The 55,557-nt window shown below is 70.2% G+C and carries 54 protein-coding genes and 1 tRNA gene (2 of these 55 running past the window's edge); 31 read left to right on the top strand and 24 right to left on the bottom strand.

Features of this window, described 5'->3' with window-relative positions:
• The 3 genes from ACWEFL_RS25895 to ACWEFL_RS25905 form a co-directional block, all read left to right on the top strand.
• A protein-coding gene (locus ACWEFL_RS25895; protein WP_451716845.1) for a carboxymuconolactone decarboxylase family protein crosses the window boundary here: on the top strand, nucleotides 1-372 show its 3' portion. 213 nt of this gene lie to the left of the window's left edge; only the last 372 of its 585 coding nucleotides appear in the window; the start codon falls outside the window, past its left edge; it ends in the stop codon at nucleotides 370-372.
• A complete protein-coding gene (locus tag ACWEFL_RS25900) occupies nucleotides 362-1,687 on the top strand; it encodes a phenylacetate--CoA ligase family protein (protein WP_451716847.1) in 1,326 nt (441 codons plus the stop codon). Before ACWEFL_RS25895 ends, ACWEFL_RS25900 begins: the two co-directional genes overlap by 11 nt.
• 64 nt (nucleotides 1,688-1,751) lie before the next feature.
• Nucleotides 1,752-3,278, top strand: a complete 1,527-nt coding sequence (locus ACWEFL_RS25905; protein ID WP_451716849.1) for a class I adenylate-forming enzyme family protein — start codon at nucleotides 1,752-1,754, stop codon at nucleotides 3,276-3,278.
• 139 nt (nucleotides 3,279-3,417) lie between these two features.
• Here ACWEFL_RS25905 and ACWEFL_RS25910 read toward each other — a convergent pair whose 3' ends face one another.
• Entirely contained in the window at nucleotides 3,418-4,734 is a 1,317-nt protein-coding gene (locus ACWEFL_RS25910; RefSeq protein WP_451716851.1) for a M6 family metalloprotease domain-containing protein, read from the bottom strand.
• 444 nt (nucleotides 4,735-5,178) lie between these two features.
• Between ACWEFL_RS25910 and ACWEFL_RS25915 the strand changes: the two genes are divergently transcribed.
• Complete coding sequence (locus tag ACWEFL_RS25915) at nucleotides 5,179-5,871, top strand: TetR/AcrR family transcriptional regulator (RefSeq protein ID WP_451716964.1); 693 nt, start codon at nucleotides 5,179-5,181, stop codon at nucleotides 5,869-5,871.
• Nucleotides 5,872-6,102: 231 nt separating this feature from the next.
• On the top strand, nucleotides 6,103-7,632 hold the full coding sequence (locus ACWEFL_RS25920; RefSeq protein ID WP_451716852.1) for an MFS transporter: 1,530 nt from the start codon (nucleotides 6,103-6,105) through the stop codon (nucleotides 7,630-7,632).
• Between the two features lie 545 nt (nucleotides 7,633-8,177).
• On the opposite strand, the gene ACWEFL_RS25925 is transcribed toward ACWEFL_RS25920, so the two are convergent.
• Entirely contained in the window at nucleotides 8,178-8,693 is a 516-nt protein-coding gene (locus ACWEFL_RS25925) for a MarR family winged helix-turn-helix transcriptional regulator (RefSeq protein ID WP_451716854.1), read from the bottom strand.
• A gap of 92 nt (nucleotides 8,694-8,785) precedes the next feature.
• Here ACWEFL_RS25925 and ACWEFL_RS25930 point away from each other — a divergent pair, with 92 nt between their 5' ends.
• Both ACWEFL_RS25930 and ACWEFL_RS25935 read left to right on the top strand, forming a co-directional pair.
• Nucleotides 8,786-9,565: a dioxygenase family protein gene (locus ACWEFL_RS25930; RefSeq protein WP_451716856.1), complete on the top strand. Its 780-nt coding sequence runs from the start codon at nucleotides 8,786-8,788 to the stop codon at nucleotides 9,563-9,565.
• A 525-nt stretch (nucleotides 9,566-10,090) separates the two neighbouring features.
• The gene (locus ACWEFL_RS25935; RefSeq protein WP_451716858.1) at nucleotides 10,091-11,092 is read left to right on the top strand and encodes a sigma-70 family RNA polymerase sigma factor; all 1,002 of its coding nucleotides are present in this window, start codon (nucleotides 10,091-10,093) and stop codon (nucleotides 11,090-11,092) included.
• A gap of 982 nt (nucleotides 11,093-12,074) precedes the next feature.
• On the opposite strand, the gene ACWEFL_RS25940 is transcribed toward ACWEFL_RS25935, so the two are convergent.
• On the bottom strand, nucleotides 12,075-13,049 hold the full coding sequence (locus ACWEFL_RS25940) for a helix-turn-helix transcriptional regulator (RefSeq protein WP_451716860.1): 975 nt from the start codon (nucleotides 13,047-13,049) through the stop codon (nucleotides 12,075-12,077).
• A 275-nt stretch (nucleotides 13,050-13,324) separates the two neighbouring features.
• On the opposite strand from ACWEFL_RS25940, the gene ACWEFL_RS25945 reads away from it, so the two are divergent.
• Nucleotides 13,325-14,797: an MFS transporter gene (locus tag ACWEFL_RS25945; protein ID WP_451716966.1), complete on the top strand. Its 1,473-nt coding sequence runs from the start codon at nucleotides 13,325-13,327 to the stop codon at nucleotides 14,795-14,797.
• A gap of 171 nt (nucleotides 14,798-14,968) precedes the next feature.
• Here the strand turns inward: ACWEFL_RS25945 and ACWEFL_RS25950 are convergent, their stop codons facing one another.
• A complete protein-coding gene (locus ACWEFL_RS25950) occupies nucleotides 14,969-15,850 on the bottom strand; it encodes a DUF6227 family protein (protein ID WP_451716861.1) in 882 nt (293 codons plus the stop codon).
• Between the two features lie 142 nt (nucleotides 15,851-15,992).
• A complete protein-coding gene (locus ACWEFL_RS25955; RefSeq protein ID WP_451716863.1) occupies nucleotides 15,993-17,063 on the bottom strand; it encodes a P1 family peptidase in 1,071 nt (356 codons plus the stop codon).
• A gap of 181 nt (nucleotides 17,064-17,244) precedes the next feature.
• Here ACWEFL_RS25955 and ACWEFL_RS25960 point away from each other — a divergent pair, with 181 nt between their 5' ends.
• The gene (locus ACWEFL_RS25960; RefSeq protein ID WP_451716865.1) at nucleotides 17,245-17,454 is read left to right on the top strand and encodes a hypothetical protein; all 210 of its coding nucleotides are present in this window, start codon (nucleotides 17,245-17,247) and stop codon (nucleotides 17,452-17,454) included.
• Nucleotides 17,455-17,647: 193 nt separating this feature from the next.
• Here ACWEFL_RS25960 and ACWEFL_RS25965 read toward each other — a convergent pair whose 3' ends face one another.
• The 7 genes from ACWEFL_RS25965 to ACWEFL_RS25995 all read right to left on the bottom strand — a co-directional run bounded on the left by ACWEFL_RS25965 (nucleotide 17,648) and on the right by ACWEFL_RS25995 (nucleotide 24,751).
• Nucleotides 17,648-18,154, bottom strand: a complete 507-nt coding sequence (locus tag ACWEFL_RS25965) for a DUF6624 domain-containing protein (protein ID WP_451716866.1) — start codon at nucleotides 18,152-18,154, stop codon at nucleotides 17,648-17,650.
• Between the two features lie 257 nt (nucleotides 18,155-18,411).
• On the bottom strand, nucleotides 18,412-18,927 hold the full coding sequence (gene mscL / locus ACWEFL_RS25970) for a large conductance mechanosensitive channel protein MscL (protein WP_451716867.1): 516 nt from the start codon (nucleotides 18,925-18,927) through the stop codon (nucleotides 18,412-18,414).
• A gap of 138 nt (nucleotides 18,928-19,065) precedes the next feature.
• Nucleotides 19,066-19,563 (bottom strand): hypothetical protein, encoded by a 498-nt coding sequence (locus ACWEFL_RS25975; protein ID WP_451716868.1) that lies wholly within the window; start codon nucleotides 19,561-19,563, stop codon nucleotides 19,066-19,068.
• Between the two features lie 456 nt (nucleotides 19,564-20,019).
• Entirely contained in the window at nucleotides 20,020-20,859 is an 840-nt protein-coding gene (locus ACWEFL_RS25980) for an S-methyl-5'-thioadenosine phosphorylase (RefSeq protein WP_451716869.1), read from the bottom strand.
• A 175-nt stretch (nucleotides 20,860-21,034) separates the two neighbouring features.
• Nucleotides 21,035-21,397: an FmdB family zinc ribbon protein gene (locus ACWEFL_RS25985; RefSeq protein WP_451716871.1), complete on the bottom strand. Its 363-nt coding sequence runs from the start codon at nucleotides 21,395-21,397 to the stop codon at nucleotides 21,035-21,037.
• A gap of 68 nt (nucleotides 21,398-21,465) precedes the next feature.
• Complete coding sequence (locus ACWEFL_RS25990) at nucleotides 21,466-22,782, bottom strand: MFS transporter (protein WP_451716872.1); 1,317 nt, start codon at nucleotides 22,780-22,782, stop codon at nucleotides 21,466-21,468.
• Nucleotides 22,783-23,308: 526 nt separating this feature from the next.
• Nucleotides 23,309-24,751, bottom strand: coding sequence for a potassium/proton antiporter (locus ACWEFL_RS25995; protein WP_451716874.1), 1,443 nt, complete (start codon nucleotides 24,749-24,751; stop codon nucleotides 23,309-23,311).
• 300 nt (nucleotides 24,752-25,051) lie between these two features.
• Between ACWEFL_RS25995 and ACWEFL_RS26000 the strand changes: the two genes are divergently transcribed.
• Complete coding sequence (locus ACWEFL_RS26000; RefSeq protein ID WP_451716875.1) at nucleotides 25,052-27,853, top strand: penicillin acylase family protein; 2,802 nt, start codon at nucleotides 25,052-25,054, stop codon at nucleotides 27,851-27,853.
• A gap of 111 nt (nucleotides 27,854-27,964) precedes the next feature.
• On the opposite strand, the gene ACWEFL_RS26005 is transcribed toward ACWEFL_RS26000, so the two are convergent.
• Nucleotides 27,965-28,642, bottom strand: a complete 678-nt coding sequence (locus tag ACWEFL_RS26005) for a 5-formyltetrahydrofolate cyclo-ligase (protein WP_451716877.1) — start codon at nucleotides 28,640-28,642, stop codon at nucleotides 27,965-27,967.
• 336 nt (nucleotides 28,643-28,978) lie between these two features.
• Here ACWEFL_RS26005 and ACWEFL_RS26010 point away from each other — a divergent pair, with 336 nt between their 5' ends.
• From ACWEFL_RS26010 to ACWEFL_RS26035, 6 genes are all read left to right on the top strand, one after another.
• Nucleotides 28,979-30,406: a molybdopterin molybdotransferase MoeA gene (locus ACWEFL_RS26010; RefSeq protein WP_451716878.1), complete on the top strand. Its 1,428-nt coding sequence runs from the start codon at nucleotides 28,979-28,981 to the stop codon at nucleotides 30,404-30,406.
• 94 nt (nucleotides 30,407-30,500) lie between these two features.
• Nucleotides 30,501-30,980, top strand: a complete 480-nt coding sequence (gene moaC / locus ACWEFL_RS26015; protein ID WP_451716880.1) for a cyclic pyranopterin monophosphate synthase MoaC — start codon at nucleotides 30,501-30,503, stop codon at nucleotides 30,978-30,980.
• On the top strand, nucleotides 30,977-31,642 hold the full coding sequence (locus ACWEFL_RS26020) for a MogA/MoaB family molybdenum cofactor biosynthesis protein (RefSeq protein WP_451716881.1): 666 nt from the start codon (nucleotides 30,977-30,979) through the stop codon (nucleotides 31,640-31,642). The genes moaC and ACWEFL_RS26020 overlap by 4 nt, the downstream gene beginning before the upstream one ends.
• Nucleotides 31,639-32,268: a GNAT family N-acetyltransferase gene (locus ACWEFL_RS26025; protein WP_451716968.1), complete on the top strand. Its 630-nt coding sequence runs from the start codon at nucleotides 31,639-31,641 to the stop codon at nucleotides 32,266-32,268. Before ACWEFL_RS26020 ends, ACWEFL_RS26025 begins: the two co-directional genes overlap by 4 nt.
• A 135-nt stretch (nucleotides 32,269-32,403) precedes the next feature.
• Nucleotides 32,404-33,492 (top strand): divisome protein SepX/GlpR, encoded by a 1,089-nt coding sequence (sepX, locus tag ACWEFL_RS26030; protein ID WP_451716883.1) that lies wholly within the window; start codon nucleotides 32,404-32,406, stop codon nucleotides 33,490-33,492.
• Nucleotides 33,493-33,561: 69 nt separating this feature from the next.
• Nucleotides 33,562-33,635 (top strand) — tRNA-Ala (locus tag ACWEFL_RS26035).
• A 177-nt stretch (nucleotides 33,636-33,812) separates the two neighbouring features.
• Here ACWEFL_RS26035 and ACWEFL_RS26040 read toward each other — a convergent pair.
• A complete protein-coding gene (locus tag ACWEFL_RS26040) occupies nucleotides 33,813-34,370 on the bottom strand; it encodes a DUF1062 domain-containing protein (RefSeq protein ID WP_451716884.1) in 558 nt (185 codons plus the stop codon).
• A gap of 90 nt (nucleotides 34,371-34,460) precedes the next feature.
• Nucleotides 34,461-35,042, bottom strand: coding sequence for a hypothetical protein (locus ACWEFL_RS26045; protein WP_451716885.1), 582 nt, complete (start codon nucleotides 35,040-35,042; stop codon nucleotides 34,461-34,463).
• Nucleotides 35,043-35,199: 157 nt separating this feature from the next.
• On the opposite strand from ACWEFL_RS26045, the gene ACWEFL_RS26050 reads away from it, so the two are divergent.
• Nucleotides 35,200-35,604 (top strand): hypothetical protein, encoded by a 405-nt coding sequence (locus ACWEFL_RS26050; protein ID WP_451716887.1) that lies wholly within the window; start codon nucleotides 35,200-35,202, stop codon nucleotides 35,602-35,604.
• Between the two features lie 350 nt (nucleotides 35,605-35,954).
• Nucleotides 35,955-36,635 carry an endonuclease gene (locus ACWEFL_RS26055; RefSeq protein ID WP_451716889.1) on the top strand — a complete coding sequence of 227 codons (681 nt, stop codon included), beginning with the start codon at nucleotides 35,955-35,957 and terminating at the stop codon, nucleotides 36,633-36,635.
• A 155-nt stretch (nucleotides 36,636-36,790) separates the two neighbouring features.
• On the opposite strand, the gene ACWEFL_RS26060 is transcribed toward ACWEFL_RS26055, so the two are convergent.
• Entirely contained in the window at nucleotides 36,791-37,717 is a 927-nt protein-coding gene (locus ACWEFL_RS26060; protein ID WP_451716891.1) for an SRPBCC family protein, read from the bottom strand.
• A gap of 2 nt (nucleotides 37,718-37,719) precedes the next feature.
• A complete protein-coding gene (locus ACWEFL_RS26065) occupies nucleotides 37,720-38,337 on the bottom strand; it encodes a histone protein (RefSeq protein WP_451716893.1) in 618 nt (205 codons plus the stop codon).
• A 108-nt stretch (nucleotides 38,338-38,445) separates the two neighbouring features.
• On the opposite strand from ACWEFL_RS26065, the gene ACWEFL_RS26070 reads away from it, so the two are divergent.
• The 10 genes from ACWEFL_RS26070 to ACWEFL_RS26115 all read left to right on the top strand — a co-directional run bounded on the left by ACWEFL_RS26070 (nucleotide 38,446) and on the right by ACWEFL_RS26115 (nucleotide 44,424).
• Nucleotides 38,446-38,817 (top strand): gas vesicle protein GvpO, encoded by a 372-nt coding sequence (locus tag ACWEFL_RS26070; RefSeq protein ID WP_451716895.1) that lies wholly within the window; start codon nucleotides 38,446-38,448, stop codon nucleotides 38,815-38,817.
• A gap of 60 nt (nucleotides 38,818-38,877) precedes the next feature.
• Nucleotides 38,878-39,336: a gas vesicle structural protein GvpA gene (locus ACWEFL_RS26075; RefSeq protein ID WP_451716896.1), complete on the top strand. Its 459-nt coding sequence runs from the start codon at nucleotides 38,878-38,880 to the stop codon at nucleotides 39,334-39,336.
• Nucleotides 39,333-40,052, top strand: a complete 720-nt coding sequence (locus ACWEFL_RS26080) for a GvpL/GvpF family gas vesicle protein (protein ID WP_451716898.1) — start codon at nucleotides 39,333-39,335, stop codon at nucleotides 40,050-40,052. The genes ACWEFL_RS26075 and ACWEFL_RS26080 overlap by 4 nt, the downstream gene beginning before the upstream one ends.
• 6 nt (nucleotides 40,053-40,058) lie before the next feature.
• Nucleotides 40,059-40,385 (top strand): gas vesicle protein GvpG, encoded by a 327-nt coding sequence (locus ACWEFL_RS26085; RefSeq protein ID WP_451716900.1) that lies wholly within the window; start codon nucleotides 40,059-40,061, stop codon nucleotides 40,383-40,385.
• Nucleotides 40,382-40,807: a gas vesicle protein gene (locus ACWEFL_RS26090; RefSeq protein ID WP_451716901.1), complete on the top strand. Its 426-nt coding sequence runs from the start codon at nucleotides 40,382-40,384 to the stop codon at nucleotides 40,805-40,807. The genes ACWEFL_RS26085 and ACWEFL_RS26090 overlap by 4 nt, the downstream gene beginning before the upstream one ends.
• A complete protein-coding gene (locus tag ACWEFL_RS26095; RefSeq protein ID WP_451716903.1) occupies nucleotides 40,797-41,642 on the top strand; it encodes a GvpL/GvpF family gas vesicle protein in 846 nt (281 codons plus the stop codon). The genes ACWEFL_RS26090 and ACWEFL_RS26095 overlap by 11 nt, the downstream gene beginning before the upstream one ends.
• A 14-nt stretch (nucleotides 41,643-41,656) precedes the next feature.
• Nucleotides 41,657-41,935, top strand: a complete 279-nt coding sequence (locus ACWEFL_RS26100) for a gas vesicle protein (RefSeq protein WP_451716904.1) — start codon at nucleotides 41,657-41,659, stop codon at nucleotides 41,933-41,935.
• Nucleotides 41,925-42,365, top strand: a complete 441-nt coding sequence (locus tag ACWEFL_RS26105; protein ID WP_451716906.1) for a gas vesicle protein K — start codon at nucleotides 41,925-41,927, stop codon at nucleotides 42,363-42,365. The genes ACWEFL_RS26100 and ACWEFL_RS26105 overlap by 11 nt, the downstream gene beginning before the upstream one ends.
• Before the next feature lie 439 nt (nucleotides 42,366-42,804).
• Complete coding sequence (locus ACWEFL_RS26110; protein ID WP_451716907.1) at nucleotides 42,805-43,578, top strand: SigB/SigF/SigG family RNA polymerase sigma factor; 774 nt, start codon at nucleotides 42,805-42,807, stop codon at nucleotides 43,576-43,578.
• A gap of 114 nt (nucleotides 43,579-43,692) precedes the next feature.
• On the top strand, nucleotides 43,693-44,424 hold the full coding sequence (locus ACWEFL_RS26115) for a hypothetical protein (protein ID WP_451716909.1): 732 nt from the start codon (nucleotides 43,693-43,695) through the stop codon (nucleotides 44,422-44,424).
• 195 nt (nucleotides 44,425-44,619) lie between these two features.
• Here the strand turns inward: ACWEFL_RS26115 and ACWEFL_RS26120 are convergent, their stop codons facing one another.
• From ACWEFL_RS26120 to ACWEFL_RS26150, 7 genes are all read right to left on the bottom strand, one after another.
• Nucleotides 44,620-46,152, bottom strand: coding sequence for an MFS transporter (locus tag ACWEFL_RS26120; RefSeq protein WP_451716911.1), 1,533 nt, complete (start codon nucleotides 46,150-46,152; stop codon nucleotides 44,620-44,622).
• A 164-nt stretch (nucleotides 46,153-46,316) separates the two neighbouring features.
• Nucleotides 46,317-47,264, bottom strand: a complete 948-nt coding sequence (locus ACWEFL_RS26125; RefSeq protein WP_451716913.1) for a ribokinase — start codon at nucleotides 47,262-47,264, stop codon at nucleotides 46,317-46,319.
• Between the two features lie 458 nt (nucleotides 47,265-47,722).
• Nucleotides 47,723-48,472 (bottom strand): glutamine amidotransferase, encoded by a 750-nt coding sequence (locus ACWEFL_RS26130; RefSeq protein WP_451716915.1) that lies wholly within the window; start codon nucleotides 48,470-48,472, stop codon nucleotides 47,723-47,725.
• Complete coding sequence (locus tag ACWEFL_RS26135) at nucleotides 48,469-49,518, bottom strand: phosphotriesterase family protein (RefSeq protein ID WP_451716917.1); 1,050 nt, start codon at nucleotides 49,516-49,518, stop codon at nucleotides 48,469-48,471. The genes ACWEFL_RS26130 and ACWEFL_RS26135 overlap by 4 nt, the downstream gene beginning before the upstream one ends.
• On the bottom strand, nucleotides 49,515-50,528 hold the full coding sequence (locus ACWEFL_RS26140; RefSeq protein WP_451716919.1) for an ABC transporter permease: 1,014 nt from the start codon (nucleotides 50,526-50,528) through the stop codon (nucleotides 49,515-49,517). The genes ACWEFL_RS26135 and ACWEFL_RS26140 overlap by 4 nt, the downstream gene beginning before the upstream one ends.
• Nucleotides 50,525-51,298 (bottom strand): ATP-binding cassette domain-containing protein, encoded by a 774-nt coding sequence (locus tag ACWEFL_RS26145; RefSeq protein ID WP_451716920.1) that lies wholly within the window; start codon nucleotides 51,296-51,298, stop codon nucleotides 50,525-50,527. The genes ACWEFL_RS26140 and ACWEFL_RS26145 overlap by 4 nt, the downstream gene beginning before the upstream one ends.
• Nucleotides 51,299-51,329: 31 nt before the next feature.
• On the bottom strand, nucleotides 51,330-52,316 hold the full coding sequence (locus ACWEFL_RS26150) for a substrate-binding domain-containing protein (protein ID WP_451716922.1): 987 nt from the start codon (nucleotides 52,314-52,316) through the stop codon (nucleotides 51,330-51,332).
• Nucleotides 52,317-52,615: 299 nt separating this feature from the next.
• On the opposite strand from ACWEFL_RS26150, the gene ACWEFL_RS26155 reads away from it, so the two are divergent.
• The 3 genes from ACWEFL_RS26155 to ACWEFL_RS26165 all read left to right on the top strand — a co-directional run.
• Nucleotides 52,616-53,725: a LacI family DNA-binding transcriptional regulator gene (locus ACWEFL_RS26155; RefSeq protein ID WP_451716924.1), complete on the top strand. Its 1,110-nt coding sequence runs from the start codon at nucleotides 52,616-52,618 to the stop codon at nucleotides 53,723-53,725.
• Nucleotides 53,726-54,844 carry a M20 family metallopeptidase gene (locus ACWEFL_RS26160; protein WP_451716926.1) on the top strand — a complete coding sequence of 373 codons (1,119 nt, stop codon included), beginning with the start codon at nucleotides 53,726-53,728 and terminating at the stop codon, nucleotides 54,842-54,844. It abuts the gene before it with no gap.
• 392 nt (nucleotides 54,845-55,236) lie between these two features.
• Nucleotides 55,237-55,557, top strand: the 5' end (the start) of a protein-coding gene (locus tag ACWEFL_RS26165) for a TetR family transcriptional regulator (protein WP_451716928.1). Its footprint extends 438 nt past the window's final position; only the first 321 of its 759 coding nucleotides appear in the window; it begins with the start codon at nucleotides 55,237-55,239; its stop codon lies off the right edge, out of view.

Raw genomic sequence — 55,557 nt, forward strand, 5'->3', positions numbered from 1 at the left:
CAGTCGCTGTCCGGACTGCCGCCCGCGCAAGTCGAGATGGTCACCCTCGCCGCGCTCCTGGCGGTCGGCGCGCCGGGGGAGGCGTTCCACGTCCATGTCGTACGCGCCCGTGAGCTGGGCCTCTCCGAAGGGGACGTGTGGGGGGTGTTCGAGGCGCTCGCCGTGATCGTCGGGATCCCCCGCCTGGTCGCGGCGGTGCCCGCCGTCGCCGCCGCCCTGGAAGCCGTACGCGAGGAGGGAACCGCACACGGCCACGGAGCCGCACACGGCGAAGGAACCGCACGCGAAGACCGAGCCGTACACGGCCAGGAAGCCGCACACGTCCAGGGAGCCGCCCGCGGCGAAGGAGCAGGAGCCGATCATGAGCAGTGACACCACCGACCGGGACGCCCTGCTGCGCGACCAGATCGCGTACAACCTGCGCAGCCCCTTCTACCGCCGCCGGTTCCGGGAACTCGGCGTCGACCCGGCCCGCGTACGCACCATCGCGGACCTCGACGAGCTGCCGATCTTCCTCAAGCCCGCTGAGCACCGCACCTTGCAGGAACGTTCCCTCGAAGTCGACGGCCACCCCTTCGGCGACTTCCTGTGCGCCGACGTCGAGGACGTCGTCTCCGTCAGCTCCACCTCGGGCACCACCGGCACCCCGATCCTGTACGCCTCCACCAAGGCCGACGCGGCGCTCACCGACTCGACCTGGGAGCGGGCCTTCCGTTTCATCGGCATGCGGCCGGGCGACTGCGCCGTCGTCGGCTTCGGGCTGTCGATGTATCTGGCGGGAGTGCCCCTCGTACGCGCCCTGGAGGCGGCCGGGATGCGGACCGTCCCCGTCGGCGCGGAGTCCGGCACGGTCAAGCTGCTCCGGCTGATCGGCATCATGCGCCCCCGCGTGCTGGCCTGCACCCCGAGCTACGCCGAGCATCTGATCGAGCGTGCGCCCGAGGTGCTCGGCCGCCCCGCCGCCGACCTCGGCATCGAGGTGCTGCTCTGCGCGGGCGAACCGGGAGCCGGCCTGCCCGCCGTACGGCGCAAACTCTCCGAGGGCTGGGGCGGCGCGGCGGTGCACGACGTCCTCGGCGGAGTCCACGGCGTCATCAACGTCTCCTGCGACGCCGACGACTACCAGGGCATGCACGTCCTCGGGGCCGATCACGCCGTGACGACCCAGCTCGTCGACCCGACCACCAAGGAGCGCGTCCCGCTCACCGACGGCGCGGTCGGCGAACGGGTGAAGACCGCGCTGCGCTGGCAGGCCGCGCCGCCGTTCCGCTACTCCGTCGGGGACATGTACCAGGTCTTCACCGAGCCCTGTGCCTGCGGGCGCGAGGGCGAGCGCATCAAGGTGATCGGCCGCGTGGACGACCTGCTCATCGTCAAGGGCGTCAAGGTCTACCCCAGCGCGGTCAAGGACGTGGCGGCCTCCTTCGTGCCCGATCTCTCCGGCGAACTGCGCATCGTCCTCGACCAGCCGCCGCCCAGGGTCGTACCGCCGCTGCGCGTGACGATCGAGGCCGGACCCGGCACCGCGCCGGACCGTTACGACGGCCTCGCGGACTCCTTCGCCGCCGCCATGCACCAGCGGCTGAGCATCCGCCCGCAGGTCACGGTGGTGGACGCGGGCAGCCTGCCCCGCGCCTCTCACAAGACCCAGCTGCTGGAGGTGAAGGCTCCGGCCACCGGAGCTTGACGCCCACGGGGGTGCGGCATACCTTCGCCGGGTCGTACTGAGCGAACGCTTGGAGAGGGCGACCGTGCCGCACCCCGAAACGCCCCGACGCCCCGAGACGGACCGACCGGCCCGACACTCCGAGACGGACCGACCGTCCCGACACCCGGAAACGGACCGACACTCCGAAACGCCCCGACGCCTCGAAACGGCCCTCACCGCGCCCGGCGCGCCCTTCGCCGTCGTACGCGGGGAGGACGGCGGGCCGCTGTACGCCGACGCGCCGCGCACGCTCAAGGAGTTCGCCGAGGCGACCTGGGCCTTCGGCGACCGGCCGTTTCTGATCGCCGAGAGCGGCACGCTCACCTACCGCGAGTTCTTCGCCTCCGCCTGCGCCCTCGCCCGCCGCCTCGTGGAGGAGTACGGGCTGCGGTCGGGCGAACGCGCGGGCATCGCGATGGGCAACCACCCCGAGTGGCAGATCGCCTTCTGGGCCGCCCAGCTGGCCGGGCTCGTCGCCGTACCGCTCGACGCCTCCTGGACCGGGGAGGAGATGGAGTACGCGCTGGACGACAGCACCCCGCGGGTGCTGTTGGCCGACGGCGAGCGGCTGCCGAGGGTCGACGGCTGGCGCAAGCGGGTCGGCGCGCGGGTCGTCGTCTTCCACCACGACGGGGAGATCACTTCCGGAGTCGAGCGGTACGAGGACTTCGAGGCCGCCGACCCGTACACCGCCCCGCCCGCCGTCGAGGTGGCGGCCGAGGACGACTCCACGATCATCTACACCTCCGGCACCACCGGCCGCCCCAAGGGCGCGGTGGCCACCCAGCTCGCCCAGGCGGGCGCGGCCGTCCACCCCCGCTTCCACTCCGCCGCGGCGGCCCTCGCGCGCGGCGAACTGCCCGGTCAGGGGCCCGCGCCGGTCGTGCTGACGGCGTTCCCGTTCTTCCGGGTGGCCGCGTTCACGACCCTGTACGCGACGATGGCCGCGGGCGGCACACTGGTCCTGATGCGGACATGGGACGCGGCGACGGCGCTCTCGCTGATCGAGAAGTACCAGGTCACCCAGTACTCCGGCAGCCCGGCCACCGCGCTCGATCTGCTGGACGCCGCCGAGCGCGGCGGCGCGCGGCTCGACTCGCTCACCCACCTCGGCACGGGTGGGGCCGCGGCCCCACCCGGTCTCCTCGCGCGTCTCACCGCCCGCTACGGCGGCCGGATCGAACCCCGTACCGGCTACGGACTCACCGAGACCAGCGGCGAAGTCCTCGCGCACTCGGGCGACGCGTACCGGGCGCACCCCGACAGCGCGGGCCGGCCCGCGCCCGCCGTCGAGGTCCGGGTCACCGGCCCGCACGGCGAGGAACTGCCCGAGGGCGAGCCCGGCGAGCTGTGGCTGCGTGGTCAGTCACTCGCGCGCGGCTACTGGCGCGACGACAAGGCGACGGCCGGGGTCTTCACCCCGGACGGCTGGTTCAGGACGGGCGATCGCGCGACACTCCGGGACGGCCTGGTGAGCGTGGTCGACCGGACCGAGGGCGGGCGGGCCGAGGACGGGCGGACCGAGGACGGGCGGACCGAGGGCGAGCGGGCCGAGGGCCCGAGCGACTGACGGCCCGGCGCAGGCTCGGGAGCACGGGCCGGGCGACGCGCGACCAGCGGCCGGGCGACGGGCTCGGGAACACGGCCCGGCGCCCGCGCGGGAACATGGACAGCCGCGCGGCCACGCAGCCGGCAGGGGCGGCGCGGGCTCAGGGGCGGGTGACGCGGACCTTGTAGACGCCCTGGTGCTCCGACACCACCGCTATGTGCACGCCGCTCTCGCTGTCCCTGAACGACTCTCCCGGCTTGTACGGCGCGTCCGACAACTCGGCGTGCACATTGGGCCGACGGGTGCAGCCCCCGCTGTCGAGGTGGCTGTCCTCGACCTTCACCGGCCCGTGCCCGGTGTCCACGTTGGACTGCACGCGGTAGACCAGCACACCGGGCCGGCACACGGCGTCGTCGTTGCCCGCCTGGGTGCGCACCTCGACCGCGTACCCGGTATCGGCGGTCACCGGCACGATCACCATCTTCGAGCCGCCCGCGTCCGCCAGCGGAGTCAGGACGTACTCGGCGGTGCCGGAGGCGGAGACGCAGTTGATCTGTTCGGAGTCCAGCCAGCCCAGCTTCCACTTGTGCCAGCCGAGGAGGTCGTTGTTGGCCCCCCAGTCCTCGGACATGACGTCCCAGTGGCCCACCGCGCCGCCGCCCTCGGCGGTGTACAGGTCGGGCAGCCCGAAGACATGGCCGTTCTCGTGGGGCAGCACCCGGTAACCGGTCTCGGCGTACGACCCCGAGCCGTCGTCCTGGCGGCTGTAGACGAAGGACGTGTTGGCCAGCGGAACACCGTCGGCGACCGGTGCTTCGACATTGCCGGAGAACGTCACGGAGAGCACGGTGTCCAGCGCGGACGGCCCCGCGTTGGGGGTGACGAGTACATTGACCAGGTCGTACTCGCTGAAGTCCACCTTCGGGTCGGCCACCGTCACGAGGTCCTCGACGAGCTTGCGATAGCTGGGCTCATACGGAGAGCCGCGCTCGATCCCGTACTCGGCGAAGGGCAGCGGCATCCGCAGCCACTCGGTGACGGGTGCGAAGGGCTGGTAACTGAGGCGTCCGTACGAACTGGTCCTGAACCAGTCCGAGGTCTGCGGGAAGAACTCGGCGAGCCGGTCCTCCGCCGTTCCCTCGCCGACCGCGTCGTGGAAGTCGATCATCAGATTGAGGGCGCGGACCTCACCGACGGAGGGGGAGTAACCGGGCGGGGTGGGCAGGCCCTCGGACATCTGGATGCCCAGTGTCGTGGGGAGGCGGCATGGGCCGACGCCGACCTTTCCGGGAGAGGACACGGGTCCGGCCGCGGCGCGCGTGGGAGGGGGGAGCGTGTCGCTGGCCGTGGTCAGGGCGGCGAGAGCCAGGGCGGCGAGAGCCGCGAGTCCGGCCATACGGCGTGATCCCCGGCTCCTCGCTATTCGGCCGGGGCTGGGTATCCGGTGGCGCGGTATCCGGTGGCGCGCGTGTTCCATGCGACCGCCTCGGGGCTCCGTGGCAGCAGGCCGGCCCCTGGCTGCGCTCCGTCCGATCAGCCTGTGGTGGGTGTCGTCGGGACGCGCGCGGAACAGGGCCGTTCGGGGGACATGGCCCGTGAATCCCCGGCTGGCGAAATGTGGCGCAGATCACATCTTCTGCGGGAAATAACCGGGGAGCACCTCCCCGTTTGAACTCGTGTCGCCGTTGAAACGGGGAAGTAGTCCCCGGTTCAACCAATGGACCGGGACAGGTACGGACCAGGACGGGTACGCACGAGGACGGACGAGGACAGGAAGGGAAGTGGAGCCGTGATCCCCACCGCCAAGGCAGTCGGCGCGGGAGCCGCCGCATCCGCCGGCGTCACAGCCACCACAGCCGTCGGCGTCACGACCACCGCGGCGACTGGCACCATGCCGACCGGCACCACGGCGACTGGCACCATGCCGACCGGCACCACGGCGACCACCGCATCCGCGGCGGAGTTCGCGCGGGAGTGCCCGGCCGGCGTCGGGCGCCGCGCCCCGCGCCCGAGGGCGGACGCCCTGCGGAACCGGGAGCGGATCGTGTCGGCGGCGAGGGAGATGTTCGTGGAGTTCGGTCCCGATGTCCCGTTCGACGAGATCGCCCGCCGCGCGGGCGTCGGCAACGCGACGCTGTACCGCCACTTCCCCGACCGTCCCGCCCTCGTCCACGAGGTGGTCGTCTCCGTCCTCTCCCGCACCTGCGACCAGGCAAGACGGGCGGCGGCCGAGAACGCGGACCCCTTCGACGCGGTACGGCGCTTCGTGCACGCGGCGGCCGACGAACGGGCCGGCGCGCTCTGCGCGATGATCTCCGGCACCTTCGACAGGGATCACCCGGACCTGATCGCCGAGCGCACGCGTCTGGAGGAGCGGGTGGTGGCTCTGATCGAGAGGGCGCAGGCGGCGGGCCGGATGCGCGCAGACGTCGCCGTCGGCGATCTGATGGTCGCCCTCTCGCAGCTCACCCGGCCCCTCCCCGGCAGCAGACGTTTGAGCACCGACCGATTCGCGCACCGCCATCTCCAACTGTTCCTGGACGGCCTCGAAGCGCCCGCGCGCTCCGAACTGCCGGGCAGGGCGATGACTCTGGAGGATCTTCGAACCCATTGAACCGATCCCACTGACCGAACAACCCCACTGACCGAACCCCACTGACCCGACCCCATGGCCGTTCACGCCGAAGCCGGGGCCAGATCCCCGGCTGTTCAGGCAGCGGCGATGACACGGTGGTGACGTATCCCCAGAGCTGCACCGGACAGACCGCGGCGGGGCAGCGGAGCGCCGACTCCTCAGACCGACAGACGCTTGATGATCTCTTCGTACCGTTAGGTGGCTATCTCCATGCCAAAAACAGCAGGCGCGGCTCCCGATACAGCCGCACCTGATCCCCAGCGTTGGAAGGCACTGACCTTCGTCGCCATCGCCCAGCTGATGGTGGTCCTCGACGCGACGATCGTGAACATCGCGCTCCCCACGGCCCAGCAGGACCTGGGAATCTCCGACGGAAACCGCCAGTGGGTCATCACGGCCTACGCGCTGGCGTTCGGCGGGCTCCTCCTCTTCGGCGGCCGGATCTCCGACCTCTGGGGCCGCAAGCGCGCCTTCGTGGTCGGCCTCATCGGCTTCGCCGCGGCCTCCGCGCTCGGCGGCGCGGCCAACGGCGAGGCCATGATGCTCGGCGCCCGCGCCCTCCAGGGCGTCTTCGGCGCGCTGCTCGCGCCCGCCGCGCTCTCCCTGCTCGCGGTGATGTTCACCGATGCCAAGGAGCGCGCCAAGGCGTTCGGCATCTACGGCGCGATCGCGGGCGGTGGCGGCGCGGTTGGCCTGATACTCGGTGGATTCCTCACCGAGTACCTGAACTGGCGCTGGACCTTCTACGTCAACATCCCCTTCGCCGCCGTCGCCGCCATCGGCGCGTACTTGGTGATCCATGAGCCCAAGGGCTCGCGCAACCGCTCCCCGCTGGACATCCCCGGTGTCATCCTGTCGACGCTCGGTCTGGTGGCGCTGGTGTACGGCTTCACCCGTGCCGAGTCCGAGGGCTGGACGGACGGTCTGACGATCGGCATGTTCGTCGCTTCCGCCGTCCTGCTGGCCGCGTTCGTGATCACCGAGACCGTGGTCGAGGCCCCGCTCCTGCCCCTGCGTGTGGTGACCGACCGCAACCGCGGAGGTGTCTATCTCTCGCTGGGTCTCGCCGTCATCGGGATGTTCGGACTGTTCCTGTTCCTGACGTTCTACCTCCAGGTCGTGAAGGGGTATTCCCCGGTCAAGACGGGCTTCGCCTTCATGCCGATGGTCGTCGGCATGATCGCCGGCTCGACGCAGATCGGCACCCGGCTGATGACCCGTGTGCCTCCGCGGATGCTGATGGCGCCCGGCTTCCTGGTCGCGGCGGTCGGCATGCTGATGCTGACGCAGCTGGAGATCGGCAGCTCGTACGCCGGTCTGGTCATGCCCGCGCAGCTGCTGCTCGGCCTCGGTATGGGTACGGCGTTCATGCCGGCCATGGCTCTCGCCACGCACGGGGTGAAGCCGACCGACGCGGGGGTCGCCTCCGCGATGGTCAACACCTCGCAGCAGGTGGGCGGCGCGATCGGCACGGCGCTGCTGAACACGATCGCGGCCTCGGCGACCACCTCGTACATCACCGCCCGCGCGGCGACGGCGACCGACCCGAAGCTCTTGGAACTCGAGGGCATGGTGCACGGCTTCTCATCCGCGATCTGGTGGGCGGTCGGCATCCTGGCCCTCGCCACGCTGATCGCCGCCACGCTCGTCAACGCGGGACGGCCGGGCGCCGGCTCACCGGGTTCGGCGTCCGGTGACGGCACGGACACGGATATGAAGGTCCCCGTCGTGGCGCACTGACAGCGCCGGCGCCTGTCACGCGAAGGGATCGCGGGGAAGGGGCCCCGCCCGGATCGCATCGGATCCGGGCGGGGCCCCTTCGCGTCGGGGTCCGGGCGTCCGGGCGGCGCACGAGGGCATCACGGGCGCAGGGCGACGACGGAGCCGGAACGGGACATACAGAGCCGGACGCACCGACCGGACATAGGCACCCGGTCACCCGACCACCCGGTCACCCGGCCACGGCGAGCCGGACACGGACGCGGAGCCGGGATGTACTGCCCGGACAAGCGGAGCCGGCCACACCGCCCCGGACACGAACACGGAGATACTGAGCCAGACACAGGAACAGAAACGGGAACAGGCACGGGAACAGGCACGGGAACAGGGCGGAGCCAGAGCCTGCCGAGCCGGAGCCACCGACCCGGACACGGGAACAGAAACAGGAACAGAAACAGCGCGGAGCGGGAACAGACGAGCCGGAGTCCATGCGCGGGACCAGACGTGCCGGAGTCCAAGGGCCGGAGTCCAAGGGTCGGAGTCCATGGGGTGGAGCCCGAGGGGCGTCATCTGAGCCAGGGAAGATCCGCTCCCGAGTCCTGCGGCTGAAGCCCCTCCGCCATGATCCGCATGATCTCGCCGAGCTGCTCCACCTGCTCGGGAGTGAGCCGGTCGAACATGGCCTGCCGTACCGCCTCGACATGCTCGGGCGCGGCTTCCCTCAGCACTTCGTATCCCTCGTCCGTCAGCACGGCGTTCTGCCCGCGCTTGTCGGAGGAGCAATCCTCACGCCGTACCCAGCCGTTCTTCTCCAGCCGGGCGACGGCGTGCGAGAGCCGGGACCGGGTGATCTTGGCGTCGATGGCCAGCTCGGTCATCCGCATACGGCGGTGCGGGGCCTGGGAGAGCTGGACGAGCAGACCGTAATAGATGTGCGGCATGCCGGCATCGCGTTGCAACTGGCGGTCGAGATGGTCGTCCAAGAGCCTGGTGGCATGGAGATAGGCGCGCCAGACCCGCTGCTCGTCATCGGTGAGCCAGCGCGGCACGCGCCCGCCTCCGCCCGAAGATGCCCTGTTCATACCCCTACCCTACGACTCTTTCTTGAAAGTTGAACTAAATGGACGTACTCTTTCCAAGAGCTTGAATATTCAAGTAGACCGGAGTCCTCCTCATGACCACCCCCGCCGTTGAACGCATGCCCGCCCTCTATCTCTCGCACGGCGCTCCGCCGCTGGCCGACGACCCGGTCTGGCCCGGCCAGCTCGCCGCGTGGTCCGCGGACCTGCCGCGCCCCAAGGCGATCCTGATGGTCTCGGCCCACTGGGAGGAGGCCCCGCTCGCACTGGGCGCGACCGAGACCGTGCCGCTGGTGTACGACTTCTGGGGCTTCCCGCGGCACTACTACGAGGTGCGGTACGCGGCGCCGGGCGCTCCCGCGCTCGCCGACTCCGTACGCAAGATGCTGCGCGGCGCCGGCACCCCCGTGCAGGACATCGAGGACCGTGGCCTCGACCATGGCGCGTATGTCCCGCTCGCGGAGATGTTCCCGGCGGCCGACATCCCCGTACTGCAGATCTCCATGCCCACCCTCGATCCGCGGAAGCTGATGGAGATCGGCCGCAAGCTCGCCCCGCTGCGGGACGAGGGCGTGCTGATCGTCGGCAGCGGCTTCTTCACCCACAATCTGGCCGCGCTGCGCCAGGGAGGGATTCCCGGCTGGTCGGCGGAGTTCGACGACTGGGGATCGCGGGCGCTGGCGGCGGCCGATGTGGACGCGCTGCTGGACTTCGAGAACAAGTCCCCCGCAGGGCGGCTGGCCCATCCGCGGACAGAGCACTTCGCTCCTCTCTTCGTGACCCTGGGAGCGTCTCAGGACGAACTCGACAACGGCCGGAGTGTGATCGACGGCTTCTGGATGGGTCTGGCGAAACGCTCGGTGCAGTTCGGCTGAGCCTCTTCCAGCGGGCGACGGCCGCCTGCCGCCCGGCTCCGAACCGCCCGATACGCGGTACCGAACCCCGGGCAGGTCTGTAGCGGACCGTCCCCTCAGCGGACTGTCCCCTCGGCGGACTGTCGGTGATGCCTGCGTGCGACTGCCGGTGCTGCCCGCGCGGCCGCGGCGGCACGGCATCCCGAGCAACCAGACGGCGGTGAGGGTCGTCTTCAGGGTTGGGAACGCAACCGTGGGGGGCGTCGTTCAGGAGGTACGGGGGTTGCGCCGAAGGTGACGGTCGTCGCACGGACATCGTGGTCCTAGGGCGACACCAGCGCCGCTGGACCGGCTTCTATGCCCGGTCCGACCTCCCCCTCCGTACGTGCCTCCGGCATGTGCCCATCTGCTGCGGGCGGACAGGGTACTGCAAGATCAGAAAAATTGTGGCGCTGCACGGGAATTCTGTCCGGATTGCAATCGTTGATTCCATCGGATGCAGGGCACCCGAGAGGGTGTCGCGACCTACTCAGTAAGGGAGCTCGCATGGCAACCCGTGCCGTCGCCCGTCGCCAGTCCGAGACCTCGAGGACTACCGGCCGGGGCAGCAGCGTTCGCGCAGTGGGCGGGGAAATCGCCGACCGCGACCTGGTCGGCATGTACCTCGACGAGATCGCGCGTACGCCACTCCTGGACGCCGCGAAAGAAGTGGAACTGTCCCAGACCATCGAGGCCGGGGTGTATGCCCGGCAGATCCTCGAAAAGGAAGTCGAGAGCGACGCCGGAGGAGCCTCGCGCGAGGAGCTGGAAGCCCTCGTCGCGGAGGGCGAGCGTGCCAAGGACATCTTCATCCGGTCGAACCTCCGCCTCGTCGTGGCCGTGGCCCGGCGCTATCCGCGCAGCGGCCTGCCCCTCCTCGACCTGATCCAGGAGGGCAACGCGGGCCTGGTGCGCGCGGTCGAGAAGTTCGACTACGCGAAGGGCTTCAAGTTCTCGACGTACGCGACCTGGTGGATCCGTCAGGCGATCACCCGCTCCATAGCGGACCAGTCCCGCACGATCCGCCTCCCCGTCCACCTGGTCGAGGAGCTGGGCCGCATCCGCCGTGTGCAGCGCGAGTTCAACCGCGAGCGGGGCCGCGAGCCGGAGCCCGCCGAGATCGCGGAGGAGCTGGGCTCCAACCCCGAGCGCGTCATCGACGTCCTCGACTGGGCCCGTGACCCGGTCAGCCTCAACATGGCCGTGGACGACGCCGGCGAGACCCAGTTCGGCGACCTCCTCGAGGACACCTCCGCCGTCTCTCCCGAGCAGTCCGTCCTCACCCTGCTCCGCAGCGAGGGCCTGGACGACCTGATCGGCAAGCTCGACCAGCGCACGGCCTCCATCATCCGCATGCGCTACGGCATCGTGGACGGCCGCGAGCGGACCCTCACCGAGGTGGGCAAGGAACACGGCCTCACCCGCGAGCGCATCCGCCAGATCGAAAAGCACGCGCTCCTCGAACTGAAGCGCATGGCCAGGGACACCGGCTTCGACGAAGCCGCCTGACCTCCCCATACGGACCCCGGGGCCCTCCCCCCGGCCCCGGGGTCCTCCTTCCCCCACACCACACGAACCCCCGCCCCCGTGCGGCAGCAAGCAACCCGCCCCGCCCCTCTCGCGGCAGCGGGCACCCCCACATCCCACGAGCCCCCGCACCACTTGCGGCGGCAGGCACCCCGCACTGTACGAGCGCCCGCACGAGGTGTGCCTGCCTCACCCCGGGGGCCCGAGTTCCGCGTTTCCGGTAACCCCCGAGAGCGGGCCGTTCTTGTCTCCCCCCAGCAGGGGGTGTGCAGGGTCGTCCCCGCAGGGGATCGGCGGCAAGTCCGGGGTTCCTGACCAAGGCGCCTGTACGCCGCCGACCCCGAGGAGTCGAGCCCGGAGGACCCCCGAACCCGCACCGAACAAGCCCCCGCGCCCCTCGCGGCAGCAAGCAACCCGCACCGAACAAGTCCCCGCACCACCGCGCCCGCAGGCAACCCGCACCGAACAAGCCCCCGCACCACCGGCGGCAGCAGGTAACCCGCACCGCACGAGACCCCGCACCACCGGCGGCAGCAGGCAACCCGCACTCGACAAGTTCCCGCACCCCCTGCGACGGCAGGTAACCCGCACCGCACGAGTCCCCGCACCACTCGCGACGGCAGGCGCCCCGAGGGCCCGAGTTTCGCGTTTCCGGCGAACCCTGGGGCGGGGCGTTCCCGTGTCCCTCTGGGAGGGGGTGTGCAGGGTCGTCCCCGCAGGGGATCGGCGGCAAGTTCGGGGTTCCTGACCAAGGTGCCTGTATGCCGCCGACCCCGAGGAGTCGAGCCCGGAGGACCCCCGGACCCGAACGGGACAAGCGCCCGCGCCCCTTGCGGCAGCAGGCAACCCGAACTGAACAAGGCCCCGCACCACCGCGCCCGCAGGCAACCCGCACCCAACAAGACCCCGCCCCCCCCGCGCGGCCAAGCGCCCCGCGCCCCGCGCCCCGCGCCCCCCTCACCCCTCACCCCCCACCCCCTCCCACCGACCGCGTCAACCTCGCCCCCAAGCCCCCCATGTACGACACCAGCGCCTCCGGCCCATGCACCGTAAACTCGCAGTCCACCAGGGCCAGTCGGAGGGCCAGCCACTCCAGGGAATCGAGGGAGCGGACCCGCAGCCGGCAGGTCGACTCGCCCGTCGGCACCGGCGGGCCCAGCGAACCGGGCAGCCTCGCCGCCACAAACATCGCAGGCGCGTCGAAGGCGACATCCAGTTCGTGCTCCGGCCTCCGCCTCGGCGACATCGTCGCGCCCAGAAGCTCCGCCGCACTCCCGGTCGGCAACTCCCTCGGAGCGAACCGCGCCCCCGTCGCGAACGGCTCCGACACCCGGTCCACCCGGAACGTCCGCCAGTCCTCCCGCGTCATGTCGTACGCCACGAGATACCACCGCCGCCCGGTCGACACCAGCCGGTACGGCTCCACCAGCCGCTTGCTCGGTGAACCGTCACCCGCCTCGTACCCGAAGCGCAGCCGCTCCCGCCCACTCGCCGCCCCCGCGATCGTGGTCAGTGTCTGTGGATCGATCGTCGCGCCGTCGCCCTGGGTCAGCGGAACAGTCGCGGCCTGGAGGGCGGTCACCCGGTGCCGGAGCCGGGACGGAAGGACCTGCTCCAGCTTGGCCAGGGCCCGTACGGACGCCTCCTCGATGCCCTCGATCGCGTGCCCCGCGCCCGCCCGCAGGCCGACCGCGATCGCGACGGCTTCCTCGTCGTCGAGGAGGAGAGGCGGCATCGCGGTGCCGGCGACGAGCCGGTACCCCCCGATCGCCCCCTTCGTCGCCTCGACGGGATACCCGAGATCCCGCAGCCGGTCGATGTCACGCCGAATGGTCCGCGAGCTCACCTGAAGGCGCTCGGCCAGCTCGCTCCCCGGCCACTCGCGCGGGGTCTGCAGCAGGGAGAGCAGATTCAGGAGTCGTGCCGGAGTGTCGGTCATGGTGCTCAGGATGCCCGTCAATTAGGACATGAGCTGACCTATACGGGCCCTACTTTCCTCGCATGACCTCACAGCCACCGGCACCCGATACCGACACCACAGAAACCCTGAGCACCACAGACCCTGTGAACATCACAGGCAACACAGGTAACACAGGCGCCACAGGCACTACGGGCTACACCCCTGGCCCCCCTGAGAATCCCGGCGCCTCCGGCGCCCCTGGCGCCCCCGTCGACATCGCGGACCGCCGCCGCTGGATCGCGCTCGCGGTCATCATGACCGCCGCCTTCATGGATCTGGTGGACGTCACCATCGTCAACATCGCGATCCCGAGCATCGAGCGCACGCTGGACGCGTCCTTCGGCTCGATCCAGTGGATCACCGCGGGCTACGCGCTCGCGTTCGCCGCCGGACTGATCACCGGCGGCAGGCTGGGCGACATCTACGGCCGCAGGCGACTCTTCCTGATCGGCATCACGAGCTTCACACTCGCCTCGGCGCTCTGCGGATTCGCGGCGAACCCGGAGATGCTGGTCGCCGCCCGTCTGTTCCAGGGCGCGGCCGCCGCCCTGATGGTGCCGCAGGTGCTGGCGATCGTCCACACGACGTTCCCGGCGCATGAACGGGGCAAGGTCTTCGGCCTGTTCGGCGCGATCGTCGGCCTGGGCGCGGTCTCCGGTCCGCTGCTCGGCGCGCTGCTGACCGAGTGGAACCTGTTCGGGCTCGAATGGCGGCCGATCTTCCTGATCAACCTTCCGGTGGGCATCGCGGGTCTGATCCTCGGCCGCAAGTTCATCAGCGAATCCCGCGCGCCGCAGGCGCTCCGGCTCGACCTGATCGGTGTCGTGCTCGTCACCACCGCGCTGCTGATGCTGATCTACCCGCTGACGCGCGGCCGCGAGCTGGACTGGCCGCTGTGGGGCTATGTGTGCATGGCGGGCAGCCTGGTCGTGTTCGGCGTGTTCGTGGCGTACGAGAAGCACAAGACGCGCAAGGACGGTTCGCCGCTCGTCGAACTCTCGCTGTTCCAGGTGAAGTCCTTCGCCGCCGGTATCGGCGTACAGCTGGTCTTCGGGGTGGTGCTCGGGGTGTTCTTCCTGGTCTGGACGCTGTACATGCAGATCGGTCTGGGCTGGAGCCCGCTGCGCGCGGGTCTGACGGGCGTCCCGTTCTCGATCGCGGTGTCGGTCGCGGCGGGGGTGTCCGTGCAGAAGCTGGTCCCGCTCTTCGGTCGGAAGGTACTCCAGGCAGGCGCGCTGATGATGGCGGCCGGTCTGCTGCTCTACATCTGGGAGGCCGGGCGGTACGGCACCGGGATCCAGCCGTGGCAGATGGCGCTGCCGCTCGTCGTGATGGGCGTCGGCATGGGCCTGATCGTGGCGCCGCTGACGGACGCGGTGCTGTCGGACGTACCGCGTGAGCACGCGGGTTCGGCGTCGGGGCTGATCAGCACGGTCCAGCAGATGGGTACGGCGCTGGGCCTGGCGCTGGTGTCGGTGGTCTTCTTCGGCTCGATCGACGAGGAACGCCTCGCGCCGAGCGGAGTGGGAAAGGCGTTCACGGACGCGTTCCAGAACTCGCTGTGGTGGGTGGCGGCGGTACTGGTGGTCATCTTCCTGGTGATGTTCGCGCTGCCGGCACGCCCGAAGCAGCACCTGGAGGGCGCGGGCGCGGACGGCGGCACGGATGGCGGCACGGAAGCGGAGCCCACGCCGACGGTGGAGAAGGAACCGGCGCTGACCCCCTGACCCGGTACGTCCGGCCTCGACCCGGTACGTCCGGTCCGGCGACGAGAACGCGACAAGAGAAAAGGCTCCGGGAGGAAACTCCCGGAGCCTCTTCCCGTAGGCCGACCGGCGGACGGAGGCACTGCTTCCGGTGACCCGCGAATCCGCCGGTGATCCGCGAACGTCCGAACGTCAGCGCACCTGCGCCCGAAGCTCCATCGCCCCTCGCGCCATGCGCTCCGTCTCGTACACCTCGCACATATGACGCCCGTCGGGGGTCGCCGTGTGCTCGACCTCCCACAGGCTGATCTCGACACCGTCGAGCAGCAGAAACGCGTGCTCGTACAGTGTGAAACCCGCGTCCTTGCCGGCCACCCTGCACTGCCGTCCGAAGGCTTGGGTGATGTGGTGCGCGAACGCGCTCCGCAGCAGTTCGGCGGTCTTCTCGCCGGGCCGGTCGGCATTCTCCGCGCGGCGCAGGACACGGCGGGCGTGGTCCGCCGAATTGTCCGGGACGTACATCCGGGGGAGGGGAGCCGGTGGCGCGGCCATCAGATCGGCGAGGAGTCCGAAGTCGGCGTCGAGATCGGCGTCCAGGCCACCGGAACCGGGACCAGGGCCGGACCCGCCCCGGCCGGGCTCGCCCGTACGGAACGAACGGTCCGCCGCCGACGGGGAGAACGGAGCGAACGGCGCGAACGGCGCGAACGCACCGTGCGGAGCGAACGAGGAACCTCCGCCGTCGGCGAAGCCGGGGAAGCCCGCCGGCAGCCGGGAGGCGGCGAGACGGACCTCCGACTCGTCGGCGTACACCTCGTGTTGTTCCACGCCGTCGGGTCCGGTGGTGTGCACCAGCTCCCACAGGACGACGGAACCGCCGTCGGCGAGCAGATAGGCGTGCCGGTATGTGGCGCGGTCCAGGGCCGCGCTATGGTGTGAGGAGTGCAGCGAACTCGCGTGAGCCAGCGCCGAGTCGAGTCTCTCGACCGTGACGTCCGGCAGATCGAAGGAGTTGAGCGCCCGACCCAGGAGTCGCTCGAGGTGCGTCTCGGTTGTCTCATACGGATCGTTCAAGGTGGGTCTCCAGGCCGTCGCCACAAGTAACTCGGTGATTGCTAAAAGTAGCCCCTGGTTCTCAGAGTGCGTCCAGCGTTCCGAAAAACGAAGGAACTCTTTGTGAAGTTCCCGGCACCCCTCAAAGGGCATGTCTCGTATGTCAGTTGATGTCGTACAACTCGCTGTACGAGGGGAAGGTCCCACCCGGTCCCTTCACCCCCCGGGCCGCCAGAACCGCGTTCACGATGGACCGGGTCACCACGTCCGCGCCCGCGGCCAGCACATTGTTGAGGGCGAGCGGGTCCGCGGGGTCCAGGGGGACGGCGCTCGTCGCGAGGGTGAAAACGGTGTCACCGTCGTTGAGGAGATGCACCGGCCGGACGGCGCGCGCGATGCCGTCGTGCGCCGTGCCCGCGAGCTTCTGCGCCTGGGCGCGGGTGAGATCGGCGTCGGTCGCGACGACGGCGAGGGTGGTGTTGAGCGGAGGCGGCCCGCTGGCCGCACGCGCCTCCTCCAGCCTCAGCAGCGCCGCCGCGTGGACGGCGGGGGCAGGGGGCTCCACGGGCCCGCCGGACGCATCCGCGCCGAAGAACCGCCCGTACAGCACGCCCGTCGCCGGATCGATCACCGAACCGACCGCGTTCGCCACGACCAGCGCGGCGACGGTGATGTTCCCGCCGTCGGCCCCGGCGCCCTCCAGGACCGTACTCGCGGTGCCCACACCGCCCTTGAGACTGCCGACGAGGGCGCCGATCCCCGCCCCGACGTCACCCGTCTCCACCGGAGCGCCGGACTCCGTGCCCGCCGCGTTCTCCACGGCGGCGCGGCCGGTGGAGGCGTCGGGACGGGCCTTCCAGTCACCGCCGCGTCCCAGATCGAAGACGCAGGCCGCGGGCACGACGGGCACGACCCGGCCGGGCGCGACGGGGACTCCGCGCCCCTGTTCTTCCAGCCAGGCCATGACCCCGCCCGCCGAATCGAGCCCGTAAGCGCTGCCGCCGGTCAGCACGACCGCTTCGACCCGCTGCACCAGATTCCGCGGGTCGAGCGCGTCGGTCTCCCGTGTGCCGGGCCCTCCGCCCCGTACATCGACCGCGGCGACGGCCCCGCCCCGAGGCGCGAGGACGACGGTGGTGCCGCTGAGCGCACGTTCGCCGGGCACGCGCGCGTGCCCCACGCGCAGTCCGGCCACATCCGTCAGAGCGTCGTTCCTGCTTGTCATGTCCCTCATGTCTCTTGCGTATCACGGGGCTCGGCGTTCGAATGCGGGCAGACGATTGATCACCCACCCGGCTCAGCGGATCGTACGAGCGGCTGGTTAAGCGGAGCGTATGCACCATGCATCCGCGACGGGCGGCCGGCCCGAGGACGCCGCACCCCGGGCTTCCCGCCTTCCGCCGTACCCTGGGGGTATGAGCACCGCCCCCACCCCCGGACCGCGCGATGCGAAGCATCCCCGGCAGCAGACTCGAAAGCCTCCGGGCCTCGTCTTCGACGATCCGCTGGACGAGCAGTCCTCGGACGATACGGACCGCGGGTGGGGAGAGCGGCCTTCGACGAGCGGTGAAGGCGCGGACGACCTGACGCGCTTCCTCGACGAGAAGCCGCCGCACCACATCTGACCACTCCGCCGCAGCCCGGCCCTCGTGGCCGAGTCGGCGGTCCCCGGCCGCGCGGACCTCTCCGTCGCTCCACGGTCCCCGGCCGCGCGGACCTCTCCGTCGCCCCTGTCGCCGCGCCCGGGCCAGGGCCTTCCGGCGGATCACGCCTATGTCAGGTGAGCCTCCGGGCGCGATCCGCCGGATACGACTCCTGTCAGGCCATGGAGAACTTCGCGACGTACTCGTCGAAGGGCTCGATGCCGACTTCCGCACGCAGTTCGTCCACGCGCTCGGGCTCTTCGCACGGCCACGGAACCGGTGCTCCGTCCTTCACGCCGGCGATCTGAGTGCCGTAGATCTGCTTGCGGCCCTCGTTGACCAGCGTGCGGTCTTGTAGAAAGGCCAGGTCGCGTGGGTTGGCCGCGCCGGCCGAAACCGCCTGCCGCATCAGTTGGAGGGCGCGTCGCTGGACATGGAGCTGTCGGTCGGCGTGCTGGGCGATCAGCCACGCCGAGCGGGCGGCCTCCTCGCCGACGAGCCCTGCCGTCGGCCAGCCGTACTCGTCCATGATCTCGCTGAGTCGGTCGCCGTGCCGTGCGGTCAACCGGCGCCACGCCAGTTGCTCGGCGGGGTCATCGCTGTTCGCGTGGACTGATGACCGGTGATCGCTCGCAGCCATGGCCTTGAGTTCCTCCGCCAGCGAGGCAGCGTCGAGTGCCATTCTCAACTCCCAGGTCCAATCGACGGGTTGTTCCGTCGTCCCCAACCCTAGGGTGCATATCGGACCTAAAGATCATTCCGGGGAACGGTGACAGGCGCCGCCGTGGACGGCGACAATGGATCTACGCCCGGAGCCGGAGCCTGATCACCGCGACGGTCAGGGCGCCCCGGCAGACGCGGCCGGTGAAGCGACAGCCGGAGCGGCCGACCGCCCCACGGCCCCGCCGCCGCACGGACTGAAGCTCAGGCGACCGCGCCCTACGGGCGACCGGATCCCGTGCCCGCTACCGGCCCCTCCCCGGTTCCCGAACCGGTGCCGGCACCGCGGGACTGGGCTACGAGCGTGTCCCGGATCTCCTTCAGGACCTCCAGCTCCGACAGCTCGACGACCTCCTTTGTTCCTTCCTTCGCCGCGTCCCGCGCTGCCTTCCGTGCCAGGTACTTGGACATCGGCAGGACCATCAGGAAGTAGACGACGGCGGCGGTGATCAGGAAGCTGAGCGTCGCACCGAGGACGGACCCCCAAAGGATCTGGATGCCCTGAACCTGGCCGTTCACGACTTGGCACGTGCCCTTGACGCAGGAGCTGTAGGAGTCGAGGTCCTTGGTGCCGAACGCGCCGACCAGCGGGTTGATGACACCCTTCACCACAGAGTTCACGATCTGGGTGAACGCGGCGCCGATGACGACGGCCACCGCGAGGTCGATCACATTGCCGCGCATCAGGAAAGCCTTGAAGCCCTCCAGAACGCTGACTTTCTTCTCGGTCACCATTGAGCCTTTCTTCAAATGCACAGGACACGGAACCAAACCTTCCGCAACCTACGTCACGGTGGCATGCCCCTGTCCACTTTGAACCCGCGAACTGACGACCTGACAGTACGTCTGTACGAACCGACCGTGGCGCCGGACTCAGCACACCGTCACCGCCAGCCGGGATGTCGCGCCCGCACCGGCCAAGTCGGCGGCGGTGGCGCGCGGGACCGACAGGACCACCAGCGCGCCGTCCTCCCCGACGGTTTCGCGGAACTTCGGCACCTCGGTCACCCGCGCCCCTGTGGCCACCACCCGAGCATCCGGCGACCCATCCGCACCCGGCACCGCGGAGGAGCCGGGTGCCGCGATCACATCGACCCGGTCGCCCGGACGCAACAGCCGGACCGTCGCAGCGTCGGCGATACGCACCGGGGCGGAGACCAACTCGGCCGTGGACCGGCCCTCAGCCGCGGGCCGGGGCGCACGCTGTGGAGCAGCGACGGCCGACCCGGCGTCCGGACCGGCCGGACCGTCCGCACCACGAGCACCCGAAGCGGCGAGAGCCGCCGCCGTCAGGGCGAGCCCGGCGGCCACCGCCCGCCGTCGCCGCCGCAAGGCTCGCCGCAGCCGGTGCGCCCCGCCGCGCACCCGCACCGGGGCGAACAGAGGAACCCCCCTGGGCTCAGGCGCGGGCGAGGCCGAAAGGGCCGGCCAACCCGCCGAATCCACGCCCGACCAGACTTCCGCGGAAGCCGCTCCGGAGCCTCCGGCAGCCTCGGAACCGCCCGAAGTGCCGGAGCCGCCGGCGGCAGAAGCGGACGAGCCATGAGCCGCAGAAGCAGCAGACAAGGAGGAATCAGCGGAGGAAGGAGGTGAGGCAGCAGCAGAGGAAGGAGAGGCAGAGGAAGGAGAGGCAGAGGAAGCAGAGGAGAAAGAACGCGACATCGTCACGCACCGCCCGTCGTAGAGGAGTTGTCCCGGCCGTCACCGACCGCTCGCTCCTCACGATCCACCCTCCGCCGCGATCCCGCCGAAGCCTGTGGACAGCCGCCCGCTTGTGGAGAACTCCCTCACCCGACCGTGGGACCGGCACCCACGGCCCCCCTCAGCTCAGGGCAGCTCGAACCCGAGCTCCACCCCGTCATGGGCGTTCGCGCACAGGCAGCCCCGGTCACCGTTCGAGGGCAGCGCCCCGACCGCGTCGAAGAGCACGTCCCGGAGGTGCTCCACCTTCTCGCCGAAGACCCGCAGCACTTCCGCGTGCGAGACGCCGTCACCGGCCTCGACACCGGCGTCCAGATCGGTGACCAGGGCCAACGAGGTGTAGCAGAGTTCGATCTCACGGGCGAGGACGGCCTCCGGATGCCCGGTCATGCCCACGATCGCCCAGCCCGCGCCGGTGAACCACCGGGACTCGGCGCGGGTGGAGAAACGAGGGCCCTCTATGACCACCAGCGTTCCGCCGTCGACCGGCTCCCACGCCCGCCCGCGCGCCGCCTTCAGCGCTACGGCTCGCCCGGCCGGGCAGTACGGATCGGCGAAGGAGGTGTGCACGACGTTCGGAACCACGCCGTCCGCCCGTGCCACCCCGTCGAAGTATGTCTCAGCTCTCGTCTTCGTACGGTCGACGAGCTGATCCGGAACGACCAGCGTCCCCGGCCCGTACTCGGGACGCAGTCCGCCCACCGCGCAGGGGGCCAGCACCTGCCGTACTCCCAGGGAGCGCAGGGCCCAGAGATTGGCGCGGTAGTTGATGCGGTGCGGCGGGAGGTGGTGCCCGCGTCCGTGTCGTGGGAGGAAGGCGACCTTCCGGCCTGCCACCTCACCCAGGAAGAGAGAGTCGCTCGGGCTGCCGTAGGGGGTGTCCACCGCGACCTCGGTCACGTCCTCCAGGAAGGAGTACAAGCCCGAGCCGCCGATCACGCCGATCTCAGCGTTCGTATTCGCCATGCCGGTCACACTATCGACGCCGGAGAGGCATCGGACATGCCGAGGACCCCGCCGTACAGAACGCGCGGGGTCCATAGGACGAAAGGACCGGAACGAGCGGCGCTGTCGGCGGGAGCCGACAGCGAAGAGCCGACGGCAGAAGCGCCGACCGGCGGCGAACGCGGAAAGGTAAAGGTCAGGCGGCCGAGCTGCTGCTGGAACTCGCGGAGCTGCTGGAGCCGTTCGACGACGAACCAGAACCAGAACCAGAAGAGGAAGCAGAGGAAGACGACGAAGACGCAGCCTTCGCGTCGGAAGCCTTCTCCGACGACTTCTCGGAGGACTTCGACGAGCCCTGGGCGGGCGAGCTGCTCGACGACGAGCCCCGGCTGTCATTGCGGTAGAAGCCCGAGCCCTTGAAGACAATGCCTACCGCGGAGAACACCTTCTTGAGGCGTCCCTCGCAATTGGGGCATACGGTCAGGGCGTCGTCGGTGAATTTCTGCACCGCTTCGAGGCCCTCGCCGCATTCGGTGCACTGATACTGGTAGGTCGGCACTTGTCTTCCTCCTGGCACTCTTACTCAGTGAGTGCTAACGACGGTCCATAGTGACGTATTCCTGCGGATCAGTCCACCGTCACCCGCGGGCGGTGATCCATCCCACTCGCCCCACGTGCCGCTATGCGTCCCGGCGCCCATGGTGTGAGCCGGGACCGGAGGGCGAGCAGCGTGATCATGGCCAGTACGGTCCCCGCCAGTGGGACCACGAATCCGGCGCGTGCGCTGTACGAGTCGGCCAGCTGCCCGGCGACCGTCACGGCGGCCGCCTGCCCCAGCGCCACCGCGCCCGTCAGCCAGGTGAACGCCTCGGTGCGGGCGGAGGCGGGCACCAGGGATTCGACCAGGGTATAGCCGCTGATCAGGGGAGGAGCGACGCAGAGGCCCACCAGCAGCCCGAGGGCGGCGAGCAGGGCGACCGAATGAGCCGACCACAGCAGGGAGGCGGTCATGGTGAGCCCGGCGTAACCGATCACCATCCGCCGCCGTGGGCCGCTCTTCCAGGCGATCGCGCCGCACGCGACTCCGGCCAGCATGTTGCCCGCCGCGAAGACTCCGTACAGCAGTCCATTGACTCCGGGATTGCCGATTTCCTCGCTGAAGGCCGTCAGAGAGACCTGCATTCCGCCGAAGACCGAGCCGATGCCGAGGAACGCCACCACCAGAACGCGCAGGCCCGGCACAGCCAGGGCGGACGTCCGCGCTCCGGAGCCGTCGGAGCGCTTCGAGGAGCCGCCGGCCGCGGAACGGTTGCGTACGGCGGGCGGTTGTGTACGGCGCTGGGCGGCGAAGAGCAGCCCGCCGACCAGCGTGAGCCCGGCCTCGGCGATCAAACCTGCCGCAGGATGCACACCGGTGCAGAGGGCGGTCGCGAGCACCGGTCCGACGACGAAGGTCAGCTCGTCCGTCACGGACTCGAAGGCCGCCGCCGTCGGCATCAGCGGTGATCCGTCCAGCCTCGCGGCCCACCGGGCACGCACCATCGGGCCGATCTGCGGCACGGACGCACCGGTCGGCACGGCTGCGGCGAACAGCGCCCACAGGGGGGCGTGCGCCAGCGCGAGAGCCGTCAGGGCGGCTGCGGAAGCCGCGTGCAGCACGACGCCGGGCAGCAGGACGGCACGCTGCCCGAAACGGTCGGCGAGCTTGCCGCTCTGCGGTCCGAAGACCGCCATGGAGACACCGGTGGTGGCGGCGACCGCACCGGCGGTGCCGTAGGAACCGGTGGTGTGCTGAACGAGCAGGACGATGCTGATGGTCAGCATCGCGAACGGCTGCCGGGCGGCGAAGCCGGGGAGCAGGAAGGTCCAGGCGCCGGGTGTGCGCAGCAGCCGCCCGTATCCGGGTCGGCGCTCGGCCTTGTCGGTGGTGACCGCGGAAGCCACGGTCCGTGCCTTTCTGCCGCCTGGTGGCGCTCTCCCGGTAGTACGGGAGCGGCCGAGAGCTGTCCTCTTGGTGCGGGACTGCGGTAGATACCGGGGCCCACTGCGAGGACTCCGCGGCCGCCATACGGTCGCGCCAGCTCTGCGTCAGGCAGAGGTGGTCGATCAGTTCAGGTGCCCTCATGGTAACGGGTCGCCCCACCCCCCTCGGCGGACGCGCGGACGTACGCGCCATGGACGCACGATCCCCCGCACCCGCCTGGGCCCCGAGGATCCCGAATTTCGCGCCCCCGGCCAACCTCGGGGGCGGGCCGTCCTGCCGCCTCCGGTAGGGGGTGTGCAGGGTCGTCCCCGCAGGGGATCGGCGGCAAGTTCGGGGTTCCCGTACGAGACACCTGTACGCCGCCGACCCCGAGGAGTCGAGCCCGGAGGACCCCCGGACCCGCACCGAACAAGCCCCCGCACCCCTTGCGGCAGCAGGCAACCCGCACCGAACAAGCCCCCCGCGCGGCCAAGCGCCCCGCCCGCGCTAACTCGCCGTCCCCAGCCACCCCGCCAGCTTGCCGCCCTGCCCCACCGCCCGCAGTCGCCGCTCCGCCGCGTCCCGTACCGGATCCGTGGCGACCACCAGCAGTTCGTCGCCCCGCCGCAGCACCGTCGAGGGCAGGGGAACGAAGCTCGTCCCGTCCCGTACGACGAGGGTCACCGCGGCCCCGGCCGGAAGCCGCAGTTCCGCGACCTCCACCCCATGCATCCGGGACTCCTCCGGGATCCCGACCGAGAGGAGATGCCCACGCAGCCGCTCCAGCGGAGCGGACTCGATCCCGAGGTCGGAGGGGGCGCCCGGACCGAGCTTCAGGGCCTTCGCCAGCCAGGGGAGCGTTGGGCCCTGCAACAGGGTGTAGACGACGACCAGCACGAAGACGATGTTGAAGACGCGGGTACTGCCCTCGACCCCGGCCACCATGGGAATGGTGGCCAGAATGATGGGCACGGCTCCGCGCAGCCCGGCCCAGGACAACAGGATCTGCTCCCGTGCCGGGATCTTGAACGGCAGCAGGCTGATGAACACCTCCAGCGGACGCGCCACCATCGTCAGGACCAGACCGACGATCACCGCGGGCCAGATGTCGTCGCCCAGCTCATGCGGGGTCACCAGCAGACCGAGCACGACGAACATACCGATCTGGGCGATCCAGCCGAGCCCCTCGGCGAAGCCCCGGTTGGCGGGGGCGTGCGGAAGTTTGGAGTTCCCGAGGACCATCGAGGCCAGGTAGACGGCGAGGAATCCGCTGCCGTGCGCCATGGCGCCGGCCGCGTACGCGACCACCGCGATGGCCATCACGGCGATGGGATACAGACCCGAGGCGGGCAGTGCCACATGCCGGAGGCCGAACGCGCCGAGGAAGCCCACCGCGAGGCCGATGCCCGCGCCGATCGCCAGCTCCAGCGTGATCTTCCCGACGAGGACGTACCAGTCGTCGAACGGTCCGGCCGTCGAGAACGCGACGACGAGGATCACCACAGGAGCGTCGTTGAAGCCCGACTCGGCCTCCAGCACACCGGTCACCCGAGACGGCAGCGGCACTTTGCGCAGTACGGAGAAGACGGCGGCGGCGTCCGTCGACGACACCACCGCGCCGATGATGAGCGCCTGCCGCCACTCCAGACCGACGAGATAGTGCGCCCCGGCGGCGGTGATGCCCACGCTCACCGCGACGCCGACGGTCGACAGCACGATCGCCGCGGGCAACGCGGGTTTGATCTCCTGCCATTTGGTGCCCAGGCCGCCTTCAGCCAGAATCACCACAAGTGCCGCGTAACCTATTACTTGTGTCAATTCGGCGTTGTTGAACTTGACGTCGAAGATCCCGTCCTGCCCTATGGCGATCCCGATGCCGAGATACAGCAGCAGGCTGGGGAGCCCGCTGCGGGACGAGATGCGCACTGCCGCGACGGCGATCAGCAGCACCAGAGAGCAGATGAGCAGAAGTGCGTTGAGCTCGTGGACAGTCAGTGGCCGGTCCTTCCCCTTGCGCCTCTAGGTGCCGGATGGTGATTCCGGGCGGCGACACTTCGTTACCTTACCTAATCTTTAACGTTTTCTTGACGCTGGGGACCAATTGGATGGGGGATGCACCGGTGGCCCGTGCATGCTGTGCCAACCGGGTTCCGGCCAAGCGCTTTCGGATACCGCGTCGGGGGTGGTGGAGTGCTGCGCCTATGGTTGCTCCAGCACTCCAGGACCAAGACTGCGCCTCGAAGGACAGCGATGCCCGCCAACACAACCGCCTCTTCCCGCAAGAAGAAGAAGGGGCGACGTGCCCGTCTGCTCGTGATCGTCCTGGTGCTGGCAGTTCTCGCGGGCCTCGGATACGGCGCGTGGTGGAGTGTCAGCACGGTTCGAGCCTCGTTCCCGCAGACCACCGGAACGATCAAGATCGAAGGTCTGAAAGGCGACGTCGAGGTCAAGCGGGACGACTACGGCATCCCGCAGATCTACGCGGACACCGACGAGGACCTCTTCAGGGCGCAGGGCTTCGTCCAGGCGCAGGACCGCTTCTGGGAGATGGACGTACGCCGTCATATGACGGCCGGAAGGCTCTCGGAGATGTTCGGCTCCGGGCAGGTCGACACGGACGCCTTCCTCCGTACGCTCGGCTGGCGTCAGGTGGCGCAGGAGGAGTACGACAAGAAGCTGAGCGCCGAGACGAAGAAGTACCTCCAGGCGTATGCGGAGGGTGTCAACGCCTACCTCAAGGGCAAGGAGGGCAAGGACCTCTCCGTCGAGTACGCGGCTCTCGCCCTCACCAACGAGTACAAGCCGGAGCCGTGGACGCCGGTCGACTCGGTGGCCTGGCTCAAGGCGATGGCGTGGGACCTGCGCGGCAATATGCAGGAGGAGGTCGACCGCTCCCTGCTGACGAGCAGGCTGTCCGAGAAGCAGATCAAGGAGCTGTATCCGCCGTATCCGTACGACAGGAACAAGCCGATCGTCGAGAACGGCGCGGTCGACGAGTCCACCGGTGAATTCGACCCGGACGCCGAGCCTTCCGGACGCAACGGCGGAGGCAACTCCGGCGTCGGCAGCGACCTCGCCAACAGCAACAGCAACAGCGGCAGCAACGGCAGCGACGCCGCCGGGGCCGGAAGCAGCGCCTCGGACGCCGCCCAGGGCCTGAACTCCCAGCTCGCCGCCCTCTCCGAGACCCTGGACACGATCCCCGCCCTGCTCGGCCCCAACGGCAACGGCATCGGCTCGAACTCCTGGGTCGTCCACGGCAAGTACACGACAACAGACAAGCCCCTGCTGGCCAACGACCCGCACCTGGCCCCGCAGCTCCCCTCGCTCTGGTACCAGATGGGCCTGCGCTGCCGTACGGTCTCCAGCACCTGCCAGTTCGACACGGCGGGCTACACCTTCTCCGGTATGCCGGGCGTGATAATCGGCCACAACCAGGACATCGCCTGGGGCTTCACCAACCTCGGCGCGGATGTCACCGACCTCTATCTGGAGAAGCTTTCCGGTAACAGCTACCAGGTCGGCGGCGAGTCGAAGGAGCTGAAGACCCGCGAGGAGGTCATCAAGGTCGCGGGCGGGGCGAGCAAGACGATCACGGTCCGCTCCACCGACCATGGCCCGCTGGTCTCCGACCGCAGCAGCGAGCTGGAGAAGGTCGGCCAGAAGGCACGGGTCTCCGCCAACTCAGCTCCGGACCGCGCCACCGGTTACGCCGTATCCCTCCAGTGGACGGCGCTCCAGCCCGGGAAGTCGATGGACGCGGTGTTCGACCTCAACCGGGCGAAGGACTTCGCGTCCTTCCGCAAGGCGGCCAGGAACTTCGAGGTGCCCTCGCAGAACCTCGTCTACGCGGATGCCAAGGGCAACATCGGCTACCAGGCCCCCGGGAAGGTCCCGATCCGCGCCAAGGGCGACGGCTCGGTCCCGGCTCCCGGCTGGGACCCGAAGTACCGGTGGGAGGGGTACATCCCCTTCGACGAGATGCCGTACGAGGAGAACCCGGAGCGCGGCTACATCGTCACCGCCAACCAGGCCGTCATCTCCGAGAAGTACAAGTACTCGCTGACCTCCGACTATGGCTACGGGACCCGTAGCCAGCGGATCAACGACGTCATCGAGTCGAAGATCAAGGACGGCGGCAAGATCTCCACCGAGGACATGCGGACCATGCAGATGGACAACACCAGCGAGATCGCCAAGGAGCTGACGCCCCATCTGCTGAAGATCGACGTGTCGGATCCGTATGTCCGTGAGGCGCAGAAGCTGCTGGAGGGCTGGGACTACAGCCAGGAGCCCGACTCGGCCGCCGCCGCCTACTTCAACGGCGTCTGGCGCAACATCCTCAAGCTCGCCTTCGGGAACAAGCTGCCCAAGGAGCTGCGGGTCGAGGGAGAGTGCCTGAGCGTCCGCCCGGCGGACAGTACGGCCCCCGACGACGAGCTGAGCAGACGGATCATCGAGTGCGGCATGCGCGACGAGGACTCCGCGCAGCCGGACGGCGGCGACCGCTGGTTCGAGGTCGTACTCGGCATCCTCGACGACGAGGACAACCCCTGGTGGCAGTCCCCGGCCAGCCGCACGGACGCGCAGACGACCACGCGCGACCAGCTCTTCGCCCGTGCGATGGAGGACGCCCGCTGGGAGCTGACCGCCGAGATGGGCAAGGACGTCTCCAGCTGGAGCTGGGGCCGTCTGCACCAACTGACGCTGCGGAACCAGACGCTCGGCACGGAGGGACCCGGCTTCCTCCAGTACCTGCTCAACCGCGGCCCGTGGAACCTGGGCGGCGGCGAGGCCACGGTGAACGCGACCGGCTGGAACGCGGCGGCCGGCTACGAGGCCGTGTGGGTGCCGTCGATGCGGATGGTGGTCAACGTCGGCGACTGGGACCGGTCGCGCTGGATCAACCTCACCGGCGCGTCCGGGCACGCGTACAGCGCGCACTACACCGATCAGACGGACAAATGGGCCAAGGGGGAACTGCTGGACTGGTCCTTCAGCAGCGAGGCGGTCGAGGCGAACACGGTCGACACCCTCACCCTCACGCCCTGATGAGGCTCCCTCCTGAGACTCCTGAGAGTCCCGAGAGTCCCGAGAGTCCCGAGAGCCCCGAGAGCCCCGAGAGCCCCGGGGAGGGAGGCTCCCCGGAGGCCGGATGACCGGTCATCGGGCGGGAAAACGTGTGACGCCCTCGGGTGTGACCACCGCGTCGACGGGGTGGTCGTGCGGTTCCTCCGGAACGCGCGCGACCACCTCGTTCGCGTACAGCAGCACCACCAGTGGGGGAGGCGTGCTCCCTCTCCCGGCCGGTACGCCACCCCTGCCTCCGCCGTCGTTGGTACGGCTGCTGCCGCCTCCGCTGCCGTCGACACCTTCATCGCCGCTCGCCGACAGCCGCGCGAGTACGCGGTCGTACGAGCCGCCCCCGCGCCCCAGCCGCATTCCGCGGGCGTCCACGGCGAGCCCGGGAAGGAGTACGGCATCGGCCTGCCGCACGGCGTCGGGGCCGAGCCGGGGCCCGGCCGGTTCCAGCAGCCCGCGCCCGGCGCGTACAAGACGGTCCGGGCCTTCGTACGCACCCCAGTCCAGATCGTTGTCCGCCATGAGGACCGGCAGCAGGACGCGCACGCCCCGCTCGCGCAGCACGTCGAGCAGCGCGCGCGTCCCTGGTTCGCGCCCCACGGAGACATACGCGGCGACGGTGTCGGCCTCTGCCAGCTCGGGAAGGTCCAGTGCCCGCCGGGCGAGGACCGCGGCGGCCTCGCGGACCGCCTCGGGGGACAGCAGCGCGCGGGCGTCGAGGAGTTCGCGCCGCAGCGCCGTCTTCCGGGCCCTGTTCACCGCATGCTCCCTCGCCCCGAGCCCTCCGCCTCCATGACCCCCGCCTTCCCTTACTGTCTGATTCTGTCCGGCTCCGCACGGTCTTCCGGCCCCCTCCGGTGGCCCGTTCCGCTCCCGTCGGGCCGGTCCGTCGCTCATTGTGCGCCGCCGCCGATCAGACCCGCGAACCCGGCGTCGTCAGGGTGAGCCGGCCGTTTTCAGGGGCCGGCGGTACGACACTGGGGATCGTTGAGCCCATCTGCGGGCGATTGTCAGACTCGCGTGCGAACGTGAAGACATGGGACCGGAGTTCCGGGACCGGCTCCGCACCATCCGACCAAGGAGATGTAACACACCGTGAGCAGCAGCACGATCTGGTCGGTGGACGACCACTTGGCGGACATCCTCGCGGCGATCCGGCCCCTCGACCCGATCGAGTTGCAACTGCAGGACGCCCAGGGATGCGTCCTCGTCGAGGACGTCACCGTCCCCGTCGCCCTGCCTCCCTTCGCCAACAGCTCCATGGACGGGTACGCGGTCCGCGTCGCCGACGTCCTGGGCTCCACCGAGGAGTTCCCCGCGGTCCTCACGGTGATCGGCGACGTCGCGGCGGGCGGCGCGGGTGCGCTCACCGTGGGTCACGGCGAGGCCGCGCGGATCATGACCGGCGCGCCGTTGCCGCCGGGAGCGGAGGCGGTCGTCCCGGTCGAGTGGACCGACGGCGGCACCGGCGGGGGAGCGGTCACCGCCATGCTCCCCGCGGGCCGGAACCCCGAGGGCGCGAGCGGCGAGGTCCGCGTCCACCGCCCTGTCCGGGCGGGTGCGCATGTGCGTCCGCGCGGCAGCGACGTCCGGGCCGGGGATCTCGCCCTCGCGCGGGGCACGGTGCTCGGGCCGCCGCAGATCGGTCTGCTCGCCGCGATCGGCCGCGGTGTCGTGCGGGTCCGGCCGCGTCCGCGCGTGGTCGTCATGTCCACCGGGAGCGAGCTGGTCCAGCCCGGCGACGCCCTCGGCGAGGGGCAGATCTACGACTCCAACAGCTTCTCCCTGGCCGCCGCCGCGCGGGACGCCGGAGCGATCTCGTACCGGGTGGGCGCGGTCACGGACGACGCGGGGATTCTCCGCGCCACCATCGAGGACCAGCTGATCCGCGCCGACCTGCTGGTCACGACGGGGGGCGTCAGCGTCGGCGCGTACGACGTGGTGAGGGAAGCCCTCTCCACCGCGGGCGACGGGACCTCCGACCCCCTCGCCGGGGCCGGGGGCGGTTTCCGCGCCGACACGGCCGACGGCTCGACCGACCACACGGCGGACGGCTCGGCCGAGGGCTCGGCCGGTGGCTCCATCGGTGAGGACGACGTGCCGGCGGGCAGCGGCGTCGACTTCCGCAGTCTGGCCATGCAGCCCGGCAAGCCCCAGGGCTTCGGCACCATCGGCCCGGACCACACCCCCCTGCTGGCCCTGCCCGGGAACCCCGTCTCGTCGTACGTCTCCTTCGAACTGTTCGTCCGCCCGGTGATCCGGACCCTTATGGGCCTGGAGGACATCCACCGCCCGAAGGTGCGCGCGGTGCTCAAGGCCGACGCGGTGCTCGGTTCCCCCGCCGGCCGCCGCCAGTTCCTCCGGGGCGCGTACGACTCCGGCACGGGCACCGTCACTCCGGTGGGCGGTTCCGGCTCCCATCTGGTCGCGGCCCTCGCGCACGCGGACTGCCTGATCGTGGTCCCGGAGGCGGACACGTCGGTCGAACCCGGTAAGGAAGTGGAGGTGGTCCTCCTCAGGTGACCCGCGCGCCATGGAGGTACCGTGTCTGCGCACACAGGCCCTTCACGGGCCTTGCAGGCCCCCAGGGCCCGGGACCGGGAGCGGCGAACAGCGCATGAGTACAGACGGCAGGCTGACGCACATCGACGAGGCGGGAGCGGCCCGTATGGTCGACGTCTCAGGGAAGGACGTCACCGCGCGCACCGCTCGCGCCGGCGGCAGAGTCCTGGTGTCCGAGCAGGTCGTGGCGGTGCTGCGGGGTGAGGGCGTGCCCAAGGGCGACGCGCTCGGGACGGCCCGTATCGCCGGGATCATGGGCGCCAAGCGCACCCCCGACCTGATCCCGCTCTGCCATCCGCTCGCCGTCTCGGGCGTCGAGGTCGATCTGTCGGTCGCCGACGACGCCGTGGAGATCACCGCCACCGTGAAGACCACCGACCGCACGGGCGTCGAGATGGAGGCGCTCACCGCCGTCACGGTCGCCGCGCTCACCGTCGTGGACATGGTGAAGGCCCTCGACAAGGCGGCGGTGATCACCGACGTACGGGTCGAGGAGAAGACGGGCGGAAAGTCCGGCGACTGGAACCGGTCATGATCCGGACCCCGCGCGCCGGAGAGGTGTACAGCCACAGCCACGGTCCGGGCGCCGTCCCCAGGGCTCTGGTGATCACCGCGTCCAACCGCGCGTCGGCGGGCGTCTACGAGGACAGGGGCGGCCCGATCCTCGCCGAGGGCCTGGCCGCGCTCGGCTTCCATGTCGACGGACCACGGGTGGTGCCCGACGGCGACCCGGTCGAGGAGGCGCTGCGCGCGGGCGTGGCCCAGGCGTACGACGCCATCCTCACCACCGGCGGCACGGGCATCTCGCCCACGGACCGCACACCCGACGCCACGCGTGCCGTCCTCGACTACGAGATCCCCGGCATCCCCGAGGCGATCCGCGCCCACGGTCTGGCGAAGGTCCCGACCGCCGCGCTCTCCCGTGGGCTGGCGGGGGTCGCGGACCGTACGCTGATCGTCAATCTGCCGGGCTCACCCGGTGGCGTACGGGACGGTCTCGCCGTACTGGAGCGGTTGCTGCCGCACGCGGTCGACCAGCTGCGCGGCGAAGACCACGGCAGCGACAACGGCACCGACGAAGGCACCGCCCCCGCCACCTCGCGGGAAGCCGTACACGAAAAGGTTCACGAGGCGGTTCACGAGCCCGTTCATGACGGAGAACATCCCGGTTCCGCATCCTCCGGGAGCTTGAGCTGAACGCCCCCTGGCCGGTGGTCCTGGCGGACGGCGATGTGCTCCTCCGCCCGATAAAGCTGCGCGACCAGCGGAACTGGCGTGAGGTCAACCGCCGCAACCGCGACTGGCTGCGCCCCTGGGAGGCGACGATCCCGCCCCCCGGCCCCGGCGCGCCGCTCGCCCACCGGCCGACGTACCGCCAGATGGTCCGCCATCTGCGGTCCGAGGCCAGCGCGGGCCGGATGCTGCCGTTCGTCATCGAGTACCAGGGCCGACTGGTGGGCCAGTTGACGGTCGCGGGCATCACTTGGGGATCGATGTGCTCGGGCCATGTGGGCTACTGGGTCGACCGCGAGGTCGCCGGCCACGGCGTGATGCCGACCGCCGTCGCCCTCGTCACCGACCACTGCTTCCGCACGGTCGGACTGCACCGGATGGAGGTCTGTATCCGTCCCGAGAACGGCCCGAGCCGTCGGGTCGTGGAGAAACTCGGATTCCGGGAAGAGGGGCTGAGGCCCCGATATCTGCACATCGACGGTGCGTGGCGGGACCATCTGGTGTTCGCGCTGACAGCCGAGGAAGTCCCCGAGGGGCTGCTCCGCCGCTGGCACCAGGCACGACCCCGAGCGCCTAGAGAAATGAAATAAACGTTCGAAATCGATCGCTGCTGACCGTGATGTGATCTGAACAGTCGCAAAAAAAGTTCGTCATATCAGCGGGATTGTGCGACACACCGGGCCAATTGGAGGATGTCCTTGCGAGAATCCCTCTACGGTGTGACCGTGAGCAGCAGCGGCCTCATCTACGCAGTCATCGTCGGGGCCTGGGCCGCCTACCTGGTGCCGATGTGGCTCCGCAGGCAGGACGAGCTGAACGAAGCACGTCCCACGGAACGCTTCTCCACCGCCATCCGGCTGCTGTCCGGACGCGGGGCGATGGAGCGCCGGTACGCCAAGGAGCTGCGGGTACGCACGACGGAGCAGCCCGAATCCGACTCGGACCCGGATGTCGGCACGGAACCCATGAGTTCCGTCGACGTCCGGGCCTTCGCCGCGCCCCGTACCGAGATCCGGACCCAAGCCCCGGACCAGGCGGCGGCGCGTTCGCGGGACCCCCGATCGAGGGACTCCCGCGCCCGCCGTCCGGGCGCGCGCCCCAACGGCACGGCCACCGAGCGCGCCCGGCGCAGCAAGGTCCTCGCCCGCCGCCGGCGCACCACCGTGATCCTCTTCATGGCCTTCACGCTGGGAGCGATCGTCGCGGCGGTCGGCGGACTCGGTTTCCTGTGGGCGCCCGCGATCCCCGCAGTGCTCCTCAGCGCGTACATCATGCATCTGCGCGCCCAGGAACGCCGACGCTTCGCGGTCGTCATGGACCGCCGCCGCGCGGAGATCGCCGCGCAGCGCCTGCGCGAGAGCCGTCCCCGCCGCCACCAGTCCGCCTCGGCCACGGCCGCCGAGGCGGACGAGGAGCCCGAGGCACACCCCGAGCCCTCACCGGCGAAGGTGTCACCGCAGGAGGCGGGCCGCCGCGCCCTGGTCGAGCAGACGGACCACGCCGAATGGGTCGACCAGCAGCGCGACCGGGGCCCCGCCACCGGCGACAGCTGGGACCCGGTCCCCGTCCCGCTGCCGACCTATGTGACGGCCCCGGTGGCCCCGCGCGCCACGAGCGGGATCGACATGAACGACCCGGAGACCTGGAGCTCCGCCCGCTCCTCCACGGCGGACCCGACCCCACAGGCCCCCGCTCCCGACCCTGCGCCGGACCGCCGCACGCACCCGAACCGCCGCGCTCCCCGCGACCGGGGCCGCACCCCGCTCTTCGACCAGTACGCCGACGACGACCGCCCGCGCGCGGCCAACGAGTGACCCCGTGACCAGCGAAGGAACGGATTTCCAAGCACCCCGACCGGGATGCTAGAGTTTCCCTCGTTGCAAGGGCCTGTGGCGCAGTCTGGTAGCGCACCTCGTTCGCATCGAGGGGGTCTGGGGTTCAAATCCCCACAGGTCCACCGCAAGGCCGTTCTTGAGTCAGCTCGGGAACGGTAACGAAATCCCGTCCGATCGCTGAGATCGGGCGGGGTTTCGTCGTTTCCGGGGTTCGTTCGACGCCTCTTCGGGTCAGACGCCAGGACCAGGGCCTGTCCGGCGGATCGGATACTGCCGACAGGCCCTGGGCCCGGAAGGACTCAGCGCTTGAACGTGAAGGTGAAGTCGCCCGAGAGCTTGCCGCTCAGGCGGACTGTCGACACGAGTTTCCCCTCGGCGATCAGTCTCTCGGCCTCGGCTCGCGAAAAGCCGAAGCCTTCCGCGATCAGCCGCACCGGCCGCACAGGAATCCGCGCCGCGAAACGGACCGAGACCTCGATGGCCTCACCCTCCGGCTGATGCGGCTGATCCGGCCCGCCGCTGTCGAGGCGCCAGGCGTTGTCCCAGTCGAGGGCGATGCGATTGCGGCGCCGTACGACCGGGTCCTGGAGCAGTTCAGCCGCCAGGCCGGGGTCGTTGCCGTGTAGCAGGTTCAGGAGTTCAGGTCGTATGGAACGCACGTTCATCCGCTCCAGGACAGTGAGCTTGGTGGTGTCCCCGCACTCGGTGCACAGCGCGAGGAGCCAGGCGTCAAGGAGCTTGTGGTTCGCGTTGACGCGGAATTTGCCGTTCGCCCGGAAGCGCCCGGAGGCGCACCTGTGGCAACGGCGGAGAACGATTGGCAGGCAGGTGGGCACGACCACCCAGTTTTCGGACACAGAAAGACACCGGTTCCAGTGAGAAGACCGCAGCGAAAAGGGAGCGCGGCGCGCAGGCGCGACGCGCGACGGTTCAGCGCTCGGGGGGTCTCACTTGGTGTACAACGGCACGTCCTTGACAGGGCGACTGCGGGCGGGAGCACGGTAACGGCATACGGGAGTACGGCTCCACTGATTTTCGACCTTCTGCGCCGAACAACTCGTCGACACCCACTCCTGGGAATTCTGGTGGGACTGACCGCGTACCAACTGGGGAACGATCACCAGCAGCCTGGAAATGATCTCCATGACTCGGCATCGACCCAGGTCAAAGGTCCTCGTGAACACCCCACCGCACGACTGTTCTTCGACGCCGTCGCAGGCGAGGAACCAGCCGAGCACCTGTTCACAGTGCCCGTACCAGCCGCTCTCGGCCTGCGTTCGGTCGGCCACCACGGTGATCAGCCGCGTGCACGCCCGCTCCCAATGCCAGGGATCCACCGAGGATCTCGACGAGTGCGACGGCGGCCCCAACGAGCGCGGGCCATCCTCGTCGGCGGCCTCGGGGCTGGGCAGCAAGGGACCTACAAGACCGGTCAGCGTCTTGGACGCATCCTCGTCCAGCTCGAACGGATGCCGCGACGGATCCACTTCCGCCCAGGTCAGCGTGTGCGCCCACAGCTCAGTCGCCACGCCACTGTGCCGTGTGTAGCCGCTTCGACTCCAACGAGGGTCCGAGTGGCCTTCCGCAAGAACGGGGTGATTGTTGTTCAGGCAGCGCCTCAGGACCGGTTGCTGTCAGTGGCCTCTGCCAGGATGCCTCGTTCCACAACACGATCTGGAGAGACCGATGAGCTGGGACGTACTCCTCCTTCGCCTGCCCGACGACGTCACCTCGGTGTCCGAGATTCCCCCCGACTACACCCCGGCCCCGCTTGGCCGGCGACACGACGTACTCGCGGCTGTCACCCAGACCGTCCCCGAAGTCGATCTCTCGGACCCCGCCTGGGGCGAGCTTTCCGGCCCCACCTGGTCCATCGAACTCAGTATCGGCTCAGAAGACCCGGTGGACTCGATCATGCTCCACATCCGGGGCTCCGGCGACGACGTGCTGACACCCGTCTTTCGTCTTGCTGAGGCTCTGCGGTGCAAGGTGCTCGACTGTGCGGACGGGGACCTGATCACTCCGGTGCAAACGTCGGGCTGGCACGCTTTCCAGCGGTTCCGCGATCGAGTGGCCGGACCCTCTCGGTGATGCTTCCCAGTCGCGGCACTGCCGGAGAGGCCCGGCAGGGGCTCTTCGGCATGCGCCCAGCAGCGGAGTCTACTTTCCCGGTCGCCGGGTACCCGGCGAGCGAAGGCCGACCGACCTCCCGCAGTACGGCACGGGCGCGGCAGAGGCCGCCGGGAGCCGCATCGGTGAGAGGGCGACGCGGTCGAGATCCTGATGCGGCCCTGATGTGCGCCGCTCGCGTGCCGCGCATCGTGTCGGTGCGGTCGATGGCGCGGACCGTCGCACTGGACCTCAGTTGGGCAGGCCCCCTGCCGCCCGGCTCGGACGAGAACTCATCACCGTTCCGTTCAAGCGACCGAGGGGTGAGAACCATGGCTCAGACCGCTCACAAGGAGCACATCAGGGACCGGGACACGGTGGCGGCCCTGCTGGAGAGCGCGGGCCGGACCTATGCCGAGGAAGCCGGTGTCCGGCTGCGTAACACCCCGCAGCCGCTGTACCAGCTGCTGGTCACCGCGTGCCTGCTCAGTGCGCGGATCAGGGCGTCCGTCGCCACGAGCGCGGCGCACGAACTCTTCGCGGCGGGGATGCGCGACCCCCACAGGATGCAGGATGCGACCTGGCAGCAGCGGGTGGACGCGCTCGGCAGGGGCCACTACCGGAGGTACGACGAGCGTACGGCGACGCAGCTCGGTGAGGGTGCGCGGATCCTGCTCGACGACTGCAAGGGCGATCTCCGGCAGCTGCGTGACGCGGCGGACGGGGACATCGACGAGATCCGCGAGGGGCTCCGCAGGACGCCAGGTCTCGGCCCGACCGGCGTGGAGATCTTCCTCCGAGAGGTGCAGTCCGTGTGGCCGGAGGTGGGGCCGCTCTTCGACGGCAAGGCACTGGAGGGCGCCAAGCGGCTCGGGCTGCCCCAGGATCCGGAGGAGCTGGCCTCCCTGGTGCCCAGGGACTCCTACGCGCTTCTCGCGGCGGCTCTGGTCCGGGCGGCGCTGAACAAGGACGTCGTCGAGGAGGTCGAAGAGAAGACCAAGAGCGCGGGCTGAGGGCCGGGGTGCCTCTGCGGGATGCCCGCGGGATGCCTCTGGAGGGCCGGGATACGGGGCATCCGTGTTGCGGCTGGCATGGCTGATGGGCCGTCATGGCCGGGGCTCCCGCCCACTGTCCTCGATCCATCTGGATCGCGGACATCGCAGATGAGTCAGCTGCCTTCGTCCGCCGACTCCGGCTCGTCCTGAGCTTCTTCCTCTTCGTCCTCGTCCTCGGACACTTCGTCCGCTGCAACGTCCTCGTCGTCCTCTGCCTCGTCCTCCATGGCCTCCTCGTGCGTGCGCACCACTTCACCGTCCCGGATCTCACCCCGCCAGCCTTCGGCCTCCTCGTCCGTGAGGGACACGTAGCGCTGGAAGTTCTTGAAGTCGAGACGGAGCCGACGGCCCTGCGCGCGCCAGATGTTGCCGGTCTTCTCGAAGAAGCCCGAGGGGTAGTACTCGACCACGAGGATCACCCGGGTGAGGGTGGGGGTCAGTTCGTGGAAGGTGACGCAGCCCTTGGTCGTGCCCTTGGATCCCTCGGAAGTCCAGATCACGCAGTCATCGGGGATCTGCTCCTGGACGGTCGCCTTCCAACCGCGTGTGGAGGGACCCACCTTGACCTTCCAGTCACTGGTGGTTTCGTCCTCCTGGGTGACATTCCGAACGCCCTTGGTGAAGCCACTGAACCGCTCGTACTCCGTCCAGTGGTTGTAGACCACCTTGATCGGAACGCCGATGTCCAGTGTTTCGATGATGCCGGTCACCTTCGTGTCGCCCGCCTTGCGGCCGGAGGCGCCGCCGAGCAGTCCCTCCACCTTGTCTTTCACGCCCCCGAGCAAACCCTTCCCGAGCCCCTTGACCTTGTTCCCGACGAGGGCGGTCAGGGGTGAGTCGCCGCGGAGGATCCCGAGGCCCAGGCGTGGCAGAGCCCCGTCGTGCTCGGCGATATCCGTGAGCCGGTCGGTCATTCCCGTGAGCCGGTCACCCGCGTTCGCGGCGAGCCGGCCCGCCTGCGCGCCGACGTAGTCGCCCAGTTCCGCTTTCAGAAGGTCCAGGCCGGACGCACCGTCCCGTACCGCTTGTGTCGTGGCCATGTCTACCTCCGCCGTCCGGAAGGCTTCTCGCCCGTGGAGCCGCGAGTGCTCCGCTCGGCGGACGCGGCCCCCTGACCGCTTCCGCTCTTACGGGCCGCCGAGCGCCTGGCGGACGATCCCTTCCCCGCGGGCGTACCCGCGGGCGGCTTCGACGGCTTCTCCCGGCCCCTGGAACGGGAGGGAGGCGATGCCTTGGCGGTGGCCTTCTTGCGCGTGGCGGACTGCTTCCGCGATTCCGCCTTCTCCTCCCCGGTGTCCTCGGCCTCGCCCTCCGCCTCCTCCTCACCGCCGGCCATTTCGGGCAGCCGGTCGTTGATGCGGAGCGTCCTCTCGTGCAGTGTTCCCGCCAGGTCGGTCAGCTTGCGATCGACCACCGTCCCGGCGGCCTTCTTTCCGGCGCCGAGGAGGTCGCCGCCGAGCTGCTCCTTCAGGGCGCCCACCTGGGGCACCTCGCCCAGCTTCTGTGCGCCCTCGGCGGCCAGCCGCCGAGGGCTCAAACCGTTCCGGCGGCCGACGAGGTACGTCGCGACGGCGAGGGCGAGCCGCCCCTTCTTCGCGCGTCCCAGTACATACCCGCTCGCGACCCCGGCCGCGAGGGCGATCTTGGTCGTATCTTTCATGGCTGTCCGTTCCGGATCTTGTCGCGCTTCCCAATGGCGCGAGTCCCCCTATACGATGAAAAAACACCGAATCCGCCGATCGGGATCCTTCCAGGATCGGAGACGGAGATGGCGGCAGCCGCAGCGGACGACAAGCACGACAGGAAGCCGGCGGCCGGTCGAGCGCCGGGTCGTGGGCGTTCCGGTGGCTCCTCCCGGCCGAGCGGGGCGACCGCCCGGGCCGTTTCGGCTCCGGAAGCCATGGGTCTGGCCTCGAGTCAGCTGGCAGAGCTTCTGGGGCGTGCACCTCAGTCGGTCTCCGCGCTGAAACCGACGGACGACGGCTGGGTGGCCGACGTGGAGATCGTCGAGCTGGAGCGCGTCCCGGACACGACGAGTGTCATGGCCAGCTACCGGGTGAGTCTCGATCCCGACGGCGGTCTGCGGTCCTATGAACGTATTCGCCGGTACAGCCGGGGCCAGATCGACCGGCCGCGCTGACCTGCTGCCGGGCAGCCCCGGCCTCGGTCCCGCCCCTGCGGCCGGCCGAAAGGAGGCACCGTGACTGTGGTGCCGCAAAGTGGTGGGACCGTCGCTCCCGGCGGCGGCACCACCGGAACTCTCTACGACACACTTGAACTGATCCTCGACCGCGGACTGGTCATCGACGTGTTCGTGCGGGTCTCGCTCGTGGGGATCGAACTGCTGAAGATCGACGCCCGGGTCGTGGTGGCCAGTGTGGACACGTACCTCCAGTTCGCCGAGGCATGCAACAGGCTGGACCTGGAGTCGGGCCGGAAGGCCCCCCAGAAACTGACCGACATCGTCGGCGAGGTCACCGAAGGCGGCGCGAAGAGCAAAACGAAGGGCGCCCTCACCGGGGCCGTCGAAGCCGTCACCGATTCGCTGACCGGCGGTGGACGCGAAGAGGAGAGGGAAACCGAACCGGCGCGTCGGGAGAGCGGAGAGTCGAGGCGGTCCGCCCGTCGCGCGGGGCGTGGGGAGCGCGATGAGTCATGAGCGTCTACGTGTACTCCATCACCGCCGATGACCATCCTCTGCGTGTCGAGGGGGCGACGGGTGTGGGAGACCCGCCGGGTCGGCTACGGACCGTGACGGCAGAGGGTCTGGCGGCGATCGTGAGCGATGCCCCCGAGGACCTGCGGCCCAAGCGCCGTGATCTGGCCGCGCATCAGGAGGTCCAGGATCTCCTGATGGCGGACGGTGCTGTACTTCCGCTGCGGTTCGGTCTCACGGCCCCCGATGACACCGCGGTCCGGGATGTGCTGGAGGACCGTTCGGACGTCTACCTGGAGCGGCTCCACGCACTCGCCGACAGCGCCGAGTACCACCTGAAGGCGGGATGGGATCAGGACGCGCTGCTGAGGGACGTCCTCGCCTCGTCCGCCGAGGCCCGTCAGCTCAACGACGCGATCCGTTCCGGGACCGCCGCTCCCGATATGCCACTCGCTCTCGGCGAATTGGTCTCCGGGGAGGTGGAGCGCCTGCACCGTGAGCTGGCTGACCGGGTGCTGGAAGCCTTGCGGCCGTTCACCGAGGACGAGGTCGTCTCCACCCCCGGGAAGGACGACTTCCTCAGTGTCTCTTTCCTCGTCGGCAGCGGCGACGAGGAGGAGTTCCGCACCGCGCAGGAGAACCTCGCCCGGCGGCTGGAGCGGGATGTGACCATGCGGCTGCGCGGACCCTTGCCGCCCTACAGCTTCGTAGGAGTGTGACGCGTCGTGGGAGTGTTCACCGAGATCCTCGCCCTGCCCCTGGCCCCGCTGCGCGGTGTCGGCTGGGTCCTGGGCAAGGCCGTCGAGGCCGCTGAACAGGAGTACTACGACCCCGGCCCGGTGGAGGAGGAGCTGATCGCGCTCGAACGCGCGCTCCTGGCGGGCGATATCGACGAGGAGAGCTACGACAGGCGTGAGGACGAACTCCTGGACCGTCTGGAGGAGATCCGTGCCTTCTGGGCGGCCCGCTCGAACGGACCGCCGGTCGGCGAAGGACCGGTCGCGGACGGGCCGGTCGGTGAAGGGACGCTCGGAGAAGGGCCGGAGACGTGAGGAACGAACCGGTTCCGAACAGGCTCGGCTCGTACCCGACGCGTGCCGCGGGTCCGCCGGCGTACGCGCAGGGTTCCTCGGCGAATCTGGCCGACATCCTCGAACGCGTCCTCGACAAGGGCATCGTCATCGCCGGAGACATCCAGATCAATCTTCTGGACATCGAACTCCTCACCATCAAGCTCCGGTTGCTGGTCGCCTCCGTGGACAAGGCGAAGGAGATGGGCATCGACTGGTGGGAGCACGATCCGTCGTTGTCCTCGTCCGCCCGGCGCAAGTCCCTTGTAGAGGAGAACCGCAGACTGCGGGCGGAGATCGAGGGCATGCGCTCCGCGGACTCCTCGGACTTCTCGGAGCGCAGGGTCACGCGGCCCGAGCGCCCACGGCCCAGGCGGCGGAATGAGGCGTCGGATGAGTACTGACGCGAGTACCGATGTCGTGTACGCGTATGCCGTCGCCCTCGACGCGGAGGGACTGCGGGAGCGGACGAAGGCGCTCCGGGGGGTCCATGACGCACCGGTACGGCTGGTGCGCGGCGGCCCCGGCGGGCGCTTGGCCGCCGCAGTGAGTTCGGTTCCCGCCTCCCAGTTCGGCCAGGAGGAACTCAAAGCCCATCTGGAGGACCTGGCCTGGCTGGAGGAGACGGCCCGTGCCCACCACGACGTGATCGAGGCGCTGTACGAGGCGACCAGCGTGCTGCCCCTACGGCTGGGAACGGTCTATCTGGAGGACGCGGGGGTGACGAGGGTCCTGGACACCGAGGGCGAGGCGTTCCTGAAACGGCTGGCGAGGCTGGCGGACCATGTCGAGTGGGGTGTCAAGGTGTACGTCGAGGGGCGGTCCCCCCAGGAGCCTCCGGAGTCTCAGGAGCCGGCGGTCGAGGCTCCGGGGGAGAGCCCGGGGCGGGCGTACCTTCAGGGGCGGCGTACCCAGCAGCGGTCGCGTGATGAGACCTGGCACAACGCCATGGTGGTGGCGCGTCGCATCGAGGACGTGGGGCGCGCATACGCCTCGGGATGGGCCCGGCACCGCGTTCAGCAGGGCGAACTCGCCCGGGGGCCCGGCCAGAACGTGATCAACGACGCGTATCTCGTACCCCTTGAGCGGGCGGAGCGGTTCCGGGCGGAGGCGTCGCGCGCCGCCGAGGGCCTGGAGGGCGTACGGATCGAGGTCACCGGTCCCTGGGCGCCGTACTCGTTCGCCACCCCGTCGGAGACTTCCGCGGCGGGCGATCCGGCCGCCTCCGCCCCGCCATGACGCGGCCTGCGGCCATGACGCATCCCGCGGCCGTCCCCCGGGAAGAACCGCTGCCGCAGCGGCAGGTGGCGCTCATCGATCTGCTCGACCGGCTGCTGAGCGGCGGAGCCGTCCTGACCGGTGACCTCGTCCTGTCGATCGCCGACATCGATCTGGTGAGAATCTCGCTGCGCGCGCTCATCGTCTCGATCGGCCCGTCCAACCCGGCGCCCTGGCCCGACCACGAGGCGCCCGGTCTTGAGGCGCCCGGTCTTGAGGCACCCGACGACGAGGTGCCCGGCCATGAGTCATGAGAGCGGACGGTACGACGACAGCCCCCGCCCCGGCGGCCCCGACCGCCCGGCCTCCTCCCGGCAGCGGTGGGAAGAGGTCACGGATGCCGCGGAACGCGCGTTCCGTCTCCTGCCGAACACCCAGCCCACCGCGGACAGGGCGTCCCACGCGCCCGCCCGTCGCATCAGCGCCGATCCGAAGACCGTCGAACAGGATCTGGTCAGGCTGGTCCTGACCCTCGTCGAGCTGCTGCGGCAGCTCATGGAACGGCAGGCACTGCACCGGGTGGACGAGGGCGATCTCTCGGAGGAACAGGAGGAACGGCTGGGCATGACGCTGATGCTCCTGCACGACCGGATGGCCGAACTGTGCGCCCAGCACGGTCTGACCATGGACGACCTTCAGCTCGACCTCGGGCCTCTGGGGCCCCTGCTTCCCCCGGAGCGCTGACGACCGCGGTGGCCGACGACCGCGGTGGCCGACGCCGTGGTGCACGCCGCAGGGCGGGTGCTCGCCCCTGGGGCGGTGGCCGCGGCACGACGAGCGGCGCACGGCCCGCCACCGTAGGCACGACGAGCGGCGCACGGACCGCCACCGTAGGCACGACGAGCGGCGCACGGACCGCCACCACAGGCACGACGAGCGGCGCACGGCCCGCCGACCGGACCACGCACCGCGCTCGGCTCGGGACGTCCGGCGACCACAGCCTGCCGGGATGACGCGGTCAGGTTTTCCTGCGACTGTGGGAAAGGGTCACATTGCAGAACATTTGGGGACGCGCTTCCCGGCGGGAAACCTCATCCACCCCTCCGTACGAGCGGGTGCCCCGCCGGTGCGCGCGCACACATCCGATATCCGGGCGGGCGTGTCTGTGAGGAAGTGAATTCCCATGGTTCGGTCACATGCGCACGACGACGCGCCGGACACGACCGAGGGGTTTCTGAGGCTGGCGACCATGCCGGTCGGCCCGGACCGGGACCGGCTGCGCGGCGACCTCGTGGAGGCGTGGCTGCCGATGGCCCACCGCATCGCCGGCAAGTACCGCAACCGTGGGGAGAGTCTGGAGGATCTCCAGCAGGTCGCCGCCGTGGGCCTGGTCAAGGCGGTGAACAGGTACGACCCGTTCCGCGGCACACCGTTCCCCTCCTACGCGGTCCCCACGATCACCGGGGAGGTCAGACGCCACTTCCGGGACTGCCTGTGGGCGCTGTCCGTGCCGCGCCGGGTGCAGGAGCTTCGCGGACTGGTCCGGCCGGTCTACCAGGAACTCTCCCGGCCCGGCCACACACCGAGCGCCACGGAGGTCGCGGAGCGCGCGGGCGTGAGCCGGGAGGAGGCCGCGGCGGGGCTGGCCGCCCTCCACGCCTTCACCGCGCTGTCGTACGACACCGGGCGTCCCGCGAGCGGCGGCGACGAATACCTGCTGGACGCCATCGGAGCACCCGACCCCGCCATCGACCGGATCGTCGACCGCGAGGCCGCGAAACCCGGCCTCAGAAACCTGCCCGAACGCGAACGTGAGATCCTCTATCTCCGGTTCTTCGTCGGAATGACCCAGCACCGGATCGGCGAAGAACTGGGCATCTCCCAGATGCACGTCTCCCGCCTCATCCACCGCAGCTGCGCCCGCGTCCACGACGAAGCTCTGCCCGATGCGAACTGATCCTGACACCGTACTGTCCCCTTGGGCGACCGCGGGTGCCCTGGCGTAGGTTCCGTGAACCGACTACACAACGTTGTGTGAGAAGAGCGCATTCCGGAGAATCAGGAAGCAGGCATGGCAGAGCAACCGCCGCTTGATCGTGTGGGGCACGGGCGACACGACCGACGCGACGTGATCAAGGTCAATCAGGTCTGCAGCACGCGCGAAGCCGGGTTGGTGCGCGGTGTCGATATCGTCGGCGTCTGCCTCGGCGATGCCGGGCGGCACGACAGGCGCACCGTGACGACGGAGCGGTTCGAGGAGATCAGACACGCGACTTCCGCGAGCATCGCTCTCGCCGTCGACGAGTCGGCGGAGGTGCCCGACGAGGACCTGCCGGACGTCATCGGGTCGCTGAGGCCGGACTACTTCGAGTTCACACCACCCGATCCGGAGAAGAGCGGGGCGTTCGAGGCGCAGCTCGCGCTCGTGCGCGGGGTCGGCGTGCCGGGCATCGCCAATGGATTCTTCCTGTTGAAGGACGAGGTGTCCCTGGTGCGCGGTACGGCTCACCTGGACCGCCTCGTCGAGGCCGGAGTGCGGTTCTTCCAAGTGGAGGTGGACTCACTCCTCGACCCCCGGTTCAGAATCTCCTCGGCCCACGAGAAGCTGATCGCGGAACTGTTCGCCCGGTACCCGTTCATCGTCAACGACCGGTTCGGCCACCTGGACGGTCCTCTCGATGTCAACCAGACCGGGCTGTATCTGAACATCGGCGGCAAGGGGCTCAGGAACTACGACTACTCAGACCGGTCCTACCCCCTCTCGGCGGTCGTGCGGCTGATCAGATCCGCGTTGGAGCGTTGAGACTCCGATACGCGCCGCGCCCGGGATCGACGACCGCGACGCGTGACCGGCTCGCGTAACTTGTGCCGGACCCGCCGGACCCGCCGGACCCGCCGGACCCGCCGGACCCGCCGGACCCGCCGGACCCGTCGGACCCGTCGGACCCGTCGGAGACGTCCCCGGTTCGTCATCGGTCAGGGGGTCCGGGCGGGTTCGTCATCGGTCAGGGGGGCCGGGCGGGGGCCCCGGTTCGCGGGGCGCGGCGGTCCGCTCTCCGTTGTGGGACCGGCCGTCGCGGGCCACCTCGGAGAGCGGGGTGGCGATGTCCTCCAGGGACCGCCTCTCCGCGGCGACCGCGAAGAACAGCGCGACCAGCCCGGCGGCCACCATGAGCGCCGCTCCGATGCTGAAGGCGAGGACGGCGTCCGCGACGACGCCGCTCTCGGTCAGTCCGGCGAACACCAGGGGCCCGGCGATGCCGCCCGCGGCGGTGCCGAGGGCGTAGAAGAAGGCGATCGACATCGCGCGGGTCTCCATCGGAAAGATCTCACTGACCGTCAGATACGCGGAGCTGGCGCCCGCGGACGCGAAGAACAGCACCACGCACCAGGACAGCGTCATCGTGGTGGCGTCGAGCACGCCCGCGCCGAACAGCGCCGCGGTGCCGAACAGCAGGAGACCGGAGAGGATGTAAGTGCCCGCGATCATGGGGCGTCTGCCCCAGGTGTCGAAGAGGTGCCCGAGCAGCAGCGGTCCGAGAAAGTTGCCGAACGCGATGACGGCGAAGTAGTAGCCGGTCGACCCGCTGGGGACGGAGAAGAACCGCACCAGGATGGAACCGAAGCCGAAGGTGATGGCGTTGTAGAGGAACGCCTGCCCGATGAAGAGCGAGAAACCGAGGACCGCGCGCCGGGGGTACCGGCGGAAGACGGTGCGCGCGATCTCGCCGAAGCCGATCGTTCCGCGCTGATGGACCGTCATCTCGCGGGCCGCTTGCGGCAGACGGCGGCCCTTCTCCCGTACGATCCGGCGTTCCACATCGTCCACGAGCCGCTCCGCCTCCGGGGCCCGGCCGTGGATCAGCATCCACCGGGGGCTCTCCGGTACCTGACGGCGTACGAGCAGGATCACCAGACCCAGGACGACGCCGAGGCCGAAGGACAGTCGCCAGCCGACGTCGGCGGGGAAGAGCGCGGTGTCGAGCGCGACGACCGACAGCAGCGCACCGCCCATCGCGCCGAGCCAGTAGCTTCCGTTGATGATGAGGTCGACCCGGCCCCGGTACTTGCTCGGGATCAGCTCGTCGATGGCCGAGTTGATGGCCGCGTACTCGCCTCCGATGCCGAAACCGGTCAGGAACCGGAAGAGGAAGAACCACCAGGCGGAGAAGGACAGCGCGGTGAGAGCGGTCGCGGCCAGGTACACCGACAGGGTGACCAGGAACAGCCTCTTGCGCCCGAAGCGGTCGGTGAGCCGGCCGAAGAACAGCGCGCCGGAACAGGCCCCGGCCACGTACAGAGCCGCGGCGACGCCCGTGACTTGCGCGTCGGTGATCGCCAGTCCGCTGCCGGGCTCGGAGATCCGGCTGGCCATGGAGCCGACGATCGTGACCTCCAGGCCGTCGAGGATCCACACGGTGCCCAGGCCGACCACGATCATCCAGTGCCATCGGGACCACGGCAGCCGGTCGAGCCGGGCCGGTACGCGGGTGGTGATGATTCCGCCCGCCCCGTGTGCGCTCCCGCTCATCGCCGCGCCTCCCGCTCGGTGCCGCGGCTCGCGTGACCGGAGCCGCGTGGACGTCAGCCGGTCGGGGCGTCCGGCCCCGGGCGAGCCGCTCCGTACCGCGCCGCTGAGCCGTACCACGTGGACGGCATCGGCAAACCGGGCCGGTTCGCGTATGGCCGGTCCCGTCAGCCGCCGGGGCGGGGCCCGGCCGTGCCGGCTTCGAGCAGGGCGGTCACCTCGGCCGCGTCCGGCAGGGAGGGGCTCGCGCCGGGGCGGGTGGTGGCGAGGGCGCCGGCCGCCATGCCGTGCCGTATCGCGGTGTCGAGGCCGAGTCCCCGTGCGAGCGCGGCGCCCAGCGCTCCGGTGAACGCGTCGCCCGCCGCCGTGGTGTCGACCGGGGTGACGGGGAAGGCCGGGAAATGGCGGAAGCCCTCGTCGTCGGCCAGTACGGCTCCCGCGCCGCCGAGGGTGATCAGCACATGGCGTACTCCCCGGTGCAGGAACCATTGGGCCGCCCTGCCCGCGGACTCGGCGTCCTCCACGACGGTGCCGGTGAGCGCGGTGGTCTCACCGGCGTTGGGGGTGACCAGGTCCACGTGCTGCCAGATCCCGTCCGGCAGCGGCCGGGCCGGGGCCGGATCGAGCACCACGGTGTGTCCGGACCGGGCTCCGGCGACCGCCGCGTGGTGGATCACGGGGACGGGCACCTCCAGTTGGAGGAGCATCACCCCGGCCGACCCGGCGGTGGCGGCCAGACTAGCGTCGACCATCGCCGGGGTCAGCTCGGCGTTGGCCAGCGGGGCGACGACGATGTCGTTCTCGCCCGTCGCGTCGACCCTGATGTGGGCCACGCCCGTACGGCCCTTCACGGTACGGACCTCGGACAGCCGGACGCCCTGCTCGGACAGTCCGGAGAGCACGAGGTCGCGGAAGGGATCCTCGCCGACGCAGCCGACCAGCCAGGTCGGGGCTCCACAGCGGGCGGCGGCGACGGCCTGGTTGGCGCCCTTGCCGCCGAGGGCGAGGGTGAGGTCGTGGCCGAGCACGGTCTCGCCGCGGCGCGGCGGGCGCTCGCTGAACGCCGTGACATCGACGCTGACACTGCCGACGACGAGTACGCCGTCTGCTGACATCCGGGACTCCTGGGTGTGTGATGAGCCGGCGCGCGGCGAGGACCGGGACCGGAGGACGGGGCGGGGTGGTGCGGTCCGGGGGAGGGCGGTGTGTGGATCCGGCGGACCAAGGGCCGGGTTCGGGGTGTGGACGGCGGACCAAGGGCCGGGTTCGGGACGGCGTACGACCTGGGCGGGGCGTGGACCCGGCGCACCGAGCCAGGGGCGGCACACCGGGTCCGGGTGCGGCACACCGTACGAACCGGGGCGCCCGGCCAGTACGCGGCACCCCGGTCCCTACGCGCGCCCCGCCGCGCACGCCCCCGCCGCCGGGTGCGGATCGGCGGCAGAAGCGTGCGCGGCGGGAGAGGCGTCGAACCTGCGGCAGAGGCGCGCGCGGCGGGAGGGGCGTCGCATCGGCGGCAGAGGCGTCGGACCAGCGGTAGGCGCGTCCGGCGCGCCCGCGCCGCGCAGACGCGTCAGAGCTCCCGCGTGAGCCACCGGCACGCGTTGGTGAACAGCGTCTGGTAACCCTCCCAGTCGAGGAACTCCTGCGGGCACCAGTGCGGCGCGATGTCCGAGGCCCAGGCGAGGGTGCGGCCCTCGCCCACCTCCCGTACCGCGAGCAGCGGGTCGCCGTTGATCTCGGCTATGACATGGGCGTCGTCCTTGACGCCGAAGCGGTTGTAGCCCAGCAGCGGCGGCCACTCGCCGCTCAGGCCCGCGGCGATCGGGTGGGCCGCGTCGGTGAGGGCGGGAACCGAGCCCTCGGGGGTCTCGACCCGGTCGTCGTGCGAGGAGATGACGCTCGGCAGCACCTCGTCGACCGCGGTCCGGTAGAAGAAACCTTTCGCCTCGAACCCCTGGAAGCTCAGATAGCCACCGGCCATGCCCAGTCCGCCGCCCGCCCTGGTCCACTCGGCGAGGACGGCGAGGCGGTTGGTCCGGGGGCGGCCCCTGAGCCAGGTGTCGGGGTGCAGCAGCAGGCTGTTGGCGCCGATGTCGGAGAGGATGACCGCGTCGTAGGCGGACAGTTCCTCCACCGTGTTCGGGAAGCGCTCCGGAACCTCGTGCGCCGGGAGGTAGGCCACCTCGATGCCGCTTCCGGTCAGCGCGTCCCGCAGCGGATCGACGCCGGTGTGGAAGGTGACCGAGGTGAACGCGTCGAAGCCCTTGTAGTGGGTGGCTTCGCTCACCCAGGACTCTCCGGCGATCAGTACGCGGGTCATGGACGGACTCCCTTCGCGGCGGCTTCGAAGACGGCCGCCGGATTGTGTACGAGAAGCTGCTCGATGTCCCCGTCGGTCAGGCCGTGGCGGCGCAGCCGGGGCGAGAAGCCGGTGATGAGGTGGTCGTAGCCGTAACCGCCGTAGCGGGTGAGCATCGTCTTGAGGAAGACGTCGCCCGACAGCAGCAGCCGGTCGCGGTGGCCCGCGGCCACCAGCGCGGCGATCGCGCGGGCGTTGTCCTCGTCGGCCGGTGACTGGGCGTCCTGGTCGGCGAAGTAGAACTCCATGCCGACCATGTCGTACTCCAGCCACGCACCGCGCTCGGCGAGCGCGTGCTGGTAACCGGGGTCGTCGAGGCTGGGGTTGAGGTGACACAGCACCGTGGCACCGAGGTCGCCGCCCTCCTCGGCCACCGTGTCGAGGACCCGGTGGCCGTGCCGCTCCCAGCCGGGCAGATGCACCGACAGCGGCACTCCGGTACGGCGCTGGGCGCGGGCCGCGCCCCGCAGCACCTTCTCCTCCTGCGCGGTGAACGCCGCGGAGACCCCGATCTCGCCGATGATGCCGGCCCGGACGCCGCCGACGCCCTCGCGGATCTCGTGTTCGATGTGCTCGGCCACGTTCTCGGCCGTCATCGACCGCACCCCGGCCGGATGGCTGGGTTCGAGGTAGAAGCCGCAGCCCATCACGATGTTCAGTCCGGTGCGGCGGGCCACCTCGGCGAGCCCGGCGGGGTCGCGGCCGATGCCGGAGCAGGTCTGCTCGACGATGGTGCGCCCGCCGGCGGCGGCGAACCTGGCGGCCTCCGCCGCCGCGAGCCCGGTGTCGTCCATCCGGATGTTGTCGCGGGAGAGGAAGGGGTCGTTGCGCAGGCGTCCGAGGTAGCTCATGCGCAACGGCTGCTCGGCGATCTCCCGGCCCTCCGCGTCGTCCGGGCCCGGCGGATGCCAGCACGAGGACGTGTCGTTGAGGAGGTGCTCGTGCATGAGGGTGATCCCCAGCTCGGCGACCGGGACGGTGCCGATGACCGTACGGACGGCGGTCATGACTTCACCGCGGCGAAACGGGTGAAGAGGCGGGTGTTGGCGAGGACCGCGATCAGCAGGATCGAGCCCTGGACGATCTGAACGTAGAACGGGTTGACATGGCTGAGGTCCAGGCCGTTCTCGATGAAGCCGAGGGTGAGCACGCCCAGGACGGTGCCGAGCACGCTGCCCCGACCGCCGAAGAGGCTGGTGCCGCCCAGGACGACCGCGGTGATCACGGTCAGCTCGAAGCCGATGCCCTGGTTGGACGAGCCGCTGCCGAGCCGGGTGGCGACCAGGATCCCGGCGAGGGACGCGGCCACCCCCGAGAGCAGATAGACCCACATGCCGACCATGCGGACGTTGACCCCGGCGCGGCGCAGGGACTCGATGTCGCTGCCCAGGCCGACGACGTACTGCCCGAAGGGGGTCTTGGTGAAGACGACCCAGGCGACGGCGGCGACCACGACCGCGATGACCGCCGCGACCGGGATGCCCGCGATCCGGCCCTGGCCGAGGAAGCCGACCCAGTTGTCCTCGGGGATGGAGACCGAGTAGCCGTTGGTGGAGCGCAGCGCGGTGCCGCGGATGATGCCGAGGGTGGCGAGGGTGATGATGAAGGCGGGGATGCCCTGGTAACAGGAGAGCCAGCCGTTGATCATGCCGATGACCGCGCCGAGGGCGATGACGGCGAGGAAGGCCACGGTCGGGCTGGTCCCGTTGGAGATGAGGATCGCCAGCATCGAGCCGCTGAGCGCCAGCACCGAGCCGACCGACAGATCGATGCCCGCCGTGGTGATGACGAAGGTCATCGCGACGGCGACGATGAGCGCGGGCGCGTTCTGCCGCAGCACGCTCATGACGTTCTCCGAGCTGAAGAACGTGTCGGCCGACACCGAGAAGACGGCGAGCACCAGCAGCAGCACCGCGCCGATGGCGACGGTCTGGACGTGCTTCCCGAGGAAGGCGTGGATCCTGGCGGAGCGGGTGGCGACCACGCGCTCGCTCACGACGGCCGTTCCGGCGCTCATGCCGCCTCCGTTCCATGGCCGTCGCCGACGATCTCGGAGACGAGTTCTTCCAGGCTGGTGGTCTTCGCGTCGAGTTCCCGGCGCACGGCTCCCTCGTACATGACGGTCAGCCGGTCGCAGACCCGGAAGAGGTCCTGGAGCCGGTGGGTGATGAGGATGACGCTGACCCCGCGGGCCGAGACCGTGCGGATGAGTTCGAGCACGGTCTCGACCTCGGTGACGGCGAGCGCGGCGGTCGGCTCGTCGAGGATGAGCACCTGGGGCTCGAAGGAGACGGCGCGGGCGATCGCGATCGCCTGCCGCTGGCCGCCGGAGAGATTGCGTACGGCGACGTTGGTCAGCGGGATGCGGATACGCAGCGCGTCCAGGTGCCGGCGCGCCTCGGTGTGCATGCGCTTCTTGTCGAGGAACAGCCCGCCCGCGGTGCGCGGTTCCCGGCCGAGGAAGAGGTTGGCCGCGACGTCGAGGTCGTCGCAGAGGGCGAGGTCCTGGTAGACCATGCCGATTCCGGCGTCCCGTGCCTCCCGAGGGGTGGTGAAGGACGTCTTCTGGCCATTGACGCGGATCTCACCGGAGTCGGGGACCACCGCGCCGGCCAGGACCTTCATCGAGGTCGACTTGCCCGCCGCGTTGTCGCCGACCAGGCCGACCACCTCGCCGGGGCGGACGCGGATCGTCACACCGCGCAGCGCGTCGATCATGCCGTAGCGCTTGCGTACATCAATCATCTCGGCGCGGTACTCGGGCCGCGCGTCGGCTGCTGTGGTCACGTGGTGCTCACCTTCGTGCGCTCGCCGCGGGTTACTTGTAGACGGCGCGGTACGGGTCGACGTTCTCCTTGGTGACGATGGTCACCGGCACGTCGATCGTCTTGGCGACCTTCTCCCCCTTGACCAGGGACACGGCCGCCTTCACGGCCTCCGCGCCCTCCTTCTTGGGGTCCTGCTGGACGACGCCGGCGACGAATCCCGCGTCGATGCCGTCGATGGCCTGCTTGGTCAGGTCCCAGCCGAAGACCTTGACGCGCTTCTGGGCTCCCGCGCTCTTGACCGCGGCCACGGTGCCGAGGAGGGCGGGCTCACCGGTGGCGTACACGGTGTTCATGTCCTTCTGGGCGGTCAGCAGGTTCCCGGCGGCGGTGGAGGCGCCTTCCTGGGTGTTCTTGCTGTCGACGGTCTGCAGCACCTGGGCGCCCTTGGCCTTGACCGCGGAGTCGAAGTTGTCCTTGCGCAGGTTCTGGATGTACGCGTTGAGCGCCCCGACGACGCCGATCTTGGGGGTGATGGAGTTCTCGGCGTTGTACGTGTTGACGAACTCGCCGATCTGCTTGCCCGCCGCCGCGTTGTCGACGCCCACCTGCACGTCGACGGCGGGGTCTTCGATGATGGCGTCGACGGCGACCACCTTGACGCCGGCCTTGGAGGCGGCGCGCAGCGCGGGCTTGATGCCGTTGACGTCGATGGCCTCGACGATGACCGCGTCGAAGCCCTGCTGGACGAAGTCCTGTACGGCCTGGTTCTGCTGGACGGCGTCGTCGTTGGCGTTGAACACCGTGAGGTCGGCGCCGATCTCCTTGGCGGCGGCCCGGGCACCCTCGTTCATCTGGTTGAAGAATATCGCCTGCGTGTTGACCTGCACCAGGCCGATACGCACCTTGCCGTCGGACGCGCCGCCCGACTTCTTCCCGGCGGCGTCGTCGCCTTCGCGGGAGCAGCCGGCCGTCACGCCGGCGACGAGCACGACGCTGAGGGAGGCGAGCGCGATTCCGCGCAGGGGTCTCATGGTCATGAGGGTTCCTCTCGGGCGGCACTCGGGCCGCAGGGGGAGGGAAGCAACAGGACAGGGGGCCACCGGCACCGGGTTGGGTAATCGATTGCCAGCGGAGCGAAAGCGCCCGGCGGTCCCCAGGGGCTTTGACGCCACCCCTGGTAATCGTTTGCCGAGTGCACGGAACTGTAAGAGGCGCTTTTCGGCCACGTCAAGGTCTTGATGTCGGAAGTTCACCGTGATACGAAGTGCCCCTCGCCTGTAAACGATTACCCAACGGAGGCCGCCGCGTGCCCCCGCTCGGGAGGAGGGGGTTGTCCATGGCGACGATCCAGGACGTCGCGAAGCTGGCCGGCGTGTCGACCGCGACGGTTTCCCGCGCGCTCTCCGGCTCCCGGCCGGTCGGTTCCGATCTGGCCCGCCGCGTCACCGAGGCGGCCCGGCAGTTGGGCTACCGCCACAACACCCTCGCCCAGGCACTGCGCACCCAGCGGTCGCACACCATCGGCATGGTGGTCCCCCAGATCTCCAACCCGTTCTTCCCGCTGCTGGTCGAAGCCGTGGAGCGCCGGCTGCAACGGGACGGAGTGGACCTGCTGCTCTGCGACTCGCACCAGGACGTCGAGATGGAGGCGCGCAGGATCCGCACACTGATCGACCGTCAGGTGGACGGGATCGTCATCAGCCCGCTCCACATCACCGACAGCGGTCCGGCCATACGGGCGGCGGCCGAGCGGGTCCCGGTGATCCAGATGGACCGCCGGGTCGAGGGGCTGAGCGGCAGCTGGGTCGGCGTCGACGACGCGGCCGGCGTCGGCGGCCTGGTGGACCTGCTGATCTCCGAGGGGCGTCGACGGCTGGTGTACGTGGGCTCGGAGTTCAGCAGCTCCTCCGCCCGCGACCGCGCCCAGACCTTCGAGACCTCGCTGGCCCGACACGGTCTGGAGCCGGCCGGTCCGGCACTGCTCGGCACCTTCGAGGTCTCCTGGGGGCTCAGCGCCGCGGCCCGCCTCGTGGCGGAGCACGGATGGGACGGGCCCGCACCGGTGCCCGGAACACGCGGGGGGCCCGACGGAATCGTCTGCGGCGACGACCTGATCGCGCTCGGCGTGCTGCGCGGACTCTCGCGGGCGGGCGTCAAGGTCCCCGACGACGTCGCGGTCACCGGCTTCGACGACATCACCTTCGCCGAGATCTTCGACCCGCCGCTGACCACCATGCGCCAGCAGTGGGAACTCATGGCGGACGAGTGCGTCCGCCTCCTTCGGCAACAGGGCCCCGGCACGGGCTCCTTTCAGATAGCGGTCGCCCCGCTCCTCCAGGTCAGGGGCTCGACACCGAGGACGACGGGCCAGAAGACGACTGACCAGAAGACGACTGACCAGAGGATGACGGACCAGAAGACGACTGACCAGAGGATGACGGACTAGATGAACGACGTACTGGACCTCACCCGGCGGCTGCTCGCGATACCCACCGTGGACCGGGACGAAGTCGACGCCCAGGCGATCGTGGCCCCGATGCTGGAGCAGGCCGGATTCACCGTCCGCGGCCACGAGCACGCGCCCGGCCGCACCACGCTGATCGCCGAGTGGCAGACCGGGCTCGACGTCCCGCCGCTCTGCCTCTCCGGCCATCTGGACACGGTGCCGCTCGGCGCCGAGCCCTGGAGCCGGGACCCGTACGCGGGCGAGCGGGACGGCGACCGGCTGTACGGGCGGGGCAGCACCGACATGAAGGGCGGCGTCGCGGCCATGGTGCTCGCGGCCGTGCGCGCCACCGCCGCAGGACGGCCCGGACGGGCGGGCCTGCGGCTGGTGCTGACGGCCGCCGAGGAGACCGGCGCCCTGGGCGCACGGCATGTGGCGCCGTATCTGAGCGACGGCCGGAGCGGCCCGCTGCTGATCGCGGAACCCACCGCGAACGAGGTGGTCCACGGCCACAAGGGCGCGCTGTGGCTGGAGGCGACCGCCACCGGGGTCACCGCCCACGGCTCGACCCCGCACCTGGGGAGCAACGCCGTCTGCGCGCTGGCCCGTTCGGTGACCCGACTGGACGGGTTCACGTTCGAAGACGCCCCGCACCCGGCGATGGGCGTGCCGACCCTGAACGTGGGCACCTTCCACGGCGGCCTCAACCCCAACTCCGTACCCGACCTCGCCGTCGCGGCCTTGGACGTACGCACCGTGGCGGGCCAGGACCACGGGAAGGTCACCGCGGAACTGGCCCGGCACACGGGTCCCGACGTCTCGCTGAGCACGCTCCTCGACCTCCCGCCGGTCTGGACCGAACCGGCGGACGACTGGGCGCGCTCGGTGGGCGAGATCGTGGCCGGGGTGAAGCCCGGCAGCTCGTACGAGCCGCGCGCCGCCTCCTTCTTCACGGACGCGGCCGTGCTGACCGCCGCGCTCGGCTCGGTGCCCACACTGATCTGCGGTCCGGGGCAGCCGGAACTGGCCCATGTGACCGACGAATGGTGCTCGGTGACCCGGCTGGAGGAGTCCGTGACGATCTACGAGCGGATCATCCGCGACTGGTGCGGCCTCTGACACCGCCGGGCCGCCGGGACGCGACGCGCCCGTACCGGGATCGTCGGGTCGCCGCCGCCCCGGACCCCCGCCCCCGCGAGGGCACATGCGTGTACGCCTCCCTCGTCACCGCGATCTCGCTGTGCCGGAGGATGCGCATCGCGACCCGCGGATGTACGTCGAGCGCCGCCAGGAGCGAGCCGTACGTGTGCCGGGCGCCGTGGAGTCGGATCCGGCGGGTGCCTGTGCGGGTGGAGCGGTCCGCGAACCGGCGGTCGAACGCGGCACCGGCACCGAGCGGTTCGGCGCGCGCCATTCGCCCTCACCCCGCACCTGACCTGCGCAAACCGAGGCCGGAAAACGCTCAGTGATTCCGGCGACCCGCGTGCCGACGCTCGGGCTACTATCACCGCATGGCGAATTCACCCGGGAGGAGCAGAACCGTAGCCGCGAAGGGACCCGCACCGAAGGGGCAGGGAGGCGGGCGCCGCAGCACGGCCCGGCACGCCCTCGTCACCCGTGAGGTCTTGGAGAAGGCGACGCTCCTCTTCGCGGAGAATGGATACGAGACGACCACGCTTCAGGATGTCGCCAAGGCCGTCGGCGTCACCCGCACGGCTCTCTACCACTATGTGACCAGCAAGGAAGAACTGCTGGCGATGCTGGTCGAGCAGATGAGCCTGAACCTCGCGGAGTCCTTGGCCGCGCTCCGTTCTCGTGAGGACCTCACGCCG

The organism is Streptomyces sp. NPDC004838, from assembly GCF_053600955.1.

What these genes read in the sequence shown, in the direction of transcription:
- ACWEFL_RS25900 (WP_451716847.1), top strand. Translation starts at nt 362, where the DNA reads ATGAGCAGTGACACCACCGACCGGGACGCCCTGCTGCGCGACCAGATC.
- ACWEFL_RS25910 (WP_451716851.1), bottom strand. Translation starts at nt 4,734, where the DNA reads ATGGAACACGCGCGCCACCGGATACCGCGCCACCGGATACCCAGCCCC.
- ACWEFL_RS25915 (WP_451716964.1), top strand. Translation starts at nt 5,179, where the DNA reads ATGCCGACCGGCACCACGGCGACCACCGCATCCGCGGCGGAGTTCGCG.
- ACWEFL_RS25920 (WP_451716852.1), top strand. Translation starts at nt 6,103, where the DNA reads ATGCCAAAAACAGCAGGCGCGGCTCCCGATACAGCCGCACCTGATCCC.
- ACWEFL_RS25925 (WP_451716854.1), bottom strand. Translation starts at nt 8,693, where the DNA reads ATGAACAGGGCATCTTCGGGCGGAGGCGGGCGCGTGCCGCGCTGGCTC.
- ACWEFL_RS25930 (WP_451716856.1), top strand. Translation starts at nt 8,786, where the DNA reads ATGACCACCCCCGCCGTTGAACGCATGCCCGCCCTCTATCTCTCGCAC.
- ACWEFL_RS25935 (WP_451716858.1), top strand. Translation starts at nt 10,091, where the DNA reads ATGGCAACCCGTGCCGTCGCCCGTCGCCAGTCCGAGACCTCGAGGACT.
- ACWEFL_RS25940 (WP_451716860.1), bottom strand. Translation starts at nt 13,049, where the DNA reads ATGACCGACACTCCGGCACGACTCCTGAATCTGCTCTCCCTGCTGCAG.
- ACWEFL_RS25945 (WP_451716966.1), top strand. Translation starts at nt 13,325, where the DNA reads ATGACCGCCGCCTTCATGGATCTGGTGGACGTCACCATCGTCAACATC.
- ACWEFL_RS25955 (WP_451716863.1), bottom strand. Translation starts at nt 17,063, where the DNA reads ATGAGGGACATGACAAGCAGGAACGACGCTCTGACGGATGTGGCCGGA.
- ACWEFL_RS25960 (WP_451716865.1), top strand. Translation starts at nt 17,245, where the DNA reads ATGAGCACCGCCCCCACCCCCGGACCGCGCGATGCGAAGCATCCCCGG.
- ACWEFL_RS25965 (WP_451716866.1), bottom strand. Translation starts at nt 18,154, where the DNA reads ATGGCACTCGACGCTGCCTCGCTGGCGGAGGAACTCAAGGCCATGGCT.
- mscL (WP_451716867.1), bottom strand. Translation starts at nt 18,927, where the DNA reads ATGGTGACCGAGAAGAAAGTCAGCGTTCTGGAGGGCTTCAAGGCTTTC.
- ACWEFL_RS25980 (WP_451716869.1), bottom strand. Translation starts at nt 20,859, where the DNA reads ATGGCGAATACGAACGCTGAGATCGGCGTGATCGGCGGCTCGGGCTTG.
- ACWEFL_RS26000 (WP_451716875.1), top strand. Translation starts at nt 25,052, where the DNA reads ATGCCCGCCAACACAACCGCCTCTTCCCGCAAGAAGAAGAAGGGGCGA.
- moaC (WP_451716880.1), top strand. Translation starts at nt 30,501, where the DNA reads ATGAGTACAGACGGCAGGCTGACGCACATCGACGAGGCGGGAGCGGCC.
- ACWEFL_RS26020 (WP_451716881.1), top strand. Translation starts at nt 30,977, where the DNA reads ATGATCCGGACCCCGCGCGCCGGAGAGGTGTACAGCCACAGCCACGGT.
- ACWEFL_RS26050 (WP_451716887.1), top strand. Translation starts at nt 35,200, where the DNA reads ATGAGCTGGGACGTACTCCTCCTTCGCCTGCCCGACGACGTCACCTCG.
- ACWEFL_RS26055 (WP_451716889.1), top strand. Translation starts at nt 35,955, where the DNA reads ATGGCTCAGACCGCTCACAAGGAGCACATCAGGGACCGGGACACGGTG.
- ACWEFL_RS26060 (WP_451716891.1), bottom strand. Translation starts at nt 37,717, where the DNA reads ATGGCCACGACACAAGCGGTACGGGACGGTGCGTCCGGCCTGGACCTT.
- ACWEFL_RS26065 (WP_451716893.1), bottom strand. Translation starts at nt 38,337, where the DNA reads ATGAAAGATACGACCAAGATCGCCCTCGCGGCCGGGGTCGCGAGCGGG.
- ACWEFL_RS26070 (WP_451716895.1), top strand. Translation starts at nt 38,446, where the DNA reads ATGGCGGCAGCCGCAGCGGACGACAAGCACGACAGGAAGCCGGCGGCC.
- ACWEFL_RS26080 (WP_451716898.1), top strand. Translation starts at nt 39,333, where the DNA reads ATGAGCGTCTACGTGTACTCCATCACCGCCGATGACCATCCTCTGCGT.
- ACWEFL_RS26095 (WP_451716903.1), top strand. Translation starts at nt 40,797, where the DNA reads ATGAGTACTGACGCGAGTACCGATGTCGTGTACGCGTATGCCGTCGCC.
- ACWEFL_RS26100 (WP_451716904.1), top strand. Translation starts at nt 41,657, where the DNA reads ATGACGCATCCCGCGGCCGTCCCCCGGGAAGAACCGCTGCCGCAGCGG.
- ACWEFL_RS26105 (WP_451716906.1), top strand. Translation starts at nt 41,925, where the DNA reads ATGAGTCATGAGAGCGGACGGTACGACGACAGCCCCCGCCCCGGCGGC.
- ACWEFL_RS26110 (WP_451716907.1), top strand. Translation starts at nt 42,805, where the DNA reads ATGGTTCGGTCACATGCGCACGACGACGCGCCGGACACGACCGAGGGG.
- ACWEFL_RS26115 (WP_451716909.1), top strand. Translation starts at nt 43,693, where the DNA reads ATGGCAGAGCAACCGCCGCTTGATCGTGTGGGGCACGGGCGACACGAC.
- ACWEFL_RS26120 (WP_451716911.1), bottom strand. Translation starts at nt 46,152, where the DNA reads ATGAGCGGGAGCGCACACGGGGCGGGCGGAATCATCACCACCCGCGTA.
- ACWEFL_RS26125 (WP_451716913.1), bottom strand. Translation starts at nt 47,264, where the DNA reads ATGTCAGCAGACGGCGTACTCGTCGTCGGCAGTGTCAGCGTCGATGTC.
- ACWEFL_RS26130 (WP_451716915.1), bottom strand. Translation starts at nt 48,472, where the DNA reads ATGACCCGCGTACTGATCGCCGGAGAGTCCTGGGTGAGCGAAGCCACC.
- ACWEFL_RS26135 (WP_451716917.1), bottom strand. Translation starts at nt 49,518, where the DNA reads ATGACCGCCGTCCGTACGGTCATCGGCACCGTCCCGGTCGCCGAGCTG.
- ACWEFL_RS26140 (WP_451716919.1), bottom strand. Translation starts at nt 50,528, where the DNA reads ATGAGCGCCGGAACGGCCGTCGTGAGCGAGCGCGTGGTCGCCACCCGC.
- ACWEFL_RS26150 (WP_451716922.1), bottom strand. Translation starts at nt 52,316, where the DNA reads ATGACCATGAGACCCCTGCGCGGAATCGCGCTCGCCTCCCTCAGCGTC.
- ACWEFL_RS26155 (WP_451716924.1), top strand. Translation starts at nt 52,616, where the DNA reads ATGGCGACGATCCAGGACGTCGCGAAGCTGGCCGGCGTGTCGACCGCG.
- ACWEFL_RS26160 (WP_451716926.1), top strand. Translation starts at nt 53,726, where the DNA reads ATGAACGACGTACTGGACCTCACCCGGCGGCTGCTCGCGATACCCACC.